The sequence below is a fragment of the Butyrivibrio sp. NC2002 genome (genome assembly GCF_000702265.1).
Taxonomy (GTDB): domain Bacteria; phylum Bacillota; class Clostridia; order Lachnospirales; family Lachnospiraceae; genus Butyrivibrio.
In genome coordinates this window covers 519,042-576,712 of record NZ_KL370880.1, presented here as the reverse complement: position 1 = coordinate 576,712, position 57,671 = coordinate 519,042, and the positions used below count along the sequence as shown (strand labels likewise).

Annotated in this window: 53 protein-coding genes (2 of these 53 cut by a window edge); 4 read left to right on the top strand and 49 right to left on the bottom strand. The window is 40.9% G+C overall.

Features of this window, described 5'->3' with window-relative positions; genetic code table 11:
* The 4 genes in view from argB to argC are tightly spaced (at most 20 nt apart) and all read right to left on the bottom strand, a layout consistent with a single transcriptional unit that may run on beyond the window.
* Positions 1-865 carry the 5' portion of an acetylglutamate kinase gene (gene argB, locus T543_RS09650; RefSeq protein WP_035767860.1) on the bottom strand. Its footprint begins 26 nt before the window's first position, so the window shows 865 of its 891 coding nt (coding positions 1-865); its start codon is at positions 863-865; its stop codon lies off the left edge, out of view.
* Between the two features lie 20 nt (positions 866-885).
* Positions 886-2,109, bottom strand: a complete 1,224-nt coding sequence (gene argJ, locus T543_RS09645; protein WP_035767858.1) for a bifunctional ornithine acetyltransferase/N-acetylglutamate synthase — start codon at positions 2,107-2,109, stop codon at positions 886-888.
* 10 nt (positions 2,110-2,119) lie between these two features.
* On the bottom strand, positions 2,120-2,566 hold the full coding sequence (locus T543_RS09640; protein ID WP_035767856.1) for a GNAT family N-acetyltransferase: 447 nt from the start codon (positions 2,564-2,566) through the stop codon (positions 2,120-2,122).
* An 11-nt stretch (positions 2,567-2,577) separates the two neighbouring features.
* The gene (gene argC, locus T543_RS09635; protein ID WP_035767854.1) at positions 2,578-3,633 is read right to left on the bottom strand and encodes an N-acetyl-gamma-glutamyl-phosphate reductase; all 1,056 of its coding nucleotides are present in this window, start codon (positions 3,631-3,633) and stop codon (positions 2,578-2,580) included.
* Between the two features lie 286 nt (positions 3,634-3,919).
* On the opposite strand from argC, the gene T543_RS09630 reads away from it, so the two are divergent.
* Positions 3,920-5,143, top strand: coding sequence for an argininosuccinate synthase (locus T543_RS09630; protein WP_035767852.1), 1,224 nt, complete (start codon positions 3,920-3,922; stop codon positions 5,141-5,143).
* Between the two features lie 104 nt (positions 5,144-5,247).
* Here the strand turns inward: T543_RS09630 and T543_RS09625 are convergent, their stop codons facing one another.
* From T543_RS09625 to T543_RS09615, 3 genes are all read right to left on the bottom strand, one after another.
* The gene (locus T543_RS09625) at positions 5,248-6,000 is read right to left on the bottom strand and encodes a hypothetical protein (RefSeq protein WP_035767850.1); all 753 of its coding nucleotides are present in this window, start codon (positions 5,998-6,000) and stop codon (positions 5,248-5,250) included.
* A 19-nt stretch (positions 6,001-6,019) separates the two neighbouring features.
* Entirely contained in the window at positions 6,020-6,313 is a 294-nt protein-coding gene (locus T543_RS09620) for a DUF1294 domain-containing protein (protein ID WP_051638672.1), read from the bottom strand.
* Between the two features lie 61 nt (positions 6,314-6,374).
* Positions 6,375-7,211, bottom strand: coding sequence for a DegV family protein (locus T543_RS09615; protein ID WP_035767848.1), 837 nt, complete (start codon positions 7,209-7,211; stop codon positions 6,375-6,377).
* Positions 7,212-7,459: 248 nt separating this feature from the next.
* Between T543_RS09615 and T543_RS09610 the strand changes: the two genes are divergently transcribed.
* Positions 7,460-7,957, top strand: coding sequence for a DUF5721 family protein (locus tag T543_RS09610; RefSeq protein WP_035767846.1), 498 nt, complete (start codon positions 7,460-7,462; stop codon positions 7,955-7,957).
* A gap of 28 nt (positions 7,958-7,985) precedes the next feature.
* Here T543_RS09610 and T543_RS09605 read toward each other — a convergent pair whose 3' ends face one another.
* From T543_RS09605 to T543_RS09545, 13 genes are all read right to left on the bottom strand, one after another.
* Positions 7,986-8,345 (bottom strand): Hpt domain-containing protein, encoded by a 360-nt coding sequence (locus tag T543_RS09605; protein WP_051638671.1) that lies wholly within the window; start codon positions 8,343-8,345, stop codon positions 7,986-7,988.
* Between the two features lie 58 nt (positions 8,346-8,403).
* Positions 8,404-9,474 (bottom strand): peptide chain release factor 1, encoded by a 1,071-nt coding sequence (prfA, locus tag T543_RS09600; protein WP_035767844.1) that lies wholly within the window; start codon positions 9,472-9,474, stop codon positions 8,404-8,406.
* A 15-nt stretch (positions 9,475-9,489) separates the two neighbouring features.
* Positions 9,490-10,329: a peptide chain release factor N(5)-glutamine methyltransferase gene (gene prmC / locus T543_RS09595; protein WP_035767842.1), complete on the bottom strand. Its 840-nt coding sequence runs from the start codon at positions 10,327-10,329 to the stop codon at positions 9,490-9,492.
* Positions 10,316-11,278, bottom strand: a complete 963-nt coding sequence (locus T543_RS09590) for a DUF1385 domain-containing protein (RefSeq protein WP_035767840.1) — start codon at positions 11,276-11,278, stop codon at positions 10,316-10,318. Before T543_RS09590 ends, prmC begins: the two co-directional genes overlap by 14 nt.
* A 73-nt stretch (positions 11,279-11,351) precedes the next feature.
* Positions 11,352-11,561, bottom strand: a complete 210-nt coding sequence (rpmE, locus tag T543_RS09585; RefSeq protein ID WP_035767838.1) for a 50S ribosomal protein L31 — start codon at positions 11,559-11,561, stop codon at positions 11,352-11,354.
* 120 nt (positions 11,562-11,681) lie between these two features.
* Positions 11,682-12,311, bottom strand: a complete 630-nt coding sequence (gene sigH, locus T543_RS09580; protein WP_035767836.1) for an RNA polymerase sporulation sigma factor SigH — start codon at positions 12,309-12,311, stop codon at positions 11,682-11,684.
* Between the two features lie 15 nt (positions 12,312-12,326).
* Positions 12,327-13,079, bottom strand: coding sequence for a 23S rRNA (guanosine(2251)-2'-O)-methyltransferase RlmB (rlmB, locus tag T543_RS09575; RefSeq protein WP_035767834.1), 753 nt, complete (start codon positions 13,077-13,079; stop codon positions 12,327-12,329).
* A 32-nt stretch (positions 13,080-13,111) separates the two neighbouring features.
* The gene (locus T543_RS09570) at positions 13,112-13,546 is read right to left on the bottom strand and encodes a Mini-ribonuclease 3 (protein WP_035767832.1); all 435 of its coding nucleotides are present in this window, start codon (positions 13,544-13,546) and stop codon (positions 13,112-13,114) included.
* A gap of 49 nt (positions 13,547-13,595) precedes the next feature.
* On the bottom strand, positions 13,596-15,020 hold the full coding sequence (cysS, locus tag T543_RS09565) for a cysteine--tRNA ligase (protein ID WP_035767830.1): 1,425 nt from the start codon (positions 15,018-15,020) through the stop codon (positions 13,596-13,598).
* Positions 15,021-15,064: 44 nt separating this feature from the next.
* Positions 15,065-15,610 (bottom strand): 2-C-methyl-D-erythritol 2,4-cyclodiphosphate synthase, encoded by a 546-nt coding sequence (ispF, locus tag T543_RS09560; RefSeq protein ID WP_035767828.1) that lies wholly within the window; start codon positions 15,608-15,610, stop codon positions 15,065-15,067.
* Positions 15,611-15,683: 73 nt separating this feature from the next.
* Positions 15,684-15,989, bottom strand: coding sequence for an AzlD domain-containing protein (locus T543_RS09555; RefSeq protein ID WP_035767827.1), 306 nt, complete (start codon positions 15,987-15,989; stop codon positions 15,684-15,686).
* Positions 15,982-16,701 carry an AzlC family ABC transporter permease gene (locus T543_RS09550; RefSeq protein ID WP_035767822.1) on the bottom strand — a complete coding sequence of 240 codons (720 nt, stop codon included), beginning with the start codon at positions 16,699-16,701 and terminating at the stop codon, positions 15,982-15,984. The genes T543_RS09555 and T543_RS09550 overlap by 8 nt, the downstream gene beginning before the upstream one ends.
* 15 nt (positions 16,702-16,716) lie before the next feature.
* Positions 16,717-17,895 carry an alanyl-tRNA editing protein gene (locus T543_RS09545; RefSeq protein ID WP_051638670.1) on the bottom strand — a complete coding sequence of 393 codons (1,179 nt, stop codon included), beginning with the start codon at positions 17,893-17,895 and terminating at the stop codon, positions 16,717-16,719.
* A gap of 202 nt (positions 17,896-18,097) precedes the next feature.
* On the opposite strand from T543_RS09545, the gene T543_RS09540 reads away from it, so the two are divergent.
* Positions 18,098-19,825 (top strand): methyl-accepting chemotaxis protein, encoded by a 1,728-nt coding sequence (locus tag T543_RS09540; RefSeq protein ID WP_035767820.1) that lies wholly within the window; start codon positions 18,098-18,100, stop codon positions 19,823-19,825.
* Between the two features lie 170 nt (positions 19,826-19,995).
* Here the strand turns inward: T543_RS09540 and T543_RS09535 are convergent, their stop codons facing one another.
* From T543_RS09535 to def, 8 genes are all read right to left on the bottom strand, one after another.
* Positions 19,996-20,508, bottom strand: coding sequence for a CarD family transcriptional regulator (locus T543_RS09535; RefSeq protein ID WP_035767819.1), 513 nt, complete (start codon positions 20,506-20,508; stop codon positions 19,996-19,998).
* Between the two features lie 378 nt (positions 20,509-20,886).
* Complete coding sequence (locus T543_RS09530) at positions 20,887-21,342, bottom strand: hypothetical protein (protein WP_035767818.1); 456 nt, start codon at positions 21,340-21,342, stop codon at positions 20,887-20,889.
* Positions 21,343-21,492: 150 nt separating this feature from the next.
* Positions 21,493-22,974 (bottom strand): DUF1846 domain-containing protein, encoded by a 1,482-nt coding sequence (locus T543_RS09525; protein ID WP_035767817.1) that lies wholly within the window; start codon positions 22,972-22,974, stop codon positions 21,493-21,495.
* A 211-nt stretch (positions 22,975-23,185) separates the two neighbouring features.
* Positions 23,186-24,226, bottom strand: a complete 1,041-nt coding sequence (gene rlmN, locus T543_RS09520) for a dual-specificity RNA methyltransferase RlmN (RefSeq protein ID WP_035767816.1) — start codon at positions 24,224-24,226, stop codon at positions 23,186-23,188.
* A gap of 15 nt (positions 24,227-24,241) precedes the next feature.
* A complete protein-coding gene (rsmB, locus tag T543_RS09515) occupies positions 24,242-25,624 on the bottom strand; it encodes a 16S rRNA (cytosine(967)-C(5))-methyltransferase RsmB (RefSeq protein ID WP_035767815.1) in 1,383 nt (460 codons plus the stop codon).
* Position 25,625: 1 nt separating this feature from the next.
* Positions 25,626-26,339, bottom strand: a complete 714-nt coding sequence (locus tag T543_RS09510; protein WP_081830009.1) for a zinc metallopeptidase — start codon at positions 26,337-26,339, stop codon at positions 25,626-25,628.
* 49 nt (positions 26,340-26,388) lie between these two features.
* Positions 26,389-27,318 carry a methionyl-tRNA formyltransferase gene (fmt, locus tag T543_RS09505; protein WP_035767811.1) on the bottom strand — a complete coding sequence of 310 codons (930 nt, stop codon included), beginning with the start codon at positions 27,316-27,318 and terminating at the stop codon, positions 26,389-26,391.
* Positions 27,319-27,398: 80 nt separating this feature from the next.
* Positions 27,399-27,881, bottom strand: a complete 483-nt coding sequence (gene def / locus T543_RS09500) for a peptide deformylase (RefSeq protein ID WP_035767809.1) — start codon at positions 27,879-27,881, stop codon at positions 27,399-27,401.
* A gap of 177 nt (positions 27,882-28,058) precedes the next feature.
* On the opposite strand from def, the gene T543_RS15280 reads away from it, so the two are divergent.
* On the top strand, positions 28,059-29,414 hold the full coding sequence (locus T543_RS15280) for a DUF5067 domain-containing protein (protein ID WP_081830008.1): 1,356 nt from the start codon (positions 28,059-28,061) through the stop codon (positions 29,412-29,414).
* A gap of 66 nt (positions 29,415-29,480) precedes the next feature.
* On the opposite strand, the gene priA is transcribed toward T543_RS15280, so the two are convergent.
* The 21 genes from priA to T543_RS09390 all read right to left on the bottom strand — a co-directional run.
* Positions 29,481-31,754 (bottom strand): replication restart helicase PriA, encoded by a 2,274-nt coding sequence (gene priA / locus T543_RS09490; RefSeq protein ID WP_035767807.1) that lies wholly within the window; start codon positions 31,752-31,754, stop codon positions 29,481-29,483.
* A 22-nt stretch (positions 31,755-31,776) separates the two neighbouring features.
* A complete protein-coding gene (locus tag T543_RS09485) occupies positions 31,777-33,270 on the bottom strand; it encodes a UDP-N-acetylmuramoyl-L-alanyl-D-glutamate--2,6-diaminopimelate ligase (protein WP_035767805.1) in 1,494 nt (497 codons plus the stop codon).
* 166 nt (positions 33,271-33,436) lie between these two features.
* A complete protein-coding gene (gene recJ / locus T543_RS09480) occupies positions 33,437-35,221 on the bottom strand; it encodes a single-stranded-DNA-specific exonuclease RecJ (protein ID WP_035767803.1) in 1,785 nt (594 codons plus the stop codon).
* A gap of 73 nt (positions 35,222-35,294) precedes the next feature.
* Positions 35,295-37,607, bottom strand: coding sequence for a protein translocase subunit SecDF (locus tag T543_RS09475; RefSeq protein ID WP_035767801.1), 2,313 nt, complete (start codon positions 37,605-37,607; stop codon positions 35,295-35,297).
* Between the two features lie 3 nt (positions 37,608-37,610).
* Positions 37,611-39,059, bottom strand: a complete 1,449-nt coding sequence (scfB, locus tag T543_RS09470) for a thioether cross-link-forming SCIFF peptide maturase (RefSeq protein ID WP_035767799.1) — start codon at positions 39,057-39,059, stop codon at positions 37,611-37,613.
* Between the two features lie 127 nt (positions 39,060-39,186).
* Complete coding sequence (gene scfA / locus T543_RS09465; protein ID WP_022762634.1) at positions 39,187-39,336, bottom strand: six-cysteine ranthipeptide SCIFF; 150 nt, start codon at positions 39,334-39,336, stop codon at positions 39,187-39,189.
* A 98-nt stretch (positions 39,337-39,434) separates the two neighbouring features.
* On the bottom strand, positions 39,435-40,736 hold the full coding sequence (locus T543_RS09460; RefSeq protein WP_035767797.1) for an HlyC/CorC family transporter: 1,302 nt from the start codon (positions 40,734-40,736) through the stop codon (positions 39,435-39,437).
* Positions 40,737-40,772: 36 nt separating this feature from the next.
* The gene (locus T543_RS09455; RefSeq protein ID WP_035767796.1) at positions 40,773-41,432 is read right to left on the bottom strand and encodes an HAD family hydrolase; all 660 of its coding nucleotides are present in this window, start codon (positions 41,430-41,432) and stop codon (positions 40,773-40,775) included.
* The gene (locus tag T543_RS09450) at positions 41,429-42,823 is read right to left on the bottom strand and encodes an MATE family efflux transporter (RefSeq protein ID WP_035767795.1); all 1,395 of its coding nucleotides are present in this window, start codon (positions 42,821-42,823) and stop codon (positions 41,429-41,431) included. The genes T543_RS09455 and T543_RS09450 overlap by 4 nt, the downstream gene beginning before the upstream one ends.
* 93 nt (positions 42,824-42,916) lie before the next feature.
* Complete coding sequence (locus tag T543_RS09445; RefSeq protein ID WP_035767793.1) at positions 42,917-43,606, bottom strand: 4'-phosphopantetheinyl transferase family protein; 690 nt, start codon at positions 43,604-43,606, stop codon at positions 42,917-42,919.
* Complete coding sequence (gene hisS, locus T543_RS09440; RefSeq protein ID WP_035767792.1) at positions 43,606-44,874, bottom strand: histidine--tRNA ligase; 1,269 nt, start codon at positions 44,872-44,874, stop codon at positions 43,606-43,608. The genes T543_RS09445 and hisS overlap by 1 nt, the downstream gene beginning before the upstream one ends.
* A gap of 19 nt (positions 44,875-44,893) precedes the next feature.
* Positions 44,894-45,166, bottom strand: coding sequence for a hypothetical protein (locus T543_RS09435; protein ID WP_035767790.1), 273 nt, complete (start codon positions 45,164-45,166; stop codon positions 44,894-44,896).
* 57 nt (positions 45,167-45,223) lie between these two features.
* Positions 45,224-46,504: a metallopeptidase TldD-related protein gene (locus tag T543_RS09430; protein WP_035767788.1), complete on the bottom strand. Its 1,281-nt coding sequence runs from the start codon at positions 46,502-46,504 to the stop codon at positions 45,224-45,226.
* 32 nt (positions 46,505-46,536) lie between these two features.
* A complete protein-coding gene (locus T543_RS09425) occupies positions 46,537-47,967 on the bottom strand; it encodes a TldD/PmbA family protein (protein ID WP_035767787.1) in 1,431 nt (476 codons plus the stop codon).
* 21 nt (positions 47,968-47,988) lie between these two features.
* Complete coding sequence (gene larC, locus T543_RS09420) at positions 47,989-49,245, bottom strand: nickel pincer cofactor biosynthesis protein LarC (protein WP_035767786.1); 1,257 nt, start codon at positions 49,243-49,245, stop codon at positions 47,989-47,991.
* Between the two features lie 62 nt (positions 49,246-49,307).
* A complete protein-coding gene (larB, locus tag T543_RS09415) occupies positions 49,308-50,060 on the bottom strand; it encodes a nickel pincer cofactor biosynthesis protein LarB (RefSeq protein ID WP_035767785.1) in 753 nt (250 codons plus the stop codon).
* Between the two features lie 66 nt (positions 50,061-50,126).
* Positions 50,127-51,506 (bottom strand): MATE family efflux transporter, encoded by a 1,380-nt coding sequence (locus T543_RS09410; RefSeq protein ID WP_035767783.1) that lies wholly within the window; start codon positions 51,504-51,506, stop codon positions 50,127-50,129.
* Positions 51,507-51,591: 85 nt separating this feature from the next.
* Complete coding sequence (locus T543_RS09405) at positions 51,592-53,718, bottom strand: glycoside hydrolase family 53 protein (RefSeq protein WP_035767782.1); 2,127 nt, start codon at positions 53,716-53,718, stop codon at positions 51,592-51,594.
* Positions 53,719-53,735: 17 nt separating this feature from the next.
* Complete coding sequence (locus tag T543_RS09400; RefSeq protein ID WP_242839497.1) at positions 53,736-56,084, bottom strand: beta-galactosidase; 2,349 nt, start codon at positions 56,082-56,084, stop codon at positions 53,736-53,738.
* A gap of 167 nt (positions 56,085-56,251) precedes the next feature.
* Positions 56,252-57,247, bottom strand: a complete 996-nt coding sequence (locus T543_RS09395; RefSeq protein WP_035767779.1) for a LacI family DNA-binding transcriptional regulator — start codon at positions 57,245-57,247, stop codon at positions 56,252-56,254.
* 54 nt (positions 57,248-57,301) lie between these two features.
* A protein-coding gene (locus T543_RS09390; RefSeq protein ID WP_051638668.1) for a sugar ABC transporter permease crosses the window boundary here: on the bottom strand, positions 57,302-57,671 show its final stretch. 506 nt of this gene lie beyond the right edge of the window; 370 of the gene's 876 nt are visible here — the last part of the coding sequence; the start codon falls outside the window, past its right edge; the stop codon is at positions 57,302-57,304.

Here is a 57,671-nt window from a genome sequence, read left to right as displayed (position 1 = left end):
TCATGAACATGGTTCCAACACCCTTATTGGTGAAGAACTCCAGAAGCAGACAATGAGGAATTCTTCCATCAAGAATATGCACTCTGTTAACACCGCCTCTGACAGCATCAGTACAATTTGACAGCTTTGGAAGCATGCCTCCTCCGATGTTTCCGCTTGCTATGAGCGCATCAGCCTCAGAGCATGTAAGTCTTGATATAAAAGACTCGGGATCATTTATATCCCTGTACACGCCTTCAATATCTGTAAGGAAAACAAGCTTATCGGCATGAAGTGCCTTGGCTATAGCACAGGCCGCATCGTCAGCATTGATATTGTAAGTCTCAAAATTTTCATCCATTCCCACAGGAGCAACGATAGGAAGATAATCATTATCCAGAAGGTCATACAAAACCTGAGGATCTACCTGACATACTTCACCTACATATCCTATGTCTTTTCCATCTGAGAGCTTCTTTTTTGCTTTTAAAAGGCCCGAGTCCTTGCCGCTTATACCGACTGCTTTCACACCGATTTCCTGAACCATCCTCACAAGGCACTTATTTACTCTTGAAAGGACCATCTCAGCAATTTCCATGGTCTCGCTGTCGGTTACTCTAAGCCCGTTTACAAACTCAGCTTCCTTTCCGACTTTTCCGACCCACTTGCTGATAGCTTTGCCGCCTCCGTGAACAATTATGGGCTTGAAGCCTACTAGTTTAAGAAGTGTAACATCCTTTATTACATTCTTCTGAAACTCCTCGCTCTCCATCGCACTTCCGCCGTATTTTACAACGATCACTTTGCGGTTAAACTTCTGAATATAGGGCAGGGCTTCTATCAAGACCTCTGCTTTTTTCATGACTTCCTGCATATATTTATCCATATCATCCTCCAAAGTAAATGTCAGCTTCTGTAGTCGGCATTAATCTTTACATAATCGTACGTGAGATCGCATCCCCAGGCTGTTGCTTCCTCTGTTCCTGCATTCATATTTACATTTGCGATAACCTCTTTTTCAGAAAGTATCGCTGTTGCGTAGTCTTCATCAAATTCGAGCGGATCTCCGTTTTTATAAAGGAGTACACTTCCCTTACTGCTTTCAATGCTAAGTTCTATCTTATTCGGATCAAAATCTGCTCCGCTGTATCCAAGTGCGCACAGTATTCTTCCGAAGTTGGCATCATGTCCGTAGATCATGGCTTTTGTAAGCGAAGAGCAGATAACTGATTTTGCAAGTGTCCTGGCATCTTCCTTGGTCTGTGCGTTGTATACATGCGCTGTAAAAAGTGCTGTTGCGCCTTCACCATCTCCTGCAAGCTTCTTTGCCATCTCCCTGCAAATGGTAAAGAGTGCATCTTCAAAGCACTTGTAATCATCATCTTCAGTTATTATTTCTTTATTACCGGCTTCGCCGTTTGCAATTATCATTAGTGAATCGTTGGTGGACATATCACCATCTACAGAAATCATGTTGAAAGTATCAACAACTACTTTTTTCAGAGCTTTCCTTAACAGATCATGAGAAATAGCCACATCTGTCGTAATAAAGGACAGCATGGTGCACATATTGGGATGGATCATTCCGGATCCCTTTGCAAGAGCTCCCATCGTGCAGGTAGTACCGGAAATATCAAACTGAACAGCCATTTCTTTTGAATGTGTATCGGTTGTCATAATTGCCTTTGCAGCACCCGCTCCGGCTTCGATCGTATCATCGAGCTCAGTAACCATCTTGTCTATTCCCTTGCGGATAGAATCCATATTCATCTGCATACCGATAACGCCTGTTGAAGCAACAAGCACGGACTTCTCGGGTATATCGAGCAGGCTTGCTACATATCCGGCTGTCTTTTTGCAGATATCTTCACCCTCTTTTCCCGTACATGCATTAGCTATTCCGGAGTTACCCACAATAGCATGGACAGCATCGATATCATCAACTATCGCCTTGTCCCACATAACAGGCGCAGCTTTAACTACATTACTTGTGAACACACCGGCAGACGTGCAGGGTGAATCACTGTAAATAAGTAGCATATCCTTTCTGTCTTTGTATTTTATTCCGGCAGCGGTACTTGCTGCCTTGAAGCCTTTTGCTGCGGTTACCCCGCCATCTATTACTTTCATTTCTCTCTCCTTACGCCTTTACAAACTCGGTCAGATTATTATCATTGAGTGCAAGATCATAATAGTTCATATCATCTCTAAGGTTCCATCCCATGCGCTGCCAGAAAGCATTTCCGACTTTGTTGGTCACAAAAGCATTAAGACAGACCTTGCAGATTTTCTCTTCCTTTAGCTTTTCCTTACAAAACTCGACCATCTTTTTGCCTATGCCGTGTCTTCTGTAATCCTTACTCACACATACGTGGTAAAAGCAAGCTCTTCTTCCGTCGTGTCCGCACAATATTGCGCCGACTATCTTTCCGTCTTTTTCATATACCGCGCTTGTGGTTGGATTTCTCTTTAAGAACATCTCGATGCCTTCTCTTGAATCATCAACTGTCCTTATCCCAAATCCGTCTATCGAATTCCATAATTTGAAGACCTCATCATAGTCTTCTATTTTCATAGTCCGAACCATAATAAATCTCCTCACGGGAATACAGGCACCATGTCCAGTCCCATACTTTCTTCAAGTCCAAATAAAATGTTCATGTTCTGAACAGCCTGTCCGGCTGCTCCTTTAACCAGGTTATCAATTGCGCCCATCATAATGATCCTGCCCGTGCGCTCATCTATCTTAAACCCTATATCGACGTAATTACTCGTTTCAACCCATCTTGTCTCAGGATAAACACCATCAGGAAGAAGCCTTATGAATTTCTCATCCTTGTAATATTTTTCATACGCGCTTCTTATCTCTTCTTTGGTAGGAAGAGAACCATCTTTCTTCTTAATAAGAGTCGCATATTCCGTTGCAAGAATCCCCCTGTTCATCGGTATAAGATGAGGTGTGAAGTTTATCATAACTTCACTTCCGGCCGCGTATCCCAGCTGTTCTTCAATCTCCGGGGTGTGTCTGTGACTTGCAACTCCATAAGGCTTTACGCTCTCATTAACTTCACAGAAAAGATTTGCTACCTTCGCACCTCTTCCGGCTCCGGATGTTCCACTGAGCGCATCTACTATAAGTGTCCCGGTGTCGATCAGCTTTTCCTTAACAAGCGGATATGCCGTTAAGATTGAGCATGTGGTATAGCAGCCGGGGTTAGCTACAATTCTCGCATTCTTTATATCTTCTCTGTTTATTTCACACAGACCATAAACTGCTTCCTTAATAAACTGCGGCGATTTATGAGTGATGCCGTACCACTTTTCATATACATCTTTGTCTTTTATTCTGAAATCAGCAGACAGGTCAATTATCTTAACCTTCTTTAGAATATCCTCGTTTACGAGACCTGCGCACAATCCCTGGGGAGTTGCGGTAAATATCACATCTACCTTCTCAGAGAGTTCTTCCATATTATCATCAAGGCACTTCTCATCAACTATTTCAAAAAAGTTTCCATATATAGAAGAGAATCTCTCATCGATATAGCTGTGTGATCCGTACCATACAACCTCTGCCATCGGATGGCTATGCAAAATTCTTGCTATCTCTGCGCCGGCATAACCGGTTGAACCTATAATACCTGCCTTTATCATATTGAAACCTTCCTTAGAATAAGAATTGAATTCCCGAAATGCATCGATAGAACTTTATGCACTGCTTTATTATATCACTCCATATATAAATGTACGTAAAGACAACACATTTCAAAAGTTTTTCTATTGCATAAGCATACATACTTTTTGAATATTATGCAAGTATTTATTTATTTTTATGCATTTTATTTTGTATTTTTTAAATTTTTATGCATAAAGTACTTGTTTTATTTTTTTCATTGATGTATATTGAACTAAATCAATCAAAAATCAAAGGAGAAACATCATGGCAAAGGAAAAAGTAATTCTTGCATATTCCGGCGGACTTGATACAACTGCTATCATTCCGTGGCTTAAGGAAAATTTCGATTATGAAGTAATATGTGTTTGCATTGACTGTGGTCAGGAAGAAGAACTGGATGGTCTTGAAGAGAGAGCTACAAGCTGCGGTGCTTCAAAGCTGTATATACTTGATGTAACTGATGAATTCTGCGATGAATATATTGTTCCCTGCGTAATGGCTCACGCTGTTTACGAGAACAAATATCTTCTGGGAACATCCATGGCTCGTCCTCTTATCGCTAAGAAGCTTGTTGAGATTGCAAGAAAAGAAGGCGCTGTTGCAATCTGCCATGGTGCTACCGGAAAAGGAAACGATCAGATACGATTCGAGCTCGGAATAAAGGCTCTTGCACCTGACATCAAGATCATTGCTGCATGGAGAAGTGACAAGTGGAACATGGATTCACGTGAATCTGAAATCGAATACTGCAAGCAGCACGGGATCAATCTTCCCTTCTCTGCTGACTCAAGTTACAGTCGTGACCGTAACATCTGGCACATCTCTCACGAAGGACTTGAGCTCGAAGATCCTGCTCAGGCTCCCAATTATAAGCACTTATTAGTACTCGGTGTAACTCCTGAAGATGCTCCCGACAAGCCAACAACTGTTACTATGACTTTTGAAGGCGGCATCCCCAAGTCTGTAAACGGCAAAGAAATGAAGGTTTCAGATATTATCCGCACCCTCAACAAGCTGGGCGGTGAAAACGGAATCGGTATCGTAGATATAGTAGAAAACCGTGTTGTAGGAATGAAGTCACGTGGCGTATATGAAACTCCCGGCGGAACAATCCTCTATGAAGCTCATCAGCAGCTTGAGGAACTGATCCTTGACCGTGACACCTACACAATGAAAAAAGATATGGGCAATAAATTTGCCGACCTTGTCTACGAAGGAAAATGGTTTACACCTCTTCGTGAAGCAGAGCAGGCATTTATTGAATCCACCCAGAAATATGTAACAGGTGAAGTAACCTTCAGTCTGTACAAGGGCAACATCATTAAGGGCGGCACAAAATCTCCTTACTCACTTTATAATGAGTCAATTGCCTCCTTTAAGACCGGCGATCTCTACGATCACCACGATGCAGAAGGCTTCATCAATCTATTTGGCCTTTCCTGCAAAGTTCGTGCTATGAAAATGCAGGAAGTTAACGGTAAAAAATAATTAGAAAAGGTGCGGTATTACAGACTATATCGCACCTTTAATTATTTATTTGGACTACAACCTTTTCTCAGGTGTATCATCCTTCCGGATATTTATTAATTTATTTAAACCTGTTCTTTAGCAGCAACTATCTGCTTTACTTTCTTTATATTTCCCTTAAATGTAAGGGCAACCTTAACTGTCATGCCATTATCCATCACAACTGAAGTAAAGTTTTCACTTTTTATATGCATCACATTGATGAGAGCACTCTGTGAAACGGGACAGATAGAATCGAATATCTCACATTCCTCATACAGATTAACTATATCAGATATGATCGACAGCTCTCTTCCTCCTGTGAAAAATACACTTACCTTATATGGGCCATCAGCCTTGGCACAGATAATGTCTTCTTCACGTGCATATATTGTTTCCGTCTCACCTCTAAGTTCCAATGTGGGAATAGGACTTCCAAGTCTCCTCTCACATTCAGCAAGACACTCTTCCAGATCTTTTACTCTTATTGCTTTATCGAGAAACTGAAGCTGGTCATAAAAATTTTCCTCTTTGGCCAGTTCCCTGTAGTTATACTTGGATGAGCACATTACCACATTTTTCATTCCACCTGCTTCAAACAGGATCTTGGCTACATCAAGACCATTCTTAAAATGCTCGCTCTCACTTTCTTCACCGCACATATCAATAAAAATAATGTCGTATAGCTGCGGAAAGCGAAGCAGAGCCTCTATATTCCCGTAAGAATCTATATAGAAGTGTTCCTTACCTTCCTTCTGATATCTGTCAGACTGACGTTTAAGCAGCCTCTCCATCTGCTTCCTGTCAGCAATGTTGTCATCAAAAACTGCAATATGCATTTGTAACTCCCCTAAACTTTTATCTGAACAAAATCTCAAAGGGCGCCATATAAACACAAACGCCCAGCGCAATCTGCAAAACAAGAATAACAGGCATACCTATCACAAAATACCAATGCTTGGTCTTATGTCTGAAAACATACATGCCAAGAATACTTCCAATGCTGCCTCCCAACACAGCCTGAATAAACAAAACCGATTCCGGTGTCCTATATCTGTGGGTTTTAGCCTTTCTCTTATCCCATCCCATTGACAGAAAGCTAATTAAATTAATAATGATAAAATAACAAATAATCAACTCCAGTGAATTCATAAGGTATATTCTAACCAAAAAGAAAAGCCTTGGCAATAATGCCAAAGCTTAAAAATCTTAATTAACAAGTCACTACTATTCCACCATCTCCGGCATAGGTAGTTGAAACTCCTGCTCCGTCAACTATTAAGGTGTCCTTAAAATTCACTTTTGACAGGATCATATCCTTTACCACCTCTGCTCTCTCGTAGCAGTTTATGTGGGTTATCATCATGGTCTTACTTTCCGGCTCAACAACTCTCTGAGCAACCAGATCAGCCATCTTAATAAGCGCCTTCCTCATCCCTATTCCCTGTCCCCACTGAGCTATTGTACCCTCTATGGCATAACAGACAGGTTTGATATTAAGTGTGGTGGCTACAATAGCCTTCATTCCGGTAAGACGTCCGTTTTTCCTTAGTGTATCAAGGGAATCCAGAACAAAATATGTATCCATTCCATCGCGATACTTTTCAACCTTCTCAACTACTTCCTCGAAGGGCAGCCCTGCTTCTGCATACTCAAGTATCTTAAAAGCAACATTGGTCTGACCGCAACATGCTGAAAGAGAATCAAAAACATGAATGTTCTTTTCTCCGACTTCTTCATGATAAATATCTTTTGCGATAAGTGCACTATTATAGCTTCCACTTAGTTTAGATGAAAGAGTAACTACATATACATCATCTGCATCTGTAGTATATGCCTTTTTATATCTGTCAGGAGAAGGACATGCAGACTTTGCAACAGTTTCACATTCTGCAACCTTCTGTATATAATCAAGCTGATCAAAAGTCTCATCATCAAGAATATTAAGATCACCTACCTGAAGCACAAGAGGCACAATCTCAAATCTCTTATCATTGTGGTACTCTTTTGGTAAATCAGTGCAACTATCTACAACAATTTTAAAACTCATATTTTATCCAATCCCCGCCAGTCTATTTTCATATCTTTATCTGTCACAAGATATTGTATCGTGGCAGCTATTAACGTAGTTTTTCGTACTACATATTCTAGCATTAATTATAACCTTAAGTAAACACAGTAAACACATTTAAGCCACGTTATTTCACTAAATCCGTAAGTGTTACAGGATACTTCTCTATGCCTTGGCATTTCTGATATAATGAGAATATATTTCTTCAGAAAAGGTCAGATACATTTATGAAATCACTTCAGATACAAAACACCAGATTATTTATGTCAAAACTCCTCGCATCAGACAGCTTCGATAATTTTCTAATGGAAAGCACGGAGTTAAAAACAGGGATCAACTACACTGTCGACGGGCATGTAAACAAAGATTTTTACAGTGAAGATGAAGGCGATACTCTTCCGGAACATGACCTCATAAGCTGGGGTGAGATCAGAGGAACGATTTATAATCTGATAAAAGGAAAGAGGACTCCTCTTGCCTTTAAGTTTATCCTCTGCACTTCCAGTGACTACAAGGATGATCTATTAAAAAATGCCGGTGAAGGTGGTCTCGAAAATATAGTGTCATCGCTTGTTTTAATGATAAAGTTTGCAAGCGGCAGCATAACCCTCACAACAGGAGCTGCATTATCTGGTTTTACTCTAGACAAATCCTACGAAAAAATATGGGATGACCATATCGAAGCCCTTCTTGATGGCCTGGGAATCTCATTTGAAGAACAGTGACAGGAAAAATGAAAAATATGCAGACCCATCAGTCTGCATATTTTTTAAGTATAGTCATTAATGAATTGTATTTAACTTCTATTGTTTTAAACAGTTCTTCACTGCCCTCAAGGGATCCGGCTCTTAGTATCTCTGTAAGCTCCATCACCTCTTTTTTCATGGCATCAAGTGACAGATTACTTGTTACTCCCTTTAAAGTATGACATGCCTTAAAAGCCTCTTCAGCATTTTTATCATTAAGATATTTCGATAAATCCGCAAAGCTGGTGTCAGTTAAAAACTTGAACATAAATCTGGTCATTAGAGCTTCATTACCAAGAAAGCGATCTGATAATTCATCCCAGGTCACGCCCCATTCAATAAGCTCCTGCTTCATTCGTTCATCCATATAATGCCCCCTCTATTTCACCAACGATAAGTAAACAGCTGCCATTTATATTTTTGGATCAATCATTTACAGAAGATAGTTTTTCTGCCTGACTTGCAGTAGTAAGAGCATCTATCAGTTCATCAAGATCTCCGTCAAGGATAGAATCGATCTTATACAAAGTTAGTCCAATCCTGTGATCTGTTACCCTGCCCTGATGGTAGTTATAGGTTCTGATCTTCTCTGATCTGTCTCCGGTACCTACCTGACTTTTTCTAAGAGATGCCTCAGCATCGTGAGCTTTCTGCATTTCCAGATCATACAGTTTTGCTCTTAGTACCTTCAAAGCTTTTGCCTTATTTTTTATCTGGCTCTTTTCATCCTGACAGGAAATAACGATTCCTGTAGGAATATGGGTAAGTCTGACCGCTGAATCTGTGGTATTTACACACTGACCACCATTACCGGATGCTCTGAAAACATCGAATTTGCAGTCATTCATATCGATATCAACTTCCACTTCCGATGCTTCCGGCATGATAGCAACCGTGACCGTCGACGTATGAATTCTTCCGCCTGACTCAGTAGCAGGAATTCGCTGAACCCTGTGCACTCCGCTCTCAAATTTAAGTTTTGAATAAGCGCCTGTGCCCGAGATCATAAAACTCACCGATTTCATTCCGCCGATCCCGGTATCTTCCACACTCAGGGTCTCTACCTTAAAGCCATGTCTGTCCGCATATCTTACATAGAGTCTGTACATATCAGCCGCAAAAAGAGCAGCCTCATCTCCGCCTGCACCGGCTCTTATTTCTACAATAACATTCTTGTCATCATTTGGGTCCTTGGGGATCATCAGGATCTTTAATTCTTTTTCAATTTCAGGAAGTCTGTCCTTTGCATCAGAAAGTTCTTCCTTCAGCATCTCCTTCATATCCTCATCGGATTCGGATGATAGCATCTCTTCGCTATCTGAGATCGTCTTTTTGCAATCTTTGTATTCTTTATATTTTTCAACTATGGGAAGAAGATCACTCTGCTCTTTCATGAGCGCCCTGAAACGATTCTGATCGTTTGCTACGTCAGGCTCTCCGAGTTCCATAGTTATATCTTCGTATCTTCTTACCAAATCTTCTAATCTGTCAAACATCAAACTACTACCTTTTTAATAATAACAGCCCAAAACAACTCTGTCATTTCCGCCGAGGTCTTTTATAATCTGTACATCCTTATAGCCATTATCTTCCATAAGTTTTCTTACATCTTCGCCCTGATCATATCCTATTTCCAGAAACAGATAACCGCTTTTATATAAGTAGTCGCGAGCCCCCGGCACTATTTTTTTGTAAAACACAAGGCCGTCCTCACTTCCATCGAGTGCAATATACGGCTCATATTTCTTAACTTCAGGTTCAAGTGTATCGATAACCGAAGTTCTGATATACGGAGGGTTTGACACTATGATATCAAACTTCTCATCCTCTTTTTCCGGAAAAATATCAGTTTTTACCGGCATAAATCTATCTGATACTCCAAGATTATCCGCATTCCTTTTGGCAACTTCAAGTGCAGCATCCGAAATATCCGTTGCCACCACATGTGTATCATTTGAATATCTAAGAAGGCTAAGGCCTATGCAGCCCGATCCGGTGCACAAATCCATTATCCTCATGCCATCATGAATATATCTGAGCGCTTCTTCAGTAAGAGTCTCAGTATCCTGATTAGGGATAAGCACGTCTCCTGTAACATAAAAATCAAGTCCCATAAACTCGCAGCTATTTGTTATATATGCCACGGGAATACGCTCTGACCTCTTATCAATGCATTCAAAATACCGCTCTTTTTTCTCATCCTCTACTTCCATGTCTCCATGTACCAGAAGAGTGTTGTGATCGGTATCGCATACAAATTCAAGAAGGAGCCTTGCATCCAGCGCAGCTTCATTTACACCTGCTGCCTTCAGTTTCTCTGCACCTTCATTGTAAATATCAAGATACTTCATTTTCCTCTTCATCCTCTATTTTATATCCAAAGGAATCATTTAAAAACTCTTTCCAGTCAAAAACTGCTTCCACCGACTTGATACCTGTTTCGATCATCTCATCATCCGGTTCTTTGGTTGTAAGTCTCTGAAGCCATAATCCCGGCGTAGAAATAATATTTACGATAATGTTATTGCTTCTGCCTGCAATACTTATAAGTTCATAAGAAATTCCGGCAATTACAGGAATGAGCAATATTCTGAGTAAAACCTTAAGCGGTACAGAATCAACTTTTATAAAGAAAAATAAAATGATACTCACAAGCATTACAAACAATATAAAGCTGCTTCCACATCTCTTATGAAGTCTTGAGCTCTCCCTGACATTCTCAACCGTAAGAGGCTTACCTCTCTCGATACAGTTTATACACTTGTGCTCTGCTCCATGATAAGCGAACAGTCTTCTGATATCCTTCATACAGGAAATAAGCAATATGTAGATAATAAATATCAAAATCCTTATGACGCCCTCAAGAACAGCCATAAGAGAATTATTCCTGATATAACTCTCAAACAGTGAACTCAAAAAATAAGGAAGCACCATGAATATACCGATGGCAAATACAAATGATATAAATGTTGTTATACCCATCAGTATCTTTTCTTTGCGCTCAGCATCAATCGGGTCCTTCTGAGAAGTTATCTCTTCCTCTCCATAGAGTGACGCAGAAAAATTAAGAGCTTTCATTCCAAGCACAAGAGAATCCCAGAACACAAAAACACCGCGAAGAAAAGGAATGTGAGTAAGTCCCATTGCCTCTCCCGCACCCTTGTAATGTTCTGTATCAACAGCAATCTCGCCGTTTTCTCTTCGAACAGCAACTGCATACAGGTCCTTATTTTTCATCATAACTCCCTCTAAAACAGCCTGTCCGCCTATTCCCGAATAATGATTTATTTTCTTTGCCATATATCAATCCCCATAATAGAATAAAAAGAAAAGGTTGAGGCCAAAAGCCTCAACCTCATTTCATTTCCAGTAATTAGTTGTTAGAAGTCATGCCATACTTGCGGTTGAACTTATCAATACGTCCGCGAGCAGATGTAGCCTTCTGTGTTCCTGTGTAGAAAGGATGGCACTTGGAGCAAATTTCCACGTGGATTTCCTTCTTTGTAGAACCTACTGTAAATGTGTTACCGCAGTTGCAAGTAACAGTTGCCTGATAGTATTCGGGCTGAATTTCCTGTCTCATCTTTTCACCTCTTTTATATCAATGATTCTTATAATATATCATTAGTTACATTACTGTCTAATCACAAACAGCTTAGTCATTATATCATACCCCAAGGGCTGATGCAAGAATGAATTACGGCTATTTGTTCGTTTTTTTATCTACGAATTTTCGTATCTTGTTTTTCAATCTCCAAAGTGCATTATCTGTGGATTTTTCATCACGTCCCAGTACTCTTGCGATTTCTGTGTAACTCATCCCGGTCATGTGGAGCTCTAATACGTTTTTCTCAAAATCGCTTAATCCGTTTTCAATGAATTCCTCTATATCCCTGGTATTTTCACGATCAATCATCATTGACTCGGGATTACTGTCATTCATGTCTTCAAGGATCTGATCAAGAGATAACTCCTTTTTTTCATCCGAGTCGCCCATCTGCGCATAGAGTGATATATAGCTGTTTAAAGGTGCATGTTTTTTCCTGTTCGAAGCCTGGATTGCAGTATATATCTGCCTTGATACGCATAGCTCCGCAAAAGTCTTAAAACTTGCGTCCCTGCCGGGGTCATAATCCCTGACAGCCTTAAACAGGCCGATCATGCCCTCCTGGATAAGATCATCCTTGTCAGCGCCGAGGATATACATCGAAGCTGCCTTAACACGTACCATATCCTTGTATTTATCAATGAGATAGTCCGTTATATCAGACTCGCCATCGCGAATCCTTGTTATCAGTTCTTCATCTGTTTCATCACTCGATATCTTTGTCATAGAAATCTCCGATTGTTATCCGCGCTGTCTGACTATCTCATAAGCAAGTACGCCTGCTGCCACGGAAGCATTGAGCGAATTGATCTGCCCTTTCATGGGAATGGAAGCGATCATATCACACTTCTGTCTTACGAGCTTGCTTACTCCGGATCCTTCATTTCCAATTACAAGTCCGATGGGACCTTTTAGGTCGAGTTTATACATACTCTCGCCGTCCATATCGGCGCAGACAAACCAGAGTCCTCTTTCCTTTAATTCATCAATTGTCCTGCCCATGTTGGTCACCTTGACAACAGGTGTATAGTTAAGAGCTCCTGCGCTTGTCTTTGCTACAGTTGCTGTAAGTCCTACCGCTCTGTTCTTGGGTATTATAACTCCGTGTGCACCTGCAATATTAGCAGTTCTGATAATAGCCCCCAGATTGTGAGGATCCTCAATATTATCAAGAAGGATGATAAACGGAGGCTCTCCCTTGGAGCTTGCAAGTTCAAAAATATCATCGATCTCTGAATAATCATAAGCTGCTGCATAAGCGATAACACCTTGGTGAGCACCTGTTTCGGATATCTGATCGAGCCTGTCTCTTGAAACAAACTTCATCATTATCCCGGCTTTTTTAGCTTCTTTTCTGATCGTAGAAACAGGTCCGTCCTGGCATCCGTCCAGAATAAAGATCTTATCTATTGATCTTCCGCTTCTTATAGCTTCTATTACAGCATTTCTTCCTTCAATTGTAAGGGCATTTTCTTTGTCCTGAAAATCTTTCATCGCTTCTCCTGCTAAATAAAATATAACTCACATTAGCTGTCGATAACCTCAATACCTTTTTTCAACAGCTCCAATAATCTGTCCACTTCTCCCGTAAGGTACAAGTACCCGCACAGAGCTTCAAGCCCTGTCGCTTTTCTGTAATCAGTCATACTCTGATTTTTGGCACTTGTGGCAGAATTGGCATTTCTTCCTCTTCTGTAAATGTCCGCTTCCTCATCTGTCAGCAAATCTTCGATGAATTCTATTATCTTTGCCTGTGAAGCAGCATTTACATATTTAATTTTCATCTTGTTGAGAGCATGTGCCGGTCTGTTACCCTTTTGAACAACTATACTCCTTATCATGATCTCATAGACGCTATCGCCTATAAAAGCCAGAGTCAGCGGACTATATCTGTTTATAGGTTCCCCGGGAATCTCAAACTTCTCTCTTATTACTTTTGCAAGGTCAACATTATTATCCATTTTATTTTGCACCAATCTGTTTAATGCATTTTACATATCACGTCGTGCATCATATAAGATTCCACTTAACGCCTTCCCTTGTGTCTTTTATTTCAACGCCCTTCTGCATAAGCTCATCTCTTATTGCATCAGCCTTTGCAAAATCCTTGGCTTTCTTTGCTTCTTTTCTTCTCTCGATAGCATCTTCAATGAATGCAAGAAGCTCAGGATCAACTTCAGGGCCGTCAGAAAGAGCAGCGGCATGTCCTGCAAGATCAAGTGAAAGCACCTTATCAAAACTATTTACAAGATATAATTTAGTAGCATCATTTGTATCAGCCTTGAGCGCGTCATAGAGTATAGTTACTGCCATTGATGTATTAAGGTCACCTGAAACAGCTTCAAGAAATCTTTCCTCAAATTCCTTCTTTACAGCCTCATCAACTGGGCCATCTTCTTTAAGCTCTGCCACACGTTTTACGAGTTTATTGTAAGCTGCTGCCACGTTATCCAGTGCATCAAATGAAAATTCAAGAGGCTTTCTGTAATGTGAATTCAGGCAGAACAATCTGTAAACAAGCGGATCATAACCTTTTTCCTTCAAAACAGAAACAGTAAGCACAGCCCCCTTTGATTTGGACATCTTGCCTGACTTGTCATTTAAGTGATTGCTGTGGAACCAGTAATTGCACCACTTATGTCCAAGGAAGCTCTCAGACTGCGCTATCTCATTAGTGTGGTGAGGGAAAATATTATCAACTCCGCCGCAGTGTATATCGATATATTCACCAAGATGCTTCATTGATATGCATGAGCACTCGATGTGCCAACCGGGATATCCTACTCCCCAAGGACTATCCCATTTAAGCGCCTGATCTTCAAATTTTGATTTGGTAAACCAAAGAACGAAATCAGTCTTGTTCTTCTTATTTGTATCTTCCTCAACATCATCTCTTACGCCAACTGCAAGCTGCTCTTTTTCAACCGCAGAAGAGAAAACATAGTAATCATCAAGCTTGCTTGTGTCAAAATACACATTTCCTCCTGCAACATAGGCAAATCCTTTTTCCAGAAGAACCTCTATCATGTGTATAAACTCAGGAATGCAGTTTGTTGCAGGTTCAACAACGTCAGGGCGTTTATTTCCAACTGCATCAAAATCCTTGAAGAACGCATCTGTATAGAACTTGGCAACCTCCATAACAGTCTTGTGCTCTCTCTTTGCTCCTGCAAGCACCTTATCTTCACCTGTGTCAGCATCAGATGAAAGATGACCGACATCAGTGATATTCATAACGCGCTTTACATCATATCCTGCATACATAAGTGATTTGATAAGTACATCCTGCATTATGTAAGTACGGATATTTCCTATGTGTGCATAGTGGTAAACTGTAGGTCCGCAGGTATACATCGATACCTTGTTACCTTCCCTTGGAACAAACTCCTCAACTTTTCTTGATAACGTATTGTAAAATTCAAACTTCGCTGCCATTTTATCTCCTCTTAAAAGGTCCATGCCTTATTATTTCTCTTTTATTACGCTTTTTTATTGCATCCTGCGCATCCTTCACAGGATAAGCCGCTGTCATATACTGTCCTGCTTGCATCATACATATCATAAAGCAGACAGACCGCCTGAGAAGATATGCCTTCTTCTCTTCCTGTAAATCCAAGATGTTCCTCTGTAGTTGCTTTGATGTTAACCTGAGAAACATCTATGCCAAGACATTTTGCAACATTTTCTTCCATCTGTTCTATGTAGGGTCTAAGCTTTGGCGCCTGCGCAATTACAGTGGCATCAACATTGCCTACGATAAATCCCTTATCTTCTATAAGCTCTCTTACATGCTCAAGTAAAAGCATTGAAGATATTCCCTTATATTTGGGATCCGTATCGGGAAAATGTGCCCCGATATCCTTAAGTCCTGCAGCTCCAAGTACCGCATCAGCTATTGCATGAAGAAGAACATCTGCATCCGAATGTCCAAGAAGCCCCAGAGTATGTTCTATTTTTACACCGCCTATGATAAGGTCCCGACCACTCACAAGCTTGTGTACATCATAACCTGTACCTATTCTCATATTATTCCTTTCAAAATAAGTTACAATCGTCTTTTATATTGACCATAATCCTGATCAACATCCAAACAATATACTACACCAAAAACAGTTCTGCTACAAAAACAACTATACAGGCACAAGCTGCAACTGTAAGCAGGCTTTTTTTCCTGTATGAGAGGATAAGAGCAACCAAAAAGCCCATAGCCGATGCCCTTACATCATCCGAAGCATGAAGTATTGCCGGAAAAGTCATTGCTGCAAGTGTTGCATACGGCACATAGTATAAGAAAGATTTTATGTATTTGCTCTTTATCTCATTTCTGATAAGTGTAAGTGGCAGCATCCTGATAAGGTATGTAACAAGCGCCATTACCAGAATATACAGATATATGTTATGCATCCTCGGCTACCTCCTCACTCCTGGGGGCAAAGTATGCTGCAGTAAGCGCAACAACTACAGTCACTATAATAATCCTGAATCCTGAGGAAATATCTTTTAATACAGGTGCATAGGTAAAGATCGTGCTCAAAACCATCGCACTTATCACAACTGCCAATATAACTTTGTTTTCTTTGGAATCCGGAATAATGATTGCAAGAAACATTCCGTAAATAGCCATACCAAGTGCGCTTATAAGTCTGTGTGGCATAAGCTGACCTGCACAGGCTCCAAGAAAAGTGCCTAGAATCCACCCAAATACTGAACAGACTATAAGTCCGTATGAATATTCGGGATAAAGCCTTCCTTTTGTAGTAACACTGAGTCCAAAAATCTCATCGGTAACGCCATACGCAACAAGGCATCTTCTGAGTGTGCTTTCTTTATGTGAGAGTTTTTGCGACAAAGCCGTACTCATAAGCATATATCTTAAATTCACGACAAACTGTAAAAGCGCCATCTCCGCGTATGCAGCATTATTTTTTATAAGATCAAGCGATGAAAACTGTCCTGCACTCGTAACATTTGCAAGCGACATAAAAGATGCCTGAAAAACAGACAATCCCGCTTCCGATGCCTGTATTCCAAAAGCAAAGGACACCGCAAGATATCCAAGGCAGATGGGAATGGCATCCCTAAGCCCCCTCTTAAACTCGTTATTGGTATTACTCAACTCATCCTCCCGTATTTAAATACAAGCAAAAACTTTTTCAATATCACTGCCTGCGCAGCTTACACTCCCCTGAACCATGGCAGGAGCACCACCGCCCCTTACCTGGATTGTTTTTCTCATTTCCTGAAGCAAGTCATTGCAATTACAATTTTTGCTTCCGATTATAAATCGATATCCCTCTGCATCATTTCCTATAAAAATACCGCAGTATCCGCTTTTTTTCTCCATAAGATCATTGACTATCCTTCTGGCAACATTGGGATCTGTCCCGGACTGGGCAAACATACACACATTTTCGCCATCCGGCAGATTCTCTGCTTCTTTAAGAAGGACCTTTTCTGCCATATCTGACAACCTCTTCTTTAAATCCGCAATTTCTTCCTGCTGCTTTGAAAATACATCCGGAATATTTTCCCATGATGTAGACAGAGAAAGCGCAAGTCTGCCGATCATGTCATGTTCTTTTTTCAAATACAGATATGCTCTGTTTCCGCACAGGATGCTGACCCTTGTTCCGCCCTTATAATTCTGAAATGATATGACCTTCAATATGCCGATCTCACCGGTTCTTCTGACATGAGGCGCACAGCAGGCACAGATATCATATCCGGGAATCTCCACGATCCTGACATCACCTGATAATTCCTTTTTACTTCGATAGTCTATCTTATCCAGCTCTTCCTTTGAAGGATACCAGGCTTTTACACAAACATCCTTAAAAATAGCTTCATTAACAAGCCCTTCAACCTTTGCTATGTCATCTTCATCAAGTTTTCCGCTGTAATCCATAGTGACGATATTGTCGCTTAGGTGGAATCCGACATTGTCATAGCCATAAATACTGTGAACTATCCCGGAAAAGATGTGCTCTCCCGTATGCTGCTGCATATTGGAAAATCTGTGTTCAAAATCAATTATGCCGCAAAGGGTTATTCCCTCCGGAATTTTTCTGCTGACAGTGTGGTAAATGATATCATCTTTTATTTGAACATCAATAACCTCTACTTCTTCCTCTCCGTCTGCTTTGAGAACTCCTTTATCCGGAGTCTGACCGCCCTCCTCAGGGAAAAACAGCGTTTTGTCCAGAGTCACTTCATAGGCTCCGTCTTTTTTTGCTGAAGGAGTACATGAAATTACTGCTGCTTCAAATTCAGTTTCATAAGGTTGTTCATCATATAATTTAATAGTTTTCATACTCATAATTTCCAATTATACAGAGACTGCTAAGTGGGTGCAAGGATTTAGCCGGCAAAATCCTTTTAAATACATTTATTTACCATTTATAAAATTTTGATAACTTTTCTATTTTTCTGCGTTAAAGCGAAATAATTAATATATAATTTAAGTATAGGATTTTCTTTATATAGGTTTCTTTTTTTTTACAAGGGGGCATATCATGGAAAAAAAGGCAAAAAACGGAAAACTTATTCAAAAGCTCATCTTTATCGCAATAGGAGCAATTGTAGGTATATCTGTTTTACTGACAATAATAAGTGCAGTAGAAATCAATAGCACCTACGATACCATGATAGAAGAAGAATTAAAAATAGGTGCAGAGCACCTGCAAAGTGAAATGAACTCCGTCTGGGACGGTGATTGGTCCTATGATGGAACCAACCTTTTTAAAGGTGAACAGAATGTAATGACAGAATACGAAGATCTGATGGACACTCTTCATTCCAAGACAGGTATTGAATATTCTCTGTTTTACATGGATAAGCGCGTAATTACTACGCTTTATGATAGTAATGGCACTACTAAACTTGTAGATTACACATTAAATGCAACCGCAAAAGCCAATGCTCTCGATAAGAAAGCAGAGTTTTATGCTCCAAAGTCATCTGTTGCAGGAGCTACAGATGTATACTATGCATACTATGCGCCTATGCTTAACTCTGATGGCTCCGTGGCAGGTCTTGTATTTGCAGGAAGAGCTGTTCATGATGTTGAAGCACGAATAAGAAGTATCATTTTAAGAATGGTAATCATTGCTGTCATCCTTGTAGCCATTTTATCTGCAGTAGGCATTATCGTAACAAACAAAGTATCTGTTAAGATGAAAGCCATCGCTGATGAGCTCGGTCATCTTTCTCTTGGAGAACTAAAGCTTAATATCGACGAATCATCCATACAGAGAAATGATGAAATCGGTCTGTTGGCGGAAGGTGCTCAAACCCTTTCAAACAAGCTTGGCGAAGTAATCCGCACGACAATCAACATGTCCAATGAATTGAAGCAATCAGGTGCTTCTCTAAGTGATTCCGCAAATCAGGCTTCAGATGCCTCCAATCAGGTCAGCGAAGCGGTTGACGAGATTTCAAAGGGCGCTGTTTCTCAGGCAGAGAGCGTAGAAACGGCCGCAGGTAATACTCAGGAGATAGGCAATAATATTGATGTTGTAACTGAAAATGTAAATCAACTGCAATCCTATTCAAAAGAAATGAAGGATTCCTGCCTGGCTGCTATGGATGCCCTCAATAAGCTAATTGCCCAAAGCAAAGAGGTACAGGAATCTGTTAAAGAAATCGGACAGACCATTGAATCCACCAATGAATCAGCTAAAGAGATTTCCAAGTTCTCAGAAGCCATCACATCAATTGCATCACAGACTAACCTTTTGTCCCTGAATGCTTCAATTGAAGCTGCAAGAGCAGGTGATGCCGGAAAAGGCTTCGCAGTTGTTGCTACGGAAATCGGTCAGCTTGCAGTACAGAGTAGTGAAAGCGCTGATGAAATCAAGAAAATCGTTTCAACACTTGTTGCTGATTCGGAAGCTTCCGTCGAAGTCATGCAGAAGCTGAACGCAAACTTCGAACAGCAGGAATCTCAGCTTGACGATACAAGAACAAACATGCAGAACATGGAAGTAAATGTGGATAATGTATCTGAAAGCACCAATAATATATCCGGAAGAATCGAAGAACTGAATGCCGCAAAAGAACAGCTTGTTGAAATAATCTCCGACCTGTCGGCAGTATCAGAAGAAAATGCCGCATCAACGGAAGAAACCAACGCATCCATGCAGGAACTCAACGCAACGTTCTCAATCATCACTCAGGCTGCGAACGATCTTCAGAATCTGGCAGAACAGATGACAGATGCAATTGGATATTTCAAACCTTGATGTTGGGATTTAAATTCATATAAGCAAAAAGTGCAACGCATTTGAGCAATTCAATGTGTTGCACTTTTCTTTAGCAAATTACTTTTCTTAAAATAGTCAATCTCACATAGAAAAGGGCCACTGCAATGAGTTAAATCCAAAGCAGCAGCCCTTATTAAAAAGCATAAAAATTAAACTAGTGAAAGCTGAGAGAGTTCAGAACACACTCTTTCCTTTACAGCATCCAGTTTCTCTTCCATAGAGTAGGCCATCTCTGAATATAAAAGCTTCTCGGCAATTCCAAGATACTTCTCATCCATAGAAGCAAATTTCTTACCTTCAGCGGCACGAACAGCCTTGATCTTACGAAGCGACTTAACAAGGCACATCATCTCGGGCGCATTGTTTCTCTTGATAACATCAACAATAACAGCCTCTGCCTTCTTACCCTGAGGAATGTCATATTCCTCAAGCTCATCTATCTCGTCGATAAGCTCTTCTGCCTCGTCAGCATCGATGGCATCTCGCATTTTGTCCTCAGCACCTTCAACTGGAACATAAAGCACCCCTTTGCTGTCGATGCTGGAAACCATACTGTAATACAGTGTCTTATTGCCTCTCTCTAAAAAGGACGGAACAAGAATATCCTTTACCTCGCACAGACCATGGTTACCATAAACTACGCAATCTCCTTTGTTTAACATATTTTGTTCCTCCATCTAAATAAAACAAACCAAACGGCGACACTAAAATAATTTTATCAAAATCTTACAAAAAATGTAATATATTCAGAGTCCGTTTTAACAATCTTAAGAAATACTTAAGATTTATAAAGTCTATTTTTAATCGTTTTATCGCAAAATAAAAAAGCATGTTGCTCGCAACATGCTCGCGCCGAGCGCGGTTGCATTTATGCAACATATACCTTACGCGCGAGTGCGCATCCATAGCGGAGCGTTTTCTTGTTTAATAGGAAATTCGGAGGAATTTCCTATTAAACAAGAAGACCGAGCGGAGATATACTCGCGCCCGGCCGTCTTTATAACGTAAAACTCAAAAAGGAAAGGAGGATTGATAGTCCTTTATAACGATTCACCCAGCTTTGTATAGATAAAACCTGTTTCCTGACAAAACAGCTGGAGTGCATCACCAAAGAGTTTCATATATGCATCTTCTTTATATTGAGCCTCGTGTGACAGGAATAAAATAACCTGTCCGCTTTTAAGATCCCACTCGATGTCCTTAGTAGGTTCAAGTGCATCAATGTCTTTAAAAGAGATGCCGTATTTATTTCTGCAGAACTCATCCTTATTCTCGTTCCCAATAGCAGCTTCCATGATATTGTTCTTATACTTTCTCATATCATCAAGCTGATGCAGGATAATAAACTCCGCAACCGTAAGAGACGATATTTCGTAACCGCCAAGCTTCATGTCGCCGATTACTTTGTTAAAATCAATATTTGCAGCTCCAAACGGATCTATAACCTGCCCACCGACTTCCACGCCAAATACAGCATTATAAAGACTTTGATTCATCCGAAACCTCCTGTAAAAGCACTGAAAGATTATTTCAAAACATCGAAAATCTGAAATTTTGCTATCGGTAATACAATAATAATTATAGCACAATAATCATCGCCAAATATTATAACTTTATTAAATCATTATTACCTAAATGTTTTTTCGTTAACCGTGATATAGCTTTTTAGTCTGATATTTTGCCTCACAGGTAAGGTTAACTCCAAGCTTTTGGAAGGTGTTTTCATCAACAGGTGAAAGGATAACAGTTGAATGAACTTCCAGTCCTCTGAGTTTACCAAGCTGCTCTACAGCTGCCTTGGCCTTGGGGTCTGTAGCAGCGCAGATAGTAAGAGCAATAAGTATCTCGCCAACATGAAGGTGCGGATTATGTCCACCTAAATGATTGACTTTAAGACTCTGTATAGGCTCTATGATAGAAGGAGAAATAAGCTGAGCCTCATCTTCTACTCCCGCCATAACCTTGAGAGCGTTTAGTACCATGGCACTTGTTGCACCCATAAGTGCACTGGTTTTTCCTGTAATAACCTGTCCATCCGGAAGTTCTATAGCAGCTGCGGGAGCTCCTGTAAGCTCTGCCTTAAGGTTAGCAGCAGCAACTACGGGTCTGTCCTGTATGCTGCATCCTGCTTTCTGCATTATAAGTTCAAGGTTGTCTATTCTCTCAGCTGAGCTTTCGCCCTTTCTCTTTTCGCATAATTCCTTGTAATATCTGCGGATAATTTCCTGTTTTCCTGCTGCCTTGGCGGCTTCGTCATCTATAATGCAGTTTCCTGCCATATTCACGCCCATATCGGTTGGTGACTTGTACGGAGAGTCGCCGTATATCTGCTTAAACATTGTGTTAAGTACAGGGAACACCGCAACGTCTCTGTTGTAGTTAACAGTAGTTTCTCCGTATGCTTCAAGATGATAAGGATCTATCATATTCATATCGGCAAGGTCAACCGTTGCTGCTTCATAGGCAAGATTAACGGGATGCTGAAGGGGAATATTCCAAATAGGGAATGTCTCAAACTTAGCATATCCGGCTTTAACACCATGTCTGTTTTCATGGTAAAGCTGTGAAAGACATACTGCCATTTTTCCGCTTCCGGGACCGGGAGCTGTCACAACAACAAGCTTATGCTTGGTCTCGATATATTCATTTTTTCCATATCCTTCTTCACTTATAATAAGCGGAATATTTGAAGGATAACCGGGTATTGTATAATGTCTGTAAACTTTGATTCCGAGAGCTTCAAGCTTCTTCTGATAAGCTATAACCTGATCATTTCCGTCATATCTTGTCAGAACCACAGACCCTACATATAATCCGTAGTCATGAAAGGCATCAATAAGTCTGAGCACATCCATATCATAAGTAATGCCGAGATCACCTCTTACTTTGTTTTTCTCAATGTCATTTGAATTGATGACTATGACTATCTCAGCATCTTCCTTTAACTGAGTAAGCATACGAATCTTTGAGTCCGGCTGAAATCCCGGAAGAACTCTTGATGCATGATAATCATCAAACAGTTTTCCTCCAAACTCCATATAAAGTTTCCCGCCAAATTTTTCGATTCTTTCCTTGATCTTCTCAGATTGCATGGAAATGTACTTATCATTATCAAATGCCTGTTTCACTGTTTTCTCTCCTTCTATATAATGAATTAACTACTCTCACTACAAATTTACAACAAGAAGATATTGTACCACATATTTTTTATTTTAGTCATATATTACTCAAAAACAAATGAATGTTTATAATGTAGTACTGGTGTAATCAGAAGTTTTTTGGCTGCTACTACTACCTAAGCAAGAAGGGAAGGATGAGGTCAGTGGAGTAACATTATTGCTATAGTTTTAATTCTCCACTTAAATGTCTGCGCCTTAGTTGGCCGCAGGCACCGTCAATGTCGCGTCCCATCTCTCGCCTGATCGTTGCATTTATGTTTCTCTTTTCGAGGCGCTTCTGAAAATCTCTGACTCTCTCCTTTGTGCTTTCAACAAAGTCCCTCTCCTTTATCGGATTTACGGGGATCAGATTCACAACACAGTTAAGACCTGATAAAAGCTGAGATAATTCATCTGCGTCTTCATCAAAATCATTTACTCCGCCAACCAGCGAATATTCAAAAGTAAGCTGTCTGCCTGTCCTGTCAAAGTACCTCTTACAGGCTTCAATAAGTTCATCAATCGAGTACTTATTTGCTATAGGCATAAGCTGCTGCCTCTTCTCCTGATTTGATGCATGCAGCGAAATAGCCAGATTGATCTGAAGCTTTTCATCTGAAAGTCTGTCAATATTGGGAACAATTCCGCAGGTAGAAACTGTTATATTTCTCTGCCCGATATTCAATCCATTTTTATCAGAAAGAAGCTTTACAAATTTTAGTACGTTATCATAATTATCAAGCGGTTCTCCACTTCCCATAACCACGATTCTCGATATCTTCTCTCCGGTGTCCCTTGAAATCGCATATATCTGATCAAGTATTTCTGACGGCTCAAGGTTTCTCTCAACACCGTCTATTGTTGATGCGCAAAACCTGCAGCCCATTCTGCATCCTACCTGAGATGATACGCATACACTGTTTCCAAATTTGTATTTCATGAAAACACTCTCTATAAGATTGCCGTCTGCAAGAGAAAACAAATATTTTCTTGTGCCATCAATTTTAGATTCCTGCATTCTCTCAATCCCAAGAGATACGAAGGAACACTCATTTTTGAGCTTTTCTCTGAGGTTCTTGGAGAGGTTTGTCATCTCGTCAAAAGACCTTGCCATCTTCACATGCATCCAGTCATATAACTGACCTGCCCTGAATGGAGCCTCACCAATACCTTTCATATATTCTTTTAATTCATTTAGATCCAATGATTTAATATCTGTCATACTTATTTCTTACTTTTAACTTATTCTCCTGAACTTGGCTATAAAGAATCCATCTGTGCCATACTCACCCGGAGCAAGCTGAATATATCCGTTCTTTACCGTTTCCTTTTCTCTCATCATCTCAGGAAGCCTGTCTGTAATATCAACTGCTTCAAAGGGATAGTTTTCAAGAAACCATGCTACATTGTCGTCATTTTCTTCTTTTGTCATCGTGCAGGTACTGTAAACAAGCGTGCCACCCACTTTGACATAGTCCCACACGCAGGAAAGGATTTCTCTCTGCTTTTCCTGAAGAGCACGTATAGCCGCTGGCTCTGTATTCATCTTGATATCGGGTTTTCTTCCGATAACACCAAGTCCCGTGCAAGGAAGATCGCAAAGAAGCACATCAGCTGCATTTTCAAATTCTTCTCTATGCTTTGATGCGTCATTCTGACGTACCTCTACATTATCAAGCTGCATTCTTCGCACGTTCTCCTGGATGAGCATGCATTTGTTCTCAGATATATCGCAGGCTATTACTTTTCCTGTTCCATTCATATTATCTGCTGCGTGAAGGCTCTTACCTCCTGGAGCTGCGCAGACATCGATCACGGTATTTCCAGGCTTTACATTTGCAACTTCACCAACAAGCATTGAGCTTACGTCCTGAACAATCCACGCACCTTCCGAAAAACCGGGAATGTACATGATATTATCAGTATGGTACATATTAAGCGCATACGGAAGAACAGGGCTTGCTTTAAGAACTATTCTGCCATCATTAGCCGTCTTCATTTTGGCTACAAGGCTCTTAATATCCTCTGCTTTATATCTTTTGCTGAATCTTATCGTGACGGGTCTTGGCTCAAGGAAAAACTTAAATGCCGTAAGTGTCTTATCAAGACCATAGTCACTGCTCCATTTATCCGCAAGCCACTGCGGCTGAGAATATCTTATGGCCAAATATGCACTTTTTGTGCTTCTGGTAACTCCGGGATCCGGCCAATCTATATTGTCCTTATTTCTTGCAATGTTTCTCAGGACTCCGTTTACAAAGCCTTTCAGATTCTTAAGTCCGTGGTTTATTACAAGCTTTACAGACTCATTAACTGCTGCCGAATCAGGAACGGAGTCCATATACATGATCTGGAAGGTTCCCATTCTTATTATGCAGCGAATATTTGGATTCATCTTAGCAGTGCCGGTTTTGGCATACAGATTGATTATATAATCCAAAGTTATGGTTCTTTCGATCGTGCCCTCTGCAAGATATTTGATGAATGCCTTGCTTTTGGTATCAAGATAGTCCATTCTGTCGAGGGCATGCTTCACCCCTGCAAACTCTCTGACACCTTTTTTCTCCATATCCATCAATATGCCAAAAGCTATATCTCTTTCATTTATCTGCATTGCCATATTAGTCCCGCCTTCTGTTTCCGCCACCTACAATAAGAACAAGTCTAAGCAGCTGCAATATCGATGATGCAGCTGCAGCAACATATGTAAGTGCAGCTGCAGAAAGAACCTTTCTTGACTTACTAAGTTCATCCTCAGCAAGTATTCCATAATCTCCAAGCATTACCAGTGCTCTGCTAGATGCATTAAACTCAACGGGTAGTGTTACAAGCTGAAAAGCAACAGCAAGTGAAAATACTACGATGCCCAGCTTTGCAAGCGGTGTCATACCAATAATAATTCCAAGAATGATTATCGGCAGTCCCAGCTTTGAACCGATATTTGCAGCAGGTACAAGAGCTGCCCTGATGCTAAGCGGAACATATCCTGTGTGATGCTGAAGTACATGTCCGCATTCATGTGCAGCAACGCCTATAGCTGCAACGCTGTTTGAATCATAAGTAGCATCAGACAAATTAACTGTTTTGGTTCTGGGATCATAATGGTCCGTAAGATTGCCTGAAACATGTGCCACTCTTACATCTGTTATTCCATTTCTCATAAGAAGCTCCTGTGCAACCTGAGCTCCTGTTTTACCGGTCATGCTTCTTACTCTTGCATATTTGCTATAGGTTGCATTAACCAACCCGCTGGCAGCCATACACAAAACGGCTCCGATCAAAACAAGAATATATGTGGGATCATAAAACATGCTGTAATATCCGTAATGATACATAATTACCTCCTAAGGCCTGCTGCCTCTATTATTTTTATTTTTCAGTAATTCAGCCAAGTGTCATACCTTTTTCAATATCATATCCGAGAAGGAAGCTCTTAACATCCATTCTCTTTTTACCTTCAAGCTGTACCTCAGAAATTTCAAGTATTCCGTCACCTGTATTTACGCAAAACGAATCTTTATCAACACTGTAAACCGTACCCGGAACATTGTTTGCTCTCTCGGGAATTGCCTTTACTGTCCATATCTTGAGCATCTTGCCATTTATTCTTGTAAATGAACTTGGCCAGGGATTCATTGCTCTTACCAGATTGGAAATAGAGGATGCTGAAGCATTCCAGTTTATATGGCCCATTTCCTTATGGATCTTGCCGCATTTTGTTGCCTTAGACTCATCCTGGGGAACAGGTGTGATCTCACCCTTTTCGATTTTTGGCAAAGTCTCTGTAACAAGCTCAGCACCAAGCATCATGAGTTTATCAAACATGCTGCCTGCAGTATCGGTTTCCGTTATTGGAATTGTTTTTATCGCAATGATATCGCCGGTATCCATTCCTGCATTCATCTGCTGGATAGTAACACCCGTCTCTGCATCTCCCTCCAGGATTGCAAACTGTATCGGCGCAGCACCTCTGTATTTGGGAAGAATAGATGCATGTATATTGATGCATCCAAATCTGGGTATATCAAGTATTTCCTGAGACAAAATCTGTCCAAATGCTGCAACTACATAGATATCTGCTTCAAAAGACTTAAGTGTATTTACCGCATTCTCCTCTTTTATCTTTTCAGGCTGAAAAATCTGAAGACCATGCTTAAGAGCACATTCCTTTACAGGCGAAAATGCCATTTCCTTTCCCCTGCCCTTTGGTCTGTCTGGCTGCGTAACAACTGCAGTTATCTCATGACCTGCTTCTATCAGCGCTTCAAGAGCCGGAACAGCAAAATCCGGTGTCCCCATATATACTATTTTCATTTATTTTGTATCTCCTTATTAATTAAAAGAAGCCCTATTTCGGCAATATCAGTTTACCATTTAAGGGCTCTTTTGTACATTTACTCGGCTTCCTGCGAAAGCTCCTCGTTATCTACAAGATCTCCTTCAACCTTCTCGACATACATATGACCGTCAAGATGATCAAGCTCATGACAGATAGCTCTTGCAAGAAGTTCTGTTCCTTCAAGCTCAAAAGGCTTCATATCAAGGTCATACGCTCTTACCTTTGCGTAGTTGGGTCTTGTTACAATTCCTGACTTTCCGGGAAGTGAAAGACATCCTTCATATCCTGTCTGCTCTCCGCTTGTCTCTAGGATCACAGGATTTATTAAAATATGAGGATCATCTCCGGTACAATCAATCACCACGATCCTCTTAAGAACTCCCACCTGTGGAGCAGCAAGTCCAACACCATTTGCCTCGTACATAGTTTCAAGCATATCATCAACAAGTTCTCTTATTCTGGGAGTAACTTCTTTAACCTCTTTGCAGGGACGTGCAAGAACGTCATCGCCATATTCTCTGATTTCTCTAAGCGCCATCTCTATTCCTTCTTTCTATAAATATACAAATGTTCTATAACACTATACCACAAATCTCAAATTTAAAAAGTATTCTGTTTCATCAATTAGAAAACCAATATTTTTTGAAAATTGTTGCTTTTTTCATTATTGTGTGTTAAATTGTCGCAGGGGGAATAAATCATAAAGGGGAAAATCATGAAAAAAGTACAACGTTTTTTAGTTTCTATGGTCTTGGTCTGCTCATTGGCATTCACGTCAGGATGTGGACCTGTAGGTTTCTATGTCAGACTTGGAAGTTCTCTTTTGAGCAGATTTACAAGTTCTTCGACACCTATTCACAATTACGAATTTAGCGAAGCATTTATCTGTTCCAATGGCACAGACGGCAATGACCTTTTGTTTGTCAATTATATGGGCACAAATAATGCAGATGAAAACGAAACACAGATTTCATTCAGTCTTGACATGAGTGCAACTCTTAACGGAACTCCTCTTGAAAGTGGATATCCTATGTACAGCAATCCGTATGTTATTTCTGATGACACTACTGTTGCTCCGGATGAACAAAAGCTCCTTCAGGCTGTTTTTGAGCTTCCTAGCGAATACAGCACCGGTGACCTTCATCTTACCTGCTCATCTTACACCGAAGATTACAAGAAAAAGCTCGATGTAATGGATGAGACGATCAAGATTGAAGAGCTTGAGAGAAAAGGCTCTGTTTCACAGTACAGCGCAGCTATTGAAGGTGCAGTACTCACTGATGACGGCGAAGGAAACAATCTTCTTATAGTAGACTATATCTTTACAAATAACAGTCAAGAAGCTGCAAGCTTCCTTGGTTCCTTAGACGCAAAGGCTTTCCAGAATGGTGTAGAACTCTCATCTGCATATCTTCCTTACAATCATCCCTTATCAGATGATGAAAAAGAAGGAAACGGATATAAAGATATTCAGCCCGGTGTTTCCATCGAATTCAGACAGATCTATCAGCTTAGCGACAATGTAAGCAATGTTGATGTAAAAATCGTTGATTCCTACAGCTTTGACAGCGCATCAGTCCTTGAAAAGAGCATCGCTCTCACAGATGCCTCCGCAACAGCTGATACAATAAAGGCCGGCAGCGCAGATACTTCAAGTAAATTCTCATTCAGAGTAGATGCTGCCGTTATCGGTATCAACGAAAACTATACTGCTCCTGCAGTATTCCTTGTAGGCGAATTCACCAACAACTCAGATGAATCAATGTCCTTCTCTTCAGTTGTTGATGCCAAAGCACAGCAGGGTGGCTACTCTCTTTCATCAAGCTATATAACCGGAGCAAGCACCTTCAACTACAATGACATCGAACCCGGCACAACAATCCCTGTTATCATCGGATACGAACTGTTTGACCTTGATACAGATGTTACTATCACTGCAACCGACAGCACACACTATGCTAACGAAGTTCTCTTCACACAGACTTATACAATCAACGAACTGATCAATAATACTCGCTACTTCGCAGATCAGTACGGCATCATCGACGAAGAACTTGGCGAAGATTTCTAAGTAGTTTTAACAAAAATATCCCTCAAAGAACAAACGTCGCTTGAAATCCAAGCGACGTTTTTCATATCAAAATCCCTGTACAGGATCAAAATCAAATTGTACCTGAAGTCTGCTAAGCTCTCCTTTTTTCTCAAAATCGTCAAGTTCAAATGCAATAGCATCCTTCATTTCTATGAGGCAATCTATGTTCTCATGTTTTACATATATTACCATTCTGTATATATCGTTTATTTTACTTATGGCTGCGGAGGCAGGTCCTATTATTATTGCTCCTTCAATTCTCATTCTTTCGATGACAGCCCTTAAGTAATTTGCCTTTTCTTTTCCGAAATCTTCATCCATAGCCCATATCTGAATTGCCAGCATATGTGCGGTCGGAGGATATTTAAGAAGTGACCTGTAGGATATTTCCTCTTCGTAAAAAGCTTTATAGTCCTGATTCTTTGAACATACGATGCTGTAGTTATCAGGCTGATAGGACTGTATGACAACATGCCCCGGGTATTTTCCTCTTCCTGCTCTTCCTGCAGCCTGAGTAAGTAGCTGGAATGTTCTCTCGCCCGCTCTGTAATCCGCGGCATTCAAGGACATATCAGCAGCCAACACTCCGACCAAAGTAACATTTGGGAAATCATGTCCCTTTACTATCATCTGTGTTCCCACCAGAATGTCAGCTTCCTCTGAAGCAAAAGAGGACAATATCTTTTCATAGCTTCCCTTGGTTCTGGTCGTATCGGCATCCATCCTTAAAACGCGCGCCTTGGGGAAAAATTTGTATACTTCTTTTTCTATCTGCTGGGTTCCCGCTCTGAAAGCAGAAACATATTTAGATCCGCACTCCGGACAGATCCTGCTGACAGGCTGGGTATGACCGCAGTAGTGGCATACCAGCATGCCTCCTCTGTGCTCCGACATGGACACGTCACAATGAGGACATTTAAAAACATAACCACAGGCTCTGCATGAAACAAATCCAGCAAGTCCTCTCCTATTGATAAATAACATAGCCTGATGCCCGCTACTTAATGTTTCCTCCAGCCTCTCCTGCAGTGCTCTGCTAAAGATTGATCTGTTGCCGCTTCTTAGTTCATCTCTAAGGTCTGCAACCTCTACTTCAGGAAGAGTTCCTCCCGTTAGTCTCTCATTAAGTTCAAAGAGCTTATATTCGCCGTTTTGAGCCCTGTAATAAGATTCAAGTGAAGGAGTTGCTGAGCCAAGAACAACACTCGCCCCGCCGGGAACAAGCTTTGAAAGCTCTATAGCCACATCCCTTGCATGATATTTGGGCATAGTTTCACTCTTATAGGAAGTCTCATGTTCCTCGTCGATGATGATAAGACCCACATTGGGAAACGGAGTAAACAGCGCCGATCTTGGGCCAATAATAATATCTATATCTCCCTCTTTTGCACGTTTTGCCTGATCATATTTTTCTCCGGCAGATAATGAACTGTTCATAACAGACACCCTGTCTCCAAAATGCCTGTAAAAACGCATAAGTGTCTGATAGGTCAGGGCGATTTCAGGAATAAGGACTATGGCCTGCTTCCCGCGCTCAATGATCTTGTCTATCATTTCGATATAAACTTGAGTTTTTCCGCTTCCTGTTATCCCGTGTATGAGATATGTTCCCTTATCTCCACGGTCAAAATCACTTATGACGCTGTCCACAATATTTTGTTGTTCGGCGCTTAAAATAATGTTTTTCTTTTCAGACGATGTGCTGTTTACAGGATTTCTGTAATAGCTTTCCTCTTCAACCTGCACTATTCCCATATCCGAGAGAGCTTTTATCACAGCGCCGGTCACATTAAGCTTCCCTGTTATAAATTCATACGGGATTCTCTCTTTGGGGTCTTCTAATAGTTTTTCAAGAAGTCTTGCCCTTGCAACCTGATGCTTTTTTACACAATTAGCATAAAAATCTCTAGCCTGCCTCTCGTCTGTTTTAAGAAGGACATATTTGTGTTTTAATCCTGCCGTCTTTTTTCGTACCGGAAGGACAGTACGCAGAGCATTTATCATTGTGGATCCGTATCTTCTGTGTATCCATGCAGCAAGTCTGACCATGATCATATCAGAGGACACCTCATCCTCTGACAGATCTGCTATCTCTTTTAGCTTATCGGGTGCATACTGCGGTTTGTCTGTCAGTTCAACAACATATCCTGTCCTTATAGTGTTGCCCTTACCGAAAGGTATTTTTACGCAGCTTCCAACATCAATCCTGCCCTTTAATCTGTCCGGGATCTTATACTGGAAAGGTCTGTCTACCTTTTCATGTGAAATGTCTATTATTAAATTGGCATATGTAAATTCAGTATTATCTGTAAATGTCATGTGCCCTGCTTTTTTCTACTTTTTATTCTGCTTTGATTTCTTCGAGGATCTCTTTGATCAAAACTCTCTCATCCATAGGATATTTTACGCCCTTAATTTCCTGATAATCCTCGTGACCTTTACCTGCAAGAACAATGATGTCGCCATGTTCACCGTGCTCTATAGCATATTTGATAGCTTCCTTTCGGTCTTCTATCATAATATATTCACCGTCTGTCTTCTTCATTCCGGTCTCGATATCTTTCATTATTTCGATAGGATCCTCGAAACGCGGGTTGTCAGAAGTGATGATTGTAAAGTCCGCAATCCTGCCGCTTACCTCACCCATCTCAAATCTTCTGCTCTTTGCTCTGTTTCCGCCGCAGCCAAACAGGCATATAAGTCTAGTCGGATGATAATCTCTAAGTGTGCTAAGAAGGCTCTTAAGCGCCATCGCATTGTGAGCATAGTCGATCATCATGGTAAATTCATCAGATACTTTTACCATCTCAATTCTGCCCTTAACATGAGCTTTCTTAAGTGCATCGGTTATCTGATCGTTTGTGCAGCCGAGGTGCTTTGCCACGTCTATCGCACAGAGTGCATTGTATACACTGAATCTGCCGGGTGTGGGAACCTGCGCATGAAGTGAAATATCACCATCTGTATCAAATAAAACTCCCAGTTCACCGGGCTTATGCATGTATGCGAGGTTGATAGCTCTAAGATCTGCTTCCTCAGAAAAACCATAGGTTGTAAGTTCACAGGTATGACCTTCAAGAACATCCTTCATTCTGGGATCGTCAGCATTAGCTATTCCAAGTTTGCACTGCTTAAATAAGAGTCCCTTACAATGCATATAGTCATCGAAGTCCTTATGCTCATTAGGGCCGATATGATCTGCCTCAATATTTGTAAATATGCCAATGTCATAGATAAAGCCCTGGCTTCTGTGAAGCATGAGTGCCTGAGAAGATACTTCCATAACGACGCTGTCACATCCGGCCTCAACCATTCTGCTCATATATTCCTGAAGTTCATAAGACTCAGGCGTAGTGTTCTCTGAGTGAATGTGCTCATCACCTATGATAACTTCGATCGTACCGATAAGTCCGCATTTATGGCCGGCATTCTCGAGCATATTTCTGATCAGATAAGTAGTTGTTGTTTTACCCTTTGTTCCTGTAATACCGATAGTTTTGAGCTTTTCTGCGGGATGTCCAAACCATGCAGCAGATATAAATGCCATCGCATATCTTGTACTCTCAACTTTTATGATAACTCCCTCGCAGTCAGCGGGAACATCAACTGCTTTTTCTGTAACGATGCAGGCAGCACCCTTTTCAAAAGCTTCGGCTGCTACTGAATGTCCATCAAAGTTAGCGCCTTCTATGCAAATAAAAAGACAGCCGGGCACTATTTTTCTGTTGTCGCGAACTACCGCAGTAATGTCCATTTCTTCAAGATTTGCTGCCTTATCTGTGTTCCCAACAAATGCAGTATAGTCGAGATTCTTAAGAATTTCTTTGATTTTCATGTATATTTTTCCTCCAAATCTTAATTATCTATCGTTTTTCTTAATATTTTAAACATATTCTATTCACATTTATTCTGTAATATTTATATCAAGATAGTTGATTGAAGAAACTATCTCCCCCTCATAAGAAACCGCAGACACACGCTTTTAGCGTGTGTTTTGTGGTTTATGAAGAAATTTTCTTATAATCCAAAAGCATGATCTGAAGATTCTCTTCTCCTCTAAATTCATTTATATCAGTTTTATATGCAACATTAATCATCATTTTATCATGACTCTTTCCATTGTACAGTCTATCTCTCATATCCACTCCAAATGTTTCATCAAGGAAAGAATTAAACTCATTGGTTTTTCCAAATAGGATCATATCGATTACTTCAGAATTGATATCTCTTACTTTATATTTCCCGACATTTTGATTTTTTCCTATTATCTTTCCGGAAATCAGTTCAACATTCCTTGCTACAAATTTAGGCTCCGGATTGTCTATTCCAAAAGGAGCAAGCTTCTCAAATTCTCTGACAAGCGGAATATTAAGATAACCAAGCGGAAGCTCCATATCAAGGCGAAGATCCTCCACAAAGTCTTCCGGTTTTAATGTACTGTTTGCATTAAGGGCATCTCTGAAAGCATCAATATTTTCTTTCTCAAGCGAAAATCCGGCTGCCATCTTATGTCCGCCAAACTTGGTAAGTAAGTCCTTACATTTACTTAGTTCTTCAAACATATGATATTTCTCAATAGATCTTCCTGAGCCTTTTACTCCGCCATTTTCCGCATCTGTAATGATAAAGACAGGTCTTGAAACAGCCTCTCTTACCTTGCCTGCTATGATTCCCGCAAGAGATTCATGAAGATCAGGCAAATATATAACAACAACATCCGGCAGATCGTCCCCGTATTCTTCAAGTTTAGCAAGCGCTTTGCTTGTACCTTCTAATGTCATCTGCTTACGTGAGTCATTTAATTTCTTTAAATCTTCAGCATATTTAGCAGCAACATTGCTGTTACTTTCCATCAAAAGCTCCAGCCCTCTCATGGCAGAATCAAGTCTGCCGCTTGCATTAAGGCATGGTCCAAGTATGAAGCCGTATGAATAGCAGCTTATGTTATATTCATCCAGCTCTGTCGCCCTTATAAGCTGCTTAAGACCTACATTTTCTGTGCCGGGAATGTTTCTCATCGAATCTATGACCATTGTTCTGTTTTCATCAGTAAGGGGCATTACATCACATACTGTTGCCCATCCTGCAAATATCCTAAGATCCTTCATGAATCTTTCAGTAACAGTGATTCCCATTGTTTCTATAAGAAGCCATACAAATTTGTATGCAACTTGTGCTCCGCATATTTCCTTAAAGTTCTCAGGATCATTATCAAATCTTTTAGGATCTACAACTGCATCTGCAGCGGGAAGCACCATCTTTTCGTGGTCATCTTCCTCATATCCGACTTCATGATGATCTGTGACTATCACAGTCATTCCAAGCTCTTTAGCATAGCTTATCTCATTTATTGCGGCAATGCCGTTGTCGCAGGTTATCAGCGTATCGATTCCGTCCTCATGAGCTCTCTCGACAAGTCCCATACTAAGTCCGTATCCATCATTCATTCTGTGAGGAAGCCTTACGTCCACTTTTCCTCCGCAGGCTTCTATTCCCCTTTGAAGAATATATGAAGAGCAAATTCCATCAACGTCATAATCTCCGATTATCCTGATCCTGCTATTGTTTTCAATAGCATTTTGCATTACCAAAACAGCCTTTTCCATATCGGGCAAAAGCTCCGGTCTTGATAGAGAATCAATATCTGCAGTAAGAAAGCTTTTTATCTTCTCCTGCTCATAGACATCCCTATTTCTTAAAATCCTTGCTGTAATGGGAGATATACCGTTCTCTGCAGCTATTTTATTAAAATCAGCACCCTTTCGGGTAATAAACCAATTTGCCATATATTCCTTTCAAAAGAAAAGAGCTATCGCAAGTGTAATTTCTTGCGACAGCCCTCCAGAAAATCAAAACCAATTATTTATTCTTTTTGCTAAGCTTTGTTTTGATATCAAGCCAAATAGGTGAAGCAATGAAGATTGAAGAATATGTTCCTGCAACAACACCTACCATAAGAGGAAGTGCAAAGTTCTTGATATCTGTAACACCAAAGATGAAAAGAACAAGAACCATGATGAATGTTGTTATAGAAGTAAACAAACTTCTTGTAAGTGTCTGGCTAATACTTCTGTTAACAAGCTGCTCATATTCATCTTTATGTCTCATACCATACTGGTTCTCACGGATACGGTCAAATGTAACAATCGTATCGTTTATAGAGTAACCGATGATAGTAAGGATAGCTGCGATAAATGTACCACCAACCTGTATTCTTGTAAGTGCATAACATACGATAACTACAAGTGCATCATGTGCAAGAGCTATGATCGCAGCAGCACCAAATGTGATATCTCTAAATCTGATCCAGATGTATGCAAGCATGAGGACAAGTGCAATTATCATTGCAGATGTAGCATCTGCTCTCATCTCGTTACTGATTGTTGAGCTGATACTCTCAGCTGCGATATTTGCTTCAGGTACCTGATAATCATTTTCAAGCATTGAAGCAATTGCCTCACGCTGATCTACATTAAGAGTTACTGTCTTAAATATTACTTCGTTTGTTCCCTTTACTGTCTGAACCTGAACGGAATCAACGCCTGTAAGCTCTCTGATCTTGGGAACAACTTCGCTGTCAAGCTTCTCTGTTGTCCAATTCTCATTGAATGTAACGCTTGTTGAAGTACCACCTACAAAGTCAAGGCTGTAGTTGAATGCGCCCTGGCCTCTGCCGGCATTGATTCCCATAGTAGCAAAACCGATAACGATAACTGCTATAGAAATTACATAGAACATAACGCGCTTCTTGGTAAATTCAAATACCTTAACTTCTTTTGCCTTACCGTACCATTTACTATTTTCAAAGCCCATGCCATAGAATATGTTAGTTATGATTCTTGTTACAAAAAGAGCAGTGAACATTGAAACGATAATACCAAGTGCAAGTGTTGAAGCAAATCCCTTTACAGTACCTGTTCCTCTAAGGCCAAGGATTGCTGCAGCTATAAGTGTTGTGATATTACCATCAAGGATAGCTGATAAAGCTTTACTGTAACCTGCTTTTATAGCACTCTTTACATCTTTGCCTCCGAGAATTTCCTCTCTGATACGAGCAAATACAAGCACGTTAGCATCAACTGCCATACCTACTGAAAGGATAATACCTGCGATACCGGGCAATGTAAGTGTAATCTCAAATGCTGACAGGAAGAAGATCTCAAGTCCTACATAGAACATAAGAGCAATACTTGCTGCAACACCGAGAAGCTTATACATAACAACCATGAAAAGGATGATAGCGCAGAAACCAACGATAGCTGCGATCATACTTGTATGAATAGCATCAGCACCAAGCTGAGCGCCTACAACGTTTGAACGGAGTTCATTAAGCTGAAGCTTAAGTCCACCGATACGGATGATAGATGCTTTGTTTGCAGCATCTTCATAATTGGTCTCACCTGTAATTACTGCTCTTCCATCTGTGATCTCTGCCTGAACAGTAGGAACAGATACGAACTCACCATCATAATAAATAGCGATAGATTCGCCGTTAGCAAATGCCTTCTTAGTTGCTTCAGCAAACTTCTGCTTTCCGTTCTCTGTGAACTCGAGCTGAATAACAACTTCCTGAGTATTTGCTGTACCGGAATTCTGATAGCCTGCCTGAGCATCTGCTACATCTTCACCCTTAAGTACGATAGAACCATCTGCTTCAAGTTCTTCGATAGTCTTATTAAGTGTGTATCCGATAGAACCACTCTCATCCATAAGGATGTTGCCATCTTCATCTGTAGCTATATTTCCGTTTTCATCAAGCTGGAAACCTGAATTGTACTGATAGTTCTGATTACCTTCACTATCTGTCTGAGCGATGAAATACAGATTACCGGGCTGACCAAGTTCCTCAAGAATGGCGTTAGCATCTGTAACACCGGGGATCTCAATATTTATTCGGTTTGAACCTTCCTGATAAACCTGAGATTCAGTACTGTAATGGTCAACACGCTGCTGAAGCTTGTAGATAGTGTCTGACATATCTTCAGCACTGGGAGCCTCATCACCAACTACCTCATAAGTGATGCTGACACCACCTGCCAGATCAAGACCAAGACTGATACTGTCAAGTGAACCTGATTTATCGCTTCCAAGACCTTTTGTCGAAGTAAATGCAAGGCCTGCAAGTAGCAGAACTGCTACGAGAAAAGCGATATACGACTTAACTCTTTTCATTTTTTATTCCTCCACTCCTTCAGACTGAGCCGCCTTGATCATGATCGCGCACTCTATGCGCTTTCTCTGGAGCTCACAGCCTGTCTTATAGGTTGTATTTATGTCGCCATTGAAATTATAGGCATTTGCAGCACAACCTCCACTGCAATAATATCTTGCAAAGCACTTCTGACACTCAGGTCTGGAGTACACATTGCTTTCTTTGAACTGTTTTTGGATATCTTTTCTGGTTATACCATCAAAGACATTACCCATTATAAAATCTTCATTACCTACAAACTGATGACAAGGATACAGGTCTCCCCATGGAGTTACACCCAAATACTCGCATCCCGATCCACATCCTGAAAGACGCTTGGCAACGCACGGACCGCCCTCAAGATCTATGTTGAAATGGAAGAAATTAAAGCCGTTTCCTTCCTTTTTTCTCTCAAGATAGAATTTTGCAAGCTTGTCATACTGGTCACAGAGATAAGGAATATCCTCTTCTTTTATTGAGTACCAGTCTTCAGGCTTTGCAACTACAGGTTCCACAGAGATTTGCTTAAATCCGAGATCTGCGAGGTGTTTAACATCCTCGAAGAAATCCAGATTGTTATGTGTAAATGTTCCTCTTACAAAATATCTCAGCTGATGGCGGCTCTCCGCTACTTTCTTGAACTTGGGAACGATGGTATCGTATGTTCCCTGTCCACCCTTAAGGGGTCTCATCTTGTCATTGACTTCTTTTCTTCCGTCAATCGACAGGACTATGTTGCCCATCTCTTTATTGGCAAACTCGAGTATCTCGTCATTTAAAAGAGTTCCGTTTGTTGTAAGAGTAAATCTAAAGTTCTTATTATGTTCTTTTTCTATGCTTCGGCCGTATTCTACAAGTTTCTTTACAACTTCCCAGTTAAGCAGCGGCTCTCCGCCGAAAAAGTCAACTTCAAGATTTTTTCTTGACCCTGAATTCTTAACCAGGAAATCAAGTGCTGCCTTACCGACCTCTTCTGTCATAAGTGCACGTCTTCCGTGATATTCGCCTTCATCTGCAAAACAGTACTTACATCTTAAGTTACAGTCATGCGCTATATTAAGACAAAGTGCTTTAACAACTGTATCACGTTCCTTGAATTCTTCTACATAATTCTCGTAAACGTCGTCGGTATACATAACTCCGGCTCTTCTGAGTTCAAGTATATCTGAAAGAGCATCTTTTACATCACTCTCAGGGTAACTTCCTATAACGCAAGGATTTTTCTCAGAAAGCTGTTCATACAAAGAAGCTGCCAGCTTCTCGTCATCTGACTCACCTTCCGCCCTTTCTATATCAGCACTGCCGAATCTTGCTGATAACAATTCCTCTACGGGATGAACCAGATCAAAAACCACATCGTCCACAACGTGAACGCTGCCACTGTTTACATCCAGAACAATGTCATATCCGTTGTTCTTGTATGCATGTATCATATTTTATTTCTCACTACCTTCATTAAATTTCATCTGCTTTATTCATAACGGATTACCTGTTTATGAACAAAAGCAAGCAGCGGCCAGGCCGCTGCCTCACTTGTCAAAACTATTATTTGAGTCCTGATTATTTATTAGCAACCTGCTCGCAGCTCTGGTTACCAACTGTGCAAGATGTCTTGCATGCTGACTGGCATGATGTCTGGCATTCACCACATCCGCCCTTCTTCATTGACTCTTTAAGGTTTCTTGTTGCAAGTGTTTTTACATGTTTCATAGTCATTTGCTCCTCTTCCTATTAGGAAATTGTAGAAATTTAACAGTTTTCCACAAATCAATAGTATAACATATTTACACTATACCGAAAAGCACTTTTTATTCGTTTTCAGGCACAGGTTCATCCCCTTTTCTTTCCTCTGTACTAAAGGCTCCTTCGGGTATAAATACAAGTACATCGGTGATCCTGTTTCTCTTAATGGCGCTTGCTGTAAGCTCAACTCCATTGGGAAGTTTTGTTGTCTCTCCGCCTCTTGGCAATCTGTCCAGATTCTCGATCATAAGTCCTCCGATGGAATCATAATCATCAGACTCAAAAGCGGTTCCGAGAGCATCATTTATATCATCGAGTTTCATATTACCTTCTACAAGGAATCTTCCGCCGCCAAGCTCCTTTATCTGCTCCTCTTCATCAGAATCATATTCATCTCTGATCTCTCCTACGATTTCTTCAAGAAGGTCTTCCAAGGTGATCATACCGACAGTTGCACCATATTCGCTGAGGACAAAGGCAACATTCTGTGCATTTTTCCTCATTTCAAGCAAAAGATCAGCGGTCTTTTTAAGTTCGTAGGTGTAATAGGCTTCACGCAGATAATCTCTTATTTTGAAGTTATCTTTGTCAGAAACAAGTACCATGTCCTTGATATTTATAAGACCTATGATATTATCCTGATTATCTTCATAGACAGGGATTCTGGTATACATCTCCTGTTTGAAGACTCTCATAACCTCGTGATATTCGGCATCGGCGCTGACGCAGCTCATATCGATCCTCGGGATCATTACATCCTTGGCAACTGCATCACTGAATTCAAACACGTTGTAGATGATCTCTTTTTCACCGGATTCTATAACTCCATCCTCGTGGCTGACATCTACATATGTCTTAAGTTCGTTTTCAGTCATAACCTTCCTGCTGTTTTTGTCGATTCTGAAAAGTGCAAGAACAGCATCTGCCACAACGTTTACAATAAAAATAACCGGTGTGAGGACTTTCATGATAAACAAGATTGGTCTCGAATAAAAAAGAGCCATGTTTTCTGCATAAGTAGTAGCGATAGTCTTGGGAATTATCTCACCCATGATAAGAACGACAATCGTCAAAACTCCCGTACCTATGCTGATCGCAAAATCGCCCCATATCCTCTGAACAAAAATAGTCGCAAGCGCTGAAGCAGATAAGTTTACGATGTTATTACCGATAAGTACGGCAGAAAGCATATTCTGATAATCATCAAGGATTTTTTGAACTGCAATAGCCCTTTTGTTATTCTCTTCTACCAGTGTTTTGATCTTTACCCTGCTCACACAGCTCATGGCAGTTTCCGCAGATGAAAAAAATGCCGACAAGAGCACAAGTATTATAAGTACAATAAGCTGAGTCACATTTTGCTGCAAAGATTTATCCTCCCCATAGCCTCTTTATATTTTTTATTAAAATCTTCCCTCTATTATATCAACAATATCCATTGGTCTGTCTGCAAAAATATTTCCACCGGCTTCTTCCTGTTCTTTCCTGGTCCTAAAGCCCCATGCCACGCTTATGCAAGGCATCCCTGAATTTTTTGCTGTATTAATATCAACATCGGAATCCCCGACATAGATGCATTCTTCTTTTGTAACACCAAGAATGCGCATTGCTTCGATTACCGTATCGGGGGCAGGTTTTTTCCTTATGCCCTTCTTTTCTCCTATGGCAACATCTATGGTGCCCTTAAAATATAGTTCTGCAAGTTCCTTTGTGGCATCCATGAACTTGTTGGACACAATTGCCAGCTTGTATCCCTTATCTTTAAGACACTTTAAAAGCTCAGGTATTCCTTCATAAGGTCCGCTGTTGTCATTACAGTGAATCTGATAATGCCTTTTAAAATCCTCGAAAACCTCTTCAAAGGCGGGATTAGCGTCTCCATCCGGGACACATCTTTTCATAAGCTCCCTTACCCCGTTTCCAACGCGGTACTGAATCTGCTCCAGTGTACAGGTTTCCATCCCATGCTTATCAAGGGCATAATTCGTGCTTATCATCAAGTCCTTAAGCGTATATAAAAGTGTACCGTCAAGATCAAAAATTACTGCTTTAACTTTATTCATTCCTTAATAGCCTTCCTCTTATCTATTACAGCTATCACCTTTTTCTTTATAATATAATAACAGATAAGGTGGACAGCAGCCGTTACCGTCCAGGTTACGGGATAAGAAATATATAATATTTTAAGCGTGTGGAAATGCCTGAATATCGTAAGGATCCACACAATTCTCAAACCACATGCGCCGATTATTGACACGATCATAGGAACAGTAGAATACCCCATTCCCCGCAAACTTCCACATATAACATCCATGCATCCGCAGAGAAAATAGAAGGTGCAAATTATCGACATTCGCTCAACGCCGTACTGTATTGTGGCAGGTTCTGCGGTATACACACTTACAAGCTTATCGCCAAGTAAATAAAATGCATTGCCCATTACAAGACCTACAAAGCTGACCAGCAAAAGGCATGTTCTCAAAACCTTGCCTATTCTCTCCGACTTACCTGCACCGACATTCTGACTTGTAAAGGATACACATGCCTGATAAACCGCATTCATCGCCATATATACAAAGCCCTCGAGATTTGCTCCCGCAGCGCTTCCGGCCATTGCAACAGAACCGAATTCATTTATTGATGACTGTATTAGAACATTTGAAAATGAAAAGATAGTTCCCTGAAATCCTGCAGGAAGTCCGACTCTTGCAATCCTTATCGCCTTGTCAGCATTTATGGCGATTTTCTTTATATCAAGTCTGTATATATCCTCAGTTCTCATAAGCGCCCTGATGATAAGAAGCGCACTTATTGCCTGTGAAATGATCGTAGCAAGCGCAACTCCCGCAACATTAAGCCCAAGGCCCATAACAAAGGCAAGGTTCAGCACTACATTTATAATTCCCGCAAGCATAAGAAAATATAAAGGTCTTCTGGTATCACCGATTGCCCTTAGTATCGCAGCGCCGAAATTGTACAATAAATTTACCGGCATTCCGATAAAATATATCTTCATATAAAGCGCAGACAATCCTATAACTTCTTCCGGAGAGCCCATAAGCTCAAGCAGAGGTCTTGAAACCAAAAAGCCAACAGCTCCTATGGCAATTCCGCCAAAAAGTGCAAGCGCTATCGTAGTATGGACAGTTTCACTCATCTCTTTACTTTGTCTGCCCGCAAAATATCTGGCTGCAAGTACGTTAACACCGACTGAGAGTCCCATAAACATACTCAGTATCAGATTTATAAGAGAGCCTGTCGATCCGATTGCTGCAACGCAATTTGCTCCAAGGGTTTCATTCCCGGAGAACTGTCCGACCACTACTATGTCCGCAGCATTAAACAAAAGCTGCAGAACACTTGAAATGATCAGCGGCACAGAAAAAAGGAGAATCTTCGGTAGAAGAGCCCCCTCTGTCATATCAATCTCATATCTTCGCTTTGATTTTTCCATATAATTCCTATCTTTGTGTCATAAGATGTTCATAAAAACCAATTCGAAAATCTTATGCCCACCATAAAAACAAAACACTAAACCGTATCGCAGTTATATCTGAACTTCTTTTAATAAAAATTGTTCGCCCTTTTTCTTTGAACATACAGAAAGCGCGTAACCATCAAAAGAAGCAGGCTCATAGATATATCCTCTGATTTCTCCATCATTTCCTATAATTTCCATCTGCTTAAAATCACAGGAAAAATCACCCAGCTTTTCAGAAAGTCCTACACCTGTCATCTTTACAAAGGCCTCTTTAGCTGACCATATACGGAAAAAACAATCAGCCTTTTTTGCAGGATCATTCTCTTTTTCAAGCGCTGCTAATTCATCTTCTGACATTATATGAGCAGATACTTTTAAAATATCTCCCGCGGTTTTCTTCTCCTGAACATCAATTCCCACAGGAGAATCCGACACAGCAAGAACAGCATACCTTCCTGAATGAGACAGTGAAAACTCAAAATCAGGATAACCTTTTATGAAGGGTTTTCCATGCTCCGTGTACTCATAACTTATCGCTGCGTTTTCATGTCCACCTTCTTTTGAAAGATGATCATCAAACCCCTTTCTGATAAGAAGACCTGCTGCTGCACTCATAGCCTTATTCTTAAGAGGCTTTATCTTTGCAATTTTACTTTTTCTCTCATCATCAAGATAAGGCAGTGCCTTACGGACAAACGTATTACAGTTTTCGTCACCGGCAACCACCTCATCCAGGTCATAATAATAAATGATCATTAGTGTTTAAGTTCTGTTTTATAGAAATCCTTAAATTCTTCATAGCCAAGAGCTTCAAGCTGCTGTTTCTGGAATTTCTTGTTTTTATTCATTCTCACAACAAGAACCTGTTTTCCGTTTTCTCTTTCGGACTGTGCATTTGCGATGATCTCTGCAAGCTGCTCACCACCTATTCCTTTTTCTACAAGGAAAGCTATCTTTTCTTTTTCATCAGGGATCTTGAAGCCTTCATCCATCATGATCATGATGATTCGCTCAAATCCGATAGAGAATCCGCAAGCAGGAGTATCCTGTCCTGTAAACTTTCCAACCATCTTATCATAACGTCCGCCGCCACCGCAGCTTCCGCCGTACTGTGGCATAGCAACTTCAAAAATAGTTCCGGTATAATATGACATACCTCTTACCAGAGTAGGATCAAAAACAAGTTCAAAGTCAGCTGCCTTTGTAGCATCTACGCTCTGAATTATCTCTTCAAGACTTGTCTTTACCTCATCATCAAGGAAGTCACCGAGTGTGCTCTTTAAGTATTCAATGCCTTCAATTGCATTCTTACCTTCAACACCACGGAAAAGTTCAAGATACTTATCAATATTTTCTTTAGCAAAGCCATCCTTTAAGAGTTCCTCAGCTACACCATCTATGCCGATCTTGTCCATTTTATCAAGAGTAATGAAAACATTGTCATAGCTCTCTTCTGAAAATCCGCTGTATGCTGCCATAGCTTTGAGCATACGTCTCTCATTTATTCTTATCTGGAAGCCCTTAAATCCAAGCTTGCCAAGAGTTGTAGTTGTAGCAAGGATGAGCTCTATCTCTGCAAGGTTTGAAGGCTCACCGAGAATATCGATATCACACTGCATGAACTGACGATATCTTCCCTTCTGAGGTCTGTCAGCTCTCCATACATATCCCATCTGAAGAGCCTTAAAAGGAGACTGCAGCTCATTCTGGTGGCATGAATAATATCTTACAAGCGGAACAGTAAGGTCATAGCGAAGACCTGAATCTGTGAGGTCATTTTCCTCTTTTGCTGTTTCAAGGTTGAGTTTTTCGCCTCTCTTCATTACCTTGAAAATAAGCTTTTCATTTTCACCGCCCTGCTTGGAATTAAGATTTGCAAGTGACTCTACGCAAGGAGTATCAATGGAAGTAAAACCAAATCCTGCATAAGTTTCCTTTATGATCCCGATGACGTAATCTCTAAGTCTCATCTCCTCAGGAAGTATGTCTTTCATGCCTGTTACAGGCTTTTTAATCAATGCCATTTATTACCTCTTTCCTATTTCATTTAAACCAGTTCATGGGATTACTAAGCGCAATTGCTCTTTTCACGATCTCTTCTCTGTTGTGACGGATGTAGAATTCTAGCATTGCTATTTCATCCTCTTTAAACCCATTTTGTTTTACTATCTTATATCCCGGAATGATTCCTTCAGCACTAGCCTCACCATTTATTCCGCTCCTGGTAAAATATATACGTATAAATCGTTTACCAGACTTGGATACAAGAAAACCGGTCTGCGTCATGTTCAGCTCTTCGCCAAAATTTGCCCCCATAAAAAGCCCTCATAATCAATTCATTTAATCGCCAAAAGCAGTCTTTGTCAACTTCCTTTATTCTATGCCTGTTACACTGACATTCTCAAGTCTGGTAAGTGCAGGGATAAGGAAATTATCAAACTGCCTCCTCTCCTTCGACATATACATCTCTTTTGTGAAATCAAGCATGCATCCTGAAATTGAACCACCGGCAACGGGAGTTACCCTGCCGTTGTCGTGATAATATCCAAGTCTTATCTCTCCGGCAATATCTCCTGAAATAGCATCCACTGAAAAATCTGAAAATTCGACTATCTCAAGGAATCTTCCGCTTCTGATCTCACTCTCATCCCTGCTTCCGCCCTCTGCTTCAAAATTATAGAGCTGTGATGCATCTTCAATTCCAAGATAATATCTGAACTTTCTTGCACCCCAGAATGAACGCGGAACGTTGTTTTCCATAAGTGTAATATCACTTATCGGTGCGCCTTCCTTATCAAAATCAAAATTCTTGGAAGAATTCGGAAGCTTCTTAAGACCCTTTAATGTAATTTTATCGCCCTTTACATTTTCAGCTATTTCTTTTCCGATTTCCCAATCCGAATACTTGTTATAAATAAATGCCGCATTGCATCTCTGAGCAAAATAGCTGTAAAGAGAAACTGCATCCTGTGTAGAGAAAACTACCGCTGTTTTTCCGATCTTTGGTGTAGGCTTTGCTACAAGCTTATCCTTACCATATCCAAGGACCTCGGTTATATCCTTCCTTAGAGTTTCCTTATCACAGTTTCCGGCTTCGTACATTCTGTAAAGCTCTATTTCGTGGTCGTTGTCCTTGGCATTGACCACAACCTCCACCATTGATGAAGGATATTCAAGTGTTATATCAACGCCTTTGGAATTAATTATTCTTTCCCTGTTTGATTCTGCAAAAATCTCATATGAGTTTATGTATTCAGTATCTGTCTCGGGAATTTCCTGCATTGCAAGAACAAAATTCTTTGCTATCGCAGATACATCTATGTTTTTCTGCTCCGGATTTGCTGCTTCCGAGGGACTGTTTAGTTCATAGTAAGGATTCTTAACGTTTTCCGCGCGGCTTATCAGATTTTCAACTTCCTTTTTTATCTCATCTTCGGTGAGAGTAACATATATCTCACCGGAAGCGCTGCCAAGAAGCTTTCCGCCATCTAACTTTTTATAAACTGTTACATTTATATGCTCTACATCTCTTACTCTGTTCTGATCAAGCTTGTGTCCTATAAAATAAAACTCATACGCAAGTGTAACTTTATCATTGATCTCATATCCGTCCGCATCTGACGCCTTGAGAATATTTATAATTTTATCGATCATCTTTAATAACCTTTCCAAGTAATGTATTTGGCTTAGCCTAATCTTGCAACAGCCTTAAGGTACGGGCCTCCATCGGAAACTTTTACCCATTCTTTGTGTCCTTTGCCGCAGCCACCATTACCAAAGGACTCTCTGTCTGTGCTCACCATTGATATTGAGCCGAGAAGGTCCGGAACATATCCGGTCATAACTACGGGCGCAACGACATTTCCTGTGAACTTTCCGTCTATGATTTCGTATCCTCTTGCAATGATGCACTGGATTCCCCAATGCTTGGGATCTTCCATACCGGAAAACATTCCTTCAAGGAAATATCCTTTTTTCACGGAAGCGATCATATCTTCCTTGGTATCTGTTCCGCTGTCAAAAATAGTATTGGTCATTCTGGTGTAGACCTTATGCTCAAAATTCTCTCTTTTTCCGTTGCCTGTAGGCTCTGTTCCAAGCCTGAGAGCACTGAGTGCATCGCAGACACCTGTCCTTAGTATGCCGTGATCGATTTCCGTAACATCTCCCGCAAGAGTGCCTTCATCATCAAAAGCATAGCTTGCAACATCAACAACGCAGTTAGCTCCCTCATGCATGGAAACAAGATCGGATCCGACTCTCTTGCCTATGTACTCAGCTCCGAGCGCTCTTTTCTTTACGAACATATCCATTTCCACGCCGTGTCCAAAGGCTTCATGAGCAATAAGGCCTGTTACCTCAGGACTTGTGATGATCTCGTACTCACCCGGGATCACATGGGAAGCGCCAAGCATATCATCAACTGCCTTTACCGCAGCTTCTACCTTCTTTTCTAGTCCGTCAAGGATCGTAACGCCGTTTCTGTCTGAAACACCTTCAATTGTCATGGTGTTTTTGCCGTTTCTTGCGCCTATGGCAAGTATTGATCCCTCTGTGTAAACATAGCTCTGGCGCATGTCTCTGTTCTTTGTCAAAAACATCTTGCAGACATGAGTTGATTTTGCTGCCGCATGGCAATCTATCATACTATCTGAAAGAGTCATTGCCTTGTCGCTAAATCCCTGAAGCTTAACCATCAATTCTCCAAGGTCAACATCCTCAGGTAATATATCTGTCTCCATTTCGGTAAAGAGTGTATATTTTTCATCCTCAAGCTTCGCAGTATCAAAAATCTTTGTCTCTGTCTTTTTGATAAGATCAATCTGGTCGTCAAGGATCCCAATAAGTTTCTGTGCGATCCTGCCCGCATCACCGCATGATCCGTTAAAAGAGTATTCGCTGTAAAGTCCGTCTTTGTAAACCCTAACTACACAACCTCTCTCAGTTGTCATGTTTTCACCGGTTATGATCTTGTTTCTCTGTGATGCCTGTATAGAAAATCCTTTTGAATCAGATGCCAGAATACTTACGTAATCATAATGATCAGAAAGAATATCTATGATCTGCTTTAATGACGGAGCTATTCCGTCAAGATATTCCGAAAATTTTGCTTTCATTAAATCCAATACTCCTTAGTCTTATTTTTTGTCAGGCAAGGCTTCTCTAAATCCTGTTTTGTTTTCCCTTGCAAGTTTTGCAACATCTTCATATTCAGGTTTTTTCCTGCTTACTCCGTAACCGGAAACCACCTTTACATTCACATCTCCAAGGGATGTTTTATCTACTTCAAAGGTTCTGCCAAGAATATATCTGTGGCATACACTTTCCCTTATTCCTATTGTAGTAGTATGTTTGAAAATAGCCCTGACTATATGCTCTTTTTCATTCTCATGACACAGCACGGTAAGCATTGTTCCCGGTCTGTTTTTCTTCATAAAAATAGGAGTTGTAAACACATCGGCAGCGCCTTCGCGCAAAAGTTCCTCTGTTGCAAAGCCTATTTCCTCAGGTGTCATGTCATCCAAATTGCAAACAAGCTCTATTATACTATCTGTAAGGTCACTATTAAAAGTATCTTTTTGTGTGTCTAAGCTGCCAAGCATAGCTCTCACAAGGTTAGCCTTGGGAAAGTCCTTTTTACCCATGCCATAGCCTATTTTCTCAATGCTCATAACAGGCTGATCTCCAAATTTGTCCACTGCAAATTTAAGAAGCGCAGCTCCTGTGGGTGTACAAAGTTCCCCTTTTATATCAGAACTATACGAAGGTATTCCCTGTAAAAGATGAGCCGTTGCAGGTGCAGGTACAGGAAGTATGCCGTGGGCGCACCTTACCATGCCGCTTCCTACATTTACGGGAGATGCCATAACTACATCAGGTCCAATTTTGGATAGCAAAAGGCAGCTTGCCGTGATATCCGCGATCGCATCCATACGTCCCACTTCATGAAAATGGATGTCTGAAACCGGAACTCCGTGAACACAGCTCTCGGCCTCAGCAATCATTCTGTATACAGACATGACATCCTTTTTTATTTTCTCTGAAACCGCAAGCTTCTCCACAATATGCTCAATATCATGCATTGAGTGATGAGCGTGATGGTGGTGATCGTGATCTTCGTCATGATCGTGATGATGGTTATCATGGTCGTGGTGATGATCATGCCCATCAGCAATATCTGAGCTTTCCTCCTCAACACCATTAACGATAACTGAAAAATGAGAGCCTGTAACTCCGCATTTTTTAGCCTTTTCAAGCTTAAAAGAAACTCCCTCAAGTCCCATAGAATTAAGCTCATTAAGAACAGCTTCTTTATCGGGACACAGCTCAAGCAGTGCAGCTGAGAGCATATCTCCCGCAATCCCCATTTTACATTCCAAATAAAGTATTTTCATTTTTACCCCTTTTTTAAAGCCAAATACATTCCTCTGCTATGCCGGTAAGCTAAATCACAAGATCATCTTAGATGGTTTATCATAGATGCCTGATATGCTGCGCCAAATCCGTTATCTATATTTACCACGCTTACTCCGCTTGCGCAGGAATTGAGCATTGATAGAAGTGCGGACAATCCGTTAAATGATGCGCCATACCCGACACTTGTGGGAACAGCTATTACAGGGCAGTCGGCGAGCCCTCCGATAACACTTGCAAGAGCTCCCTCCATACCGGCAATTGCTATGATAACCCTTGCGGACATTATTTCATCCATTGCACCAAGTAGTCTGTGAAGTCCTGCCACTCCAACATCATAGAGTCGTACTACTTCATTTCCGTATACCTCGGCACATTTTGCTGCTTCCTCTGCAACCGGCAGATCGCTTGTGCCACCTGTAGCCACAACAATTTTGCCAACTCCTGTAGGCTCCGGAATCTCACCGACAATACCTATGTGGCTTAACTTGTCATAAGAAAAGTCAGAGACTTCCTTCTCAAGAAGCTCTGCAGCTTCATCATGCATTCTGGTTATAAGTATTGTCTTTTGACCGTTTTCTTTTAATGTTCTTACAATGCCAAGTATCTGATCCGGTGTCTTACCCGCACCGTAGATTACTTCAGACATCCCCTGTCTTATGCCGCGGTGAAGATCGAGCTTTGCATATCCTATATCCTTAAAAGGAGCTTCTTTTAACTGTAAAACTGCTTCATCAATTGAAACCTTTCCTTCGGAAACCCCTTCGAGTATCTCTCTTACAGAATTTTTATCCATTTCTATCCTCTGTCTTTCTGCCTTTCTGCCTTGATCATCTGTCCATAGTGTCAAATTTCATATAACTTAACCTTTGCTTTTTTGAGCATCCGCATGTCTTTTCATGACTTTTACCAGTTTATTTCTTGAATAAATAAATGCAGGTATCAGAAATGCATCTGCAAATATCCACGCGAGAGGGCTGGCAAGGCAAATGCCGGTATATCCAATTGCCGGAACGAGCAGGAGCGCTGCAAATACACGGGCTATCATCTCACTTACTCCCGCAAGAATTGCCAGCATACTAAATCCCATACCCTGGATCAAAAATCTAACAACATTAACAAATACAAGCGGTATATAGAATGCGCTGTTCCATATAAGCATCTTGTGCGCATAAGCTAATACGACCGTTTCCCCCGCATCCATAAACAGAAGTGCAAAATACTGTCCAAAGAAATACAGTACTCCAAATGCAATAATTGCATAGGCACTTCCAAGAAATCCTGCCGCTTTAAGTCCTTTTGATAATCTGTCAAGTTTTCCGGCACCAACATTCTGTCCGCCATAGGTCGACATAGTAGATCCCAGAGCATCAAAGGGGCAGACAAAAAACATGGAAACTTTTCCTGCGGTAGTTACTGCAGCAACTACATCCGCACCCTGTCCGTTTACAGCAATCTGCAAAATAACACTTCCGATCGCAGTTATCGAATACTGAAGTCCCATCGGAAGTCCCATGTTTAAAAGCTTGGATACAAAATGTCTCTCAAGCCTGAAATCAAATTTGTTTACGTGCAATATGTCCACTTTCTTCATGATAAAGATAAGACACAGAATTCCGGATACAAGCTGTGACAAGACCGTAGCAAGTGCAGCTCCCGCAACTCCCAGCTTTAGCCCGAGAATAAACAAAAGGTCAAGCGCTATATTAAGAAATGAAGCAATTACCAGAAACATTACAGGATGTTTACTGTCTCCGACTGCTCTAAGAACACCTGATAAAAGGTTGTACATGTAGATTACAGGTATCCCGATAAAAATGATCAGAATGTAGCTGTATGCATATTCAAGTACTTCCAAAGGAGTGTCCATCCCAACCAGGATTGCTCTGCAGAAAACACTCACAAGCACAGTCATGACAACAGCAAATATCGTACAAAGTATGATCGCATTTGCAAAATATCTGCGCATGGCTGAAAAGTCTTTCGCTCCAAACATTTGAGAAATCGGAATTGAAAAACCACTTGATACTCCCATACAAAAGCCTATTATCATAAAGCTTATAGAACCTGTACTGCCTACCCCTGCAAGTGCATACTTTCCTAAGAATTTACCTACGATCATCGTATCCACAACATTGTAGAATTGCTGAAAAAGCATGCCCATAAGCATAGGCACGGCAAATCCCAGAATAAGTTTCATCGGCGAGCCGACAGTCAGGTCTTTTGTAGCTGATTTCTGCATAATATCTCCATTTAATAATAAAGAAAAATTGAGTGCCAAAATTAATTTTAGCACTCAATTTCATTTTGTAAAACTTTTATTGATCTTAATCTACTTTAGTTAGTTCAAAGTCGTCAACAGTACCCCAACTTGCAGGGCTGCACTTCATTCTTACGCCAATCGTCACTTTCCCGTCAGTTACTTCTATTTCCGGAATCTCGGGCTTTTTCCAGTTTGCCCATTCAGTTACCATAAAGCTATCTGTCAGCTCTGCCCCTGACGTCTGCGCAAATAAAGTAAGCTCTGAATTGTTACTGTCCATATCGCCGCCCTGCGAATATGCTACCAGTTTGTAGGTTCCGGGTTCAAGCCCTGTTATTTCCTGAGAAAGAGTAAAATCCATAGCCGATTCTGACCAGAAATGAAGAGCAAAATCTCCTGTGTGAGCATCATCACACTTTTCCTGATAATCTGTAGGATCAGCTCCTTCATATGTAATTGTCCACATGGATCTGTCTGCATCCTCAAAACTTGGATTTACAACATAATTCTCAGCCTTGACCTCAATGTGACATGCAAAAGTGTTGCCCTCTTCAATGCTTCCATGAACCAGGAATTTTCCTTCGGCAGATGTATCCACCTTGGCTATGTCTTCTTCGTTCCATATAGCAGGCCTTGTCTCCTGAAGGCTCTTATCGTTAAACACAACGCTTACTTCATCCGGAAGAGATAGCGTTTCTCCAACCCCAAGTGTCATATTTATATCAGGAACATCTTCTATTTTTAGTTCACCTGTTGAACCCGTTCTGACAAAAGTAAATACATTAAGGGACTCGAGCGGATATCCTTTAAAATCAAACATTGCCTGGTTATCCCATGAGCATCCCCCGTAGTATTTTCCGGCATCCTCAGGGTCGTAGTCTCCGGCATAGCTGCTTGCCCAACCGCTTCCGTACTTTTCCCAGATTTCAGAATTATCAGCACCGGAAGGACCTACCGGTATCCATGTGCCTTCCCAGTAAAACACGCCTGCTGCCCCGGCACTATTAGCAATATCTATAACATCACGAACCATATTGGCCTGTCCCTGTACAGATGCTGGATATCCCTCAACGAGATCATCCGTACCTTTCAGGCTGTTCCCCGCTCCATCGCCGTCTCTGTCTGTGTAGCAGTATGAAGTTTCCGCAATCATGACCTTCTTGCCATAGGTTTCTCTTACATGCTCTATGACTTCTTTAGTATTTTCAAAATCTCCATCCCAGAAAGGATAATATGAAAGTCCTAAAATATCATAGTCTACATCCGTCATCTCAAGGGTGTTCACCTTTTTATCAATTTCTCCCACGCTGTCGATGTTGGCATAATGAACTACGATCTCTATGTCCTTTGAATAGCTCTCTGAAATCTCTCTTACAGCTTTGCCTGCTTTTTTCAGAAGTTCACTAACGTTCTGAGCTGTTTTTTCTCCGGACATTCCGTTGTTTATCTCGTTACCAATCTGAACCATTCCTACATCAACGCCGCTGTCGAGAATCTCAGAAAGCGACTGCTTTGTAAAGTCATATATTGCTTCACATTTTTCGTCGATGTTCATATTCTCCCAAGCTTTTGGAGCGTGCTGCCTCTTGGGATCAGCCCAAAAATCCGAATAGTGAAAATCTATGCAGACCTTCATACCGTATTCTGTAGCTCTTTTTCCCAGCTCTATTGCAGTAGGCACATCATTGTTTCCGCCGCCGTAGCCGTTGCCTTCTTCATCAAAAGGATCATTCCACACACGTAATCTTATGTAGTTGACTCCGGCCTTTGCCATAGTTTCAAACGGATCAGCTTCATTACCATCAAAATCGTAATACTTTACGCCGCTTTTCTCTTCAACAAGTACAGATGAAGCATCCATTCCCATATAAAAATCATCAGGAAGATTCTCCACGGGCTGCACAAAGATGGGTTCGCGACTACTTACAGCCTCACTTTCTTCTGTTTCAGCAGTATTCGTTATATCACTCTCTTCCACTTCAGAGCTGTTTTCAGTAACACTTTCTTCTGCTTCAGCAGTATTCGTTATATCACTCTCTTCCACTTCAGAGCTGTTTTTTGTAACACTTTCTTCTGCTTCTGCACTATTCGTTGTATCACTCTCTTTGGTCTCAGAATTTCCTGCACATCCACAGACCGCAGCAAGGCAAATAGATGCAGCTGTGATCATTGCCCAATACCTCTTTTTCATACCATGCCTTCTTTCATTTACCAAATCTTAATTCTGTACTGACAAACAGAATCTATTGCATTTATACCGCATGCCACTCCATTTTCCATCTTTGGCCATTCCTGAAGATATACCTTATCGCCTTCATGGATTGGATAAATGATCGCATCTGCCGTAAACTCTTCTTTCAAAACAGAAGTCCCCTGTGATCCTATAAACCTTTTAAGGCCTATCTCCCATTTCTGACCTGTGTAGAAGCTATCCGCAATCATCATTCCCTTTCTAAGTTCGTCAACATCATCTGCAGCAAATAATTCGCTTCTGTCACCCTCATAGTTTATTTTCAGATATACCTCATCTATATCTTCTGTTATTCCCGAAACACGGATACTGTATCTCTTTGAATCACTTGTAGCTTTTTGAGCCTTTTCTTTAAGCTCACTTTCCGATGAAAGCCCCTCTTCCATGCCCTCTTCATTTACTGATACCGACACATTGTTTTTAAGTTCATCCACATATCTATAGTCTGCAAAATCCATGGTATCAACCATATATGTGTCACTAACGTTCTCAGCATCAGAATGGATAAATCCTATCGGTATCTCATCAAGATCCGGCCACACTCTGAATGATACGGTATGCTCTTTTCCGTCAGAAGGGATCTCAGCATATATTTCATACCCGTCCTTGTTGCCGCCTTCCAGAACGCCGCTTCTTCTCATATTTGAACCATATATTTTATCAACTACATTGTACTCAGATATGATGAGATGCTCAGCCCCTCTGTCGTCCTTGATCTTTACCGCATGTTCTGACTCATAACTGTTCAAGATAATGATCCTGATATTTCCAAGGTCACCTTCTATCTCAACCTGAGCATTGTCTTTTTTAGAAGCAAAAAATACATAAGCATTTTCTCTTCCCTTTTCATCATGAAGGATGCAAAGCGGTGTCATGTTTGCCTTTAAAAGCACAGCATCTTCTCCAATCTTCATTCCGAAGGGATAGAAGAAATAATCACCGTTTTCCACATTTCTACTTTCAAATTCGCAGATTACCTGACCATTTTCATCGTATGCCTTTAATTGTTCATCGTTATGATCTGCCATCTCATATCTTCTCTGATAGTTATTAACAAAGAAGAAGCCGCTCATCATTTCTTTTCCGCAAATCTCTGTCTTCACTGCGCGAACAGATGTCCTTAAATCTATGAGATTTTCAGGTTTAAGCGGGTTTCCGGGCTGCTCGATGTATGGCATATCGCAGATCCTTCCGCCAAAATCCCTAAGGAACATTGAAAGGCGCCTTACTTTTCTATAGGTTTCTTCCATCTGACCATACTCTCTGATAGGTGCATTAAAATCATATGAAAGAACAGGAAGATCATTAGGATATCCTGTTTCCGTGCTCTCCTGAAGGGTTGTGAGTTTGCCCTGAGGATTTGTTCCACCGTGATACATATAATAGCCAAGAAGGTTGGCTCCGCTTCCAAGTTTTACCATGCTCATAGCTTCTGTATCAGAGCCTGTTGCAACTGGTCTTCTGTGGTGAGTCACCTGAAGACCTCCGCCAAGCTCCGCTGTCAGATACGGGAACTTGTCCATATCAAAAGTAATACCTACTCCCAAGCCATGATCTGAACCTATGTTATGGTCATTTCTTTCCTTAGTAAAAATATAATTACCACTGGGCTCTATCTCTGTTGTCCTCTGATCCCAAGGAGCCTCGCAATATCCGCCCATAACAGGAAGCATTCCACCTGTTACTGCGCCGCCCCATCCTGTTGCAGTATATATCGGCACCTCAAAACCGATTTCTACCGCCATGTCCTTAAGGGTGCGCATGTGTTCTTCACCTTTTTCACCGCCAAAACCACCGCAATGGCCATACTCGTTTTCAATCTGAACACCGATAACAGGTCCGTTGTCCTTTAAAAAGAAACCCTTAGACTGCTCATATATATGTTCATAAAAATTCCTTACGTGCTCCAGATACTCAGGCGCGTTACTTCTAAGGTCATACCCTTTTTCTTCGGCATCCTTTAAAAGCCAGTCCGGAAATCCTCCGTTTCTTGCTTCGCCATGTGCCCAAGGGCCTATACGAAGTATGCACTTAAGCCCCACTCTTTTTACTGTTTCAAGGAATTTATGTAAATCTCTGTCTCCGCTAAAGTCGAATTCACCACGGATTTCTTCGTGATGGATCCAGATAGTATAAAGTGACACAATATCTACTCCACCACTTTTCATCTTGCATAGCTCTTCTTCCCAGTATCTGTTTCTGTATCTGGAAAAATGCATTTCTCCCATCACAGGAACAAATCCCTTTCCATCAAGCGTAAGTGATACAGGTGTAAATGATAGTTTACTGTCCTTTGATAAATTCATTTTCATATCCTCTCAAAATGGCGCATAAGAAGTATTCTTTCCAGGAATCTCCCTTGCAGTTGTTTAACCTGTTTGTACTAAATATGCCGGCTCATTTACTCGCCTTCAATGAGCCGGCACATAATTTGCTGTTTCTGCTTTTCCGAGAAAAAAACAAAAAACTAAATCTATTTTGTGCTTTCTTTCATTACAACTTCATAATTTTGTAGTTTTTGCTTTTCCACATGCTCCCCATCTATTACAGCCAGGAGCATTCTGGTAGCAACAGCTCCCAAATTCCTGTCATCAAAATTAAGTGATGTCACCGGGACTATTGCATTTTCCAATATATTGCTGTTATAAAATGATGCAAGCCTTAAATCCTCAGGTATTCTGATGTGTTGTGCCCTGCATATCGACATAACATATCCTGCAAGCTGATCATCCATGCAGATCACACCGTCCACTTTTCTGGCTACAAGCTGCTTTAAGATCTCGGTGAGTTTCTGCTCATTTCCCTGATTTAAGAAGATCAGTGATTCATCGATTTTCTTATTTGCAGCCTTGAAAGCTTCCACAAAACCCTGATATCTCGTTCTGGTTATCATGTGGTTAAGCGATCCGCCGATCAGAGCAAGCCTGTGATGCCCCTTCGCGATCAATATCGATGTAAGTTCTCTGCACGCATCAAAATGGTCATTGTCCACAGATAAAACATCTTCATCAAGCGATGTTCCTATAGCTATGAACGGAATGCCACTTGTTTTTAAATACTCGCAGGGCTTATCGTCTATCAAAGTTCTGGTAAGAATCACCCCATCAACTTTATGATTTTCGATTATTCTCTTTAAATTCGAGATTTCATCACCTGTCACAAGGGAAATAACTATATCATACCCGTATCCGCTTGAAACCTCACTCATTCCAACAAGACATCTCTGGAAAAAAGGCAGGTCAACAAGCGAATAATCTCCGGGCCACACAACACCTATGTTAAATGTCTTTCTCTGTGAGAATCCTTTGGCAACAGCATTAGGCTTGTAATTATTCTTTTGTATATATTCGAGTACACGGTTCCTTGTAGCTTCGCCAATTCTCCCCTTCCCGGATATGGCGCGGGAAACTGTAGTCTTCGAAACCCCAAGAGCAGCCGCAACATCCTCAATTGTTAACTGGTTTGACATATTCACCCCGATTTTTACGGAAGTTCTGCTCCCTTCTTCTGGCCTTACAGCCTGTTAACCTTTAACTGCGCCTCCGGTCACACCTTCAACATAATACTTCTGCAGGAACATGAACAACAAAGTTACCGGTATGGCTATCAAAACACCACCTGCACAGAACCTGGTGAAATATCCCTGATAGTCACCTGTATTCATCCATCTGTACATAGCTACCGCAACGTTGTAACTCTTATCGTTACCAAATGCGATATAGGATGCAAATACATAGTCATTCCATGGTGCCATGAAGGCAACAAGCATTGTATAGATGATGATCGGTTTACTCATAGGAAGTGTCATGGTAAAGAATACTCTTGCTCTTGATGCACCATCAATTCTTGCCGCTTCGTCGAGTGCTTTGGGTATAGTATCAAAATATCCCTTA

Excerpts from the sequence above, each read along its gene's own strand:
- argJ (WP_035767858.1), bottom strand. The coding sequence starts at position 2,109 with ATGAAAGTAATAGATGGCGGGGTAACCGCAGCAAAAGGCTTCAAGGCA.
- T543_RS09640 (WP_035767856.1), bottom strand. The coding sequence starts at position 2,566 with ATGGTTCGGACTATGAAAATAGAAGACTATGATGAGGTCTTCAAATTA.
- argC (WP_035767854.1), bottom strand. The coding sequence starts at position 3,633 with ATGATAAAGGCAGGTATTATAGGTTCAACCGGTTATGCCGGCGCAGAG.
- T543_RS09630 (WP_035767852.1), top strand. The coding sequence starts at position 3,920 with ATGGCAAAGGAAAAAGTAATTCTTGCATATTCCGGCGGACTTGATACA.
- T543_RS09625 (WP_035767850.1), bottom strand. The coding sequence starts at position 6,000 with ATGCATATTGCAGTTTTTGATGACAACATTGCTGACAGGAAGCAGATG.
- T543_RS09620 (WP_051638672.1), bottom strand. The coding sequence starts at position 6,313 with ATGAATTCACTGGAGTTGATTATTTGTTATTTTATCATTATTAATTTA.
- T543_RS09615 (WP_035767848.1), bottom strand. The coding sequence starts at position 7,211 with ATGAGTTTTAAAATTGTTGTAGATAGTTGCACTGATTTACCAAAAGAG.
- T543_RS09610 (WP_035767846.1), top strand. The coding sequence starts at position 7,460 with ATGAAATCACTTCAGATACAAAACACCAGATTATTTATGTCAAAACTC.
- T543_RS09605 (WP_051638671.1), bottom strand. The coding sequence starts at position 8,345 with ATGGATGAACGAATGAAGCAGGAGCTTATTGAATGGGGCGTGACCTGG.
- prfA (WP_035767844.1), bottom strand. The coding sequence starts at position 9,474 with ATGTTTGACAGATTAGAAGATTTGGTAAGAAGATACGAAGATATAACT.
- prmC (WP_035767842.1), bottom strand. The coding sequence starts at position 10,329 with ATGAAGTATCTTGATATTTACAATGAAGGTGCAGAGAAACTGAAGGCA.
- T543_RS09590 (WP_035767840.1), bottom strand. The coding sequence starts at position 11,278 with ATGGCAAAGAAAATAAATCATTATTCGGGAATAGGCGGACAGGCTGTT.
- rpmE (WP_035767838.1), bottom strand. The coding sequence starts at position 11,561 with ATGAGACAGGAAATTCAGCCCGAATACTATCAGGCAACTGTTACTTGC.
- sigH (WP_035767836.1), bottom strand. The coding sequence starts at position 12,311 with ATGACAAAGATATCGAGTGATGAAACAGATGAAGAACTGATAACAAGG.
- rlmB (WP_035767834.1), bottom strand. The coding sequence starts at position 13,079 with ATGAAAGATTTTCAGGACAAAGAAAATGCCCTTACAATTGAAGGAAGA.
- T543_RS09570 (WP_035767832.1), bottom strand. The coding sequence starts at position 13,546 with ATGGATAATAATGTTGACCTTGCAAAAGTAATAAGAGAGAAGTTTGAG.
- cysS (WP_035767830.1), bottom strand. The coding sequence starts at position 15,020 with ATGGCAGCGAAGTTTGAATTTTACAATACGTTATCAAGAAAAGTTGAG.
- ispF (WP_035767828.1), bottom strand. The coding sequence starts at position 15,610 with ATGAGAATAGGTACAGGTTATGATGTACACAAGCTTGTGAGTGGTCGG.
- T543_RS09555 (WP_035767827.1), bottom strand. The coding sequence starts at position 15,989 with ATGCATAACATATATCTGTATATTCTGGTAATGGCGCTTGTTACATAC.
- T543_RS09545 (WP_051638670.1), bottom strand. The coding sequence starts at position 17,895 with ATGAAAACTATTAAATTATATGATGAACAACCTTATGAAACTGAATTT.
- T543_RS09540 (WP_035767820.1), top strand. The coding sequence starts at position 18,098 with ATGGAAAAAAAGGCAAAAAACGGAAAACTTATTCAAAAGCTCATCTTT.
- T543_RS09535 (WP_035767819.1), bottom strand. The coding sequence starts at position 20,508 with ATGTTAAACAAAGGAGATTGCGTAGTTTATGGTAACCATGGTCTGTGC.
- T543_RS09530 (WP_035767818.1), bottom strand. The coding sequence starts at position 21,342 with ATGAATCAAAGTCTTTATAATGCTGTATTTGGCGTGGAAGTCGGTGGG.
- rlmN (WP_035767816.1), bottom strand. The coding sequence starts at position 24,226 with ATGACAGATATTAAATCATTGGATCTAAATGAATTAAAAGAATATATG.
- rsmB (WP_035767815.1), bottom strand. The coding sequence starts at position 25,624 with ATGGCAATGCAGATAAATGAAAGAGATATAGCTTTTGGCATATTGATG.
- T543_RS09510 (WP_081830009.1), bottom strand. The coding sequence starts at position 26,339 with ATGTATCATTACGGATATTACAGCATGTTTTATGATCCCACATATATT.
- fmt (WP_035767811.1), bottom strand. The coding sequence starts at position 27,318 with ATGAAAATAGTATATATGGGGACACCGGATTTTGCTGTTCCGGCTCTT.
- def (WP_035767809.1), bottom strand. The coding sequence starts at position 27,881 with ATGGCGCTTAGAGAAATCAGAGAATATGGCGATGACGTTCTTGCACGT.
- T543_RS15280 (WP_081830008.1), top strand. The coding sequence starts at position 28,059 with ATGAAAAAAGTACAACGTTTTTTAGTTTCTATGGTCTTGGTCTGCTCA.
- priA (WP_035767807.1), bottom strand. The coding sequence starts at position 31,754 with ATGACATTTACAGATAATACTGAATTTACATATGCCAATTTAATAATA.
- T543_RS09485 (WP_035767805.1), bottom strand. The coding sequence starts at position 33,270 with ATGAAAATCAAAGAAATTCTTAAGAATCTCGACTATACTGCATTTGTT.
- recJ (WP_035767803.1), bottom strand. The coding sequence starts at position 35,221 with ATGGCAAATTGGTTTATTACCCGAAAGGGTGCTGATTTTAATAAAATA.
- T543_RS09475 (WP_035767801.1), bottom strand. The coding sequence starts at position 37,607 with ATGAAAAGAGTTAAGTCGTATATCGCTTTTCTCGTAGCAGTTCTGCTA.
- scfB (WP_035767799.1), bottom strand. The coding sequence starts at position 39,059 with ATGATACATGCATACAAGAACAACGGATATGACATTGTTCTGGATGTA.
- scfA (WP_022762634.1), bottom strand. The coding sequence starts at position 39,336 with ATGAAACATGTAAAAACACTTGCAACAAGAAACCTTAAAGAGTCAATG.
- T543_RS09455 (WP_035767796.1), bottom strand. The coding sequence starts at position 41,432 with ATGAATAAAGTTAAAGCAGTAATTTTTGATCTTGACGGTACACTTTTA.
- T543_RS09450 (WP_035767795.1), bottom strand. The coding sequence starts at position 42,823 with ATGGAAAAATCAAAGCGAAGATATGAGATTGATATGACAGAGGGGGCT.
- T543_RS09445 (WP_035767793.1), bottom strand. The coding sequence starts at position 43,606 with ATGATCATTTATTATTATGACCTGGATGAGGTGGTTGCCGGTGACGAA.
- hisS (WP_035767792.1), bottom strand. The coding sequence starts at position 44,874 with ATGGCATTGATTAAAAAGCCTGTAACAGGCATGAAAGACATACTTCCT.
- T543_RS09435 (WP_035767790.1), bottom strand. The coding sequence starts at position 45,166 with ATGGGGGCAAATTTTGGCGAAGAGCTGAACATGACGCAGACCGGTTTT.
- T543_RS09430 (WP_035767788.1), bottom strand. The coding sequence starts at position 46,504 with ATGATCGATAAAATTATAAATATTCTCAAGGCGTCAGATGCGGACGGA.
- T543_RS09425 (WP_035767787.1), bottom strand. The coding sequence starts at position 47,967 with ATGAAAGCAAAATTTTCGGAATATCTTGACGGAATAGCTCCGTCATTA.
- larC (WP_035767786.1), bottom strand. The coding sequence starts at position 49,245 with ATGAAAATACTTTATTTGGAATGTAAAATGGGGATTGCGGGAGATATG.
- larB (WP_035767785.1), bottom strand. The coding sequence starts at position 50,060 with ATGGATAAAAATTCTGTAAGAGAGATACTCGAAGGGGTTTCCGAAGGA.
- T543_RS09410 (WP_035767783.1), bottom strand. The coding sequence starts at position 51,506 with ATGCAGAAATCAGCTACAAAAGACCTGACTGTCGGCTCGCCGATGAAA.
- T543_RS09405 (WP_035767782.1), bottom strand. The coding sequence starts at position 53,718 with ATGAAAAAGAGGTATTGGGCAATGATCACAGCTGCATCTATTTGCCTT.
- T543_RS09400 (WP_242839497.1), bottom strand. The coding sequence starts at position 56,084 with ATGAATTTATCAAAGGACAGTAAACTATCATTTACACCTGTATCACTT.
- T543_RS09395 (WP_035767779.1), bottom strand. The coding sequence starts at position 57,247 with ATGTCAAACCAGTTAACAATTGAGGATGTTGCGGCTGCTCTTGGGGTT.